Below are 57,289 nucleotides of genomic sequence, written 5' to 3'. Positions count from 1 at the left end.
TTGGTGCAGGAGATGCACATGAAGCGCAGGCGCTCCAGCAGCGGCACCTGCGGATCCATCGCCTGCGCCAGCACGCGGAAGTTGAAATCCAGCTGCGACAGCTCGCGGTTGATGTAGAGCGCCGGGTCGCGCAACGGATCGTTGTCCGGGCTCACGGGGAGGGGGAGGGATCCGAGGCTGCTCATGGCGTCATTCTTCGATGGAAGTCAGGGGGGCGGACTCGCGCGGGCGCACGTGGTCGGCATCGAAATGGCAGGAGAACACCGAGCCCTTGCCGACCTCGCTTTCAATCTCCAGCCGCGCGTGGTGCAGGCCGAGGATGTGCTTGACGATGGACAGGCCCAGGCCGGTACCGCCGCTTTCGCGGGAGCGGCTGCTGGAGACACGGTAGAAACGTTCGGTCAGGCGTGGCAGGTGGGAAGCCGGGATGCCGTAACCGGAATCGCGCACCGCCAGCACCGCGCCCTCGCCTTCGCGACGGAACTCCACGGCGATGCGGCCACCGGCCGGCGTATAGCGCACCGCATTGGTGACCAGGTTGGAGAAGGCGCTATGCAGCTCCTTGGTGGAACCCTGCAGGTCGACGCCGGCCAGATCGTCGATGCTGATCTGGTGGCGGCCCTGGCTGTGCGCTTCGGCCTCGCGGCGTAGTGTGGCCAGCATCGGCTGCATGGCGACGGTCTCTTCCTCGCTGTGCTCCTGCGACTCCAGCCGCGACAGGGTCAGCAGGTCTTCCACCAGCTGGGCCATGCGCTGGCTCTGCTTGCGCATTTCTTCCAGCATCGGACCGGTGCCCGGGAAATCCTCCGGGTCCATCATGTCCAGGTAACCGTGGACCACGGTGAGCGGCGTGCGCAGTTCGTGTGAAACGTTGGCGACGAAGTCGCGGCGCACCTGTTCCAGGCGCAGCAGCTTGCTGACGTCGCGGGCGATCAGCAGCCAGTAGTCCGAAGAATACGGAATCAGTCGCAGGTTCAGGCGGATCGCAGGATCGACCGGTGAGGGCACGTCCAGGATCGGCTCGGCGTTGCGGCCGCCGGCCAGCCAGTGCGCCAGCGGCATCGGCTGCAGGCGTTCGACCAGCGCCTCGCCGAGGTCGCCCGGATGATGCAGGCCAAGCAGGGCGGTGGCCGCTTCGTTGAACCACTGCACGCGCTGGCTGTTGCGGTCCAGCACCACCACGGCATCGGGCAGCGCGGCGGCAGCGGCGCGGTAGCTGCGCAGCATGTCGAGCAGGCGGCGCTTGCGAACGCGCATTTCCACCTGGTTGCGGTACAGCAGGCGGTCCAGCTCGTTCCAGACGCCGGTGCCTTCCTCGGCGGTATCCCAGCGCTGGCGCGCGGTCAGCCGGCGCAGCACGCTGCGCAGCCGCCAGTAATGCCAGGCCAGGGTGGCCATCGCGCCCAGTGCGATGCACAGCCACAGGTGACCCGTGAACCACCCCACCAGTCCGGAGAACAGCAGTACCGCGGCAACGGTGGCCAGGGTCTTCAACCAGGCAGAGCGGATGTGGCGGGGCATTGCGATCTCGTCGTTGAAGTGCGGCGGTTCACTGGGGTGAACCGAGGGTTATAGCAGAGTTGCCGGCGCCGGCACCCGCGGGTGCGCGGCGTCGGCACGACGAGACTCAGGTCGCGGTGGAGAAGCGGTAGCCGGCGCCGCGCACGGTCTGCACCATGTTCTCGGCGTTGAACGGTTCCAGCGTCTTGCGCAGGCGGCGGATGTGCACGTCGATGGTGCGCTCCTCCACGTACACGCTGCCGCCCCACACATGGTCCAGCAGCTGGGCGCGGGTGTAGACGCGCTCGGGGTGGGTCATGAAGAAGTGCAGCAGGCGGTACTCGGTCGGGCCGATCGGCACCGGCTGGTCGTTGGCGAACACGCGATGGGCGGCGCCGTCGATGCGGATCGGGCCGACGGCCACGCTGCCGTCCTCGTCGTCCTCGCGGGCGCGGCGCATGACCGCACGGATGCGGGCCAGCAGTTCGCGCGCCGAGAACGGCTTGACCACATAGTCGTCGACGCCGGCTTCAAGGCCACCTACGCGGTCGTTCTCTTCACCGCGGGCGGTCAGCATGATGATCGGCACTTCGCGGGTCAGCGTTTCCTTGCGCCAGCGGCGGGCCAGGTCCAGGCCGCTGGTGCCGGGCAGCATCCAGTCCAGCAGGATCAGGTCGGGGACGCGGTCGGCGATGGCGGTCTGGGCCTCACGGGCATCGCCGGCGTGGACCGGTTCGTAATCGCCCTTGCGCAGGGCGAAGGCGACCATTTCACGGATCGCGGGCTCGTCATCGACGATCAGGATGCGTTTCTGCACGAGGACACCGTAGGGCTCGGTTACTGGAGTGGTGCCAGTAGACTACGGTTTGATGACATGTTTGTGACTACCTGGCCGGAACCGGTCGGGATTGCCATCGACCGGTCATGCAACACTCAGCGGCGGTCCAGGTCCGGGTCCTGCACGCCCTGGCGGCGCAGCTCCAGCACGGTGGGGGTGATCGCCTCGATGCGCGCATCCACCCGCGCCCGGCCCACGTAGTCCAGCGCCGGGTTGCGCTTGAGGGCCTGCAGCTGCATCAGCGATTGCTCCGGGCGGCCGCTGAGGAAGGCGGCCTCGGCATAGGCCTCGCTGGCGCGCACGCTGTCACCGGCCAGCTCGCTGGCGCGGGCGTATCGCTGCTGGAAGACCGGATCGTTACCACTTTGCGACAGCAGGGGCCGCAGCATGGCCTGCGCGCGCTGGCCCGCCTCGCGGGTGCCCTGTTCGTTCAGGATCTCGGCGTAGGTCAGGGCCACGGGCCGGCTGTTGGGGTGCTCGCGCAGCAGCTGCTCGAAACGGGTGTTGGCCTGCGCGCCCAGCCCGGCACGCGATTCGGCCTCGCCCAGGCCCAGTGCCAGCCACAGGTTGTCCGGGCGGGTCTGCAGCAGGCTGGCCAGGGTCTGCCGGGCCTGCGTGGCACCGCTGCGGCCGCCGCGCATGACCGCCAGCGCCTGGCCATAGCGCTGGGCGTCGTTGAGACCGTCCTTCTGCCGCTTGGCCATGTCCGCGTATTCGCGCTCCAGCTCGGCGGTGGAATCGGCGCTCAGCACGCGCAGGCGCTCGCGTGCCCACTCGAAGTCGCCGCTGGCGCCACGGGCCAGCTGGCCGACCGGAACGCGCAGCACGCTGCTGGGCAGCAAGGGGTTGTTTCCTCGCAGCAGGGGCTCGGCCAGGCCCGGATCGGCTGGATTCACCCGCTCCCTGCGCTCGCCGCTGGGGGTGCTGGTGGTCAGCAGCACCGTGTCCTTCTTCATCTGCTCGGCGCGGGCCTTGGCCTCGCTGATGCGGGTGATGTTGACCGGATGGGTGCGCAGGAACTCGGGCACGCTGTAGCCGCCCTCGTTGCCGCGCATCGCTGCCGACATGCGCTCGAAGAAGCCGGCCATGGCATCCACGTCGTAGCCGCTGCGCGACAGGGTACGGATGCCGAGGCGGTCGGCTTCCGATTCGTTGGAGCGGGTGTAGTTGATCTGCCGCTGCTGCATCAGGCCCATGCCGGAGCTGATCGCGGCCATCGTCGCGTTGCCGGAGGAGGTGCTGTTGCTGGCCTGCGCGGCGACCACCGCCGCCAGCATGCCGAGCAGGATCGGGATCTGGTCGCGCTGGGCGCGTTCGACCCCGCGCAGCACGTGCTGCTGGGTGACGTGCGCGATTTCGTGCGACAGCACTGCAGCCACCTCGTCCTCGCGCTCGGCGGTCAGCACCAGGCCGGCATTGACCCCGATATAGCCGCCCAGCGTGGCGAAGGCGTTGATCTGGCGGTCCTTCATCACGAAGAACGTGTAGGGCTGGCGCGGCTGGTCGCTGTTGGAGCCAAGCCGGGTGCCCATGGTCTGCAGCCAGTCGTTCACCAGTGGGTCGTCCAGCAGGTAGCCGTAGTTGCGCAGCTCGCGCAGCATCATCGCGCCGTACTCGGCCTGGCGCGCCGGGGTCAGCAGCTCGCCGGCCGAGGAGCCGATGTCGGGCAGCTTCTCCTGGGCCTGGGCCAGCGGCATGGCCAGGGCCAGGGTAACGGCGGTAGTCAGCAGCAGGGCTCGCAAGCGGAAGGTCCTCGGGCAGGGCGCGCCAAGCGTGGCAGGGCAGGGGGCAACCATTCGTTAACCCACAGTGTTGCGGCGGTGGCGTGGAATTTCCAGCGCACCGGTACCATATGTAGACCGTCGATCCATCGTGGAGTTTCCCGTGACAGCCCAGACCGCCGGCGGCGCCCCCGCCATCACCATCTATTCCACCGCCGTCTGCCCGTACTGCGTGGCCGCCAAGAACTTCCTGAAGAGCAAGGGCCAGCAGTGGACCGAGGTCCGCATCGACCTGGACCCGGCCGAGCGCGAGAAGATGATGGCACTGACCCGCCGCACCAGCGTGCCGCAGATCTTCGTCGGCGACGTCCACGTGGGCGGCTACGACGACATGATGGCCCTGCACCGTGAAGGCAAGCTCGAGCCGCTGCTGGCCGGGCAGGGCCAGGCATGAGCGCGGCCGACGACGGCAGCAAGGACCGCATCGCCGAATTCACCGACTTCCGCAAGCGCATGAACGAACGCATCCTGGGCGAACCGAACCAGGTGGTGCGGCGCTTCTTCGCACTGGACACGCAGACCTACCAGGCCGGCGCGCTGGATGTGAAGACCAAGGAACTGCTGGGCCTGGTGGCCTCAATGGTGCTGCGCTGCGACGACTGCATCAGCTACCACGTGGCCCAGTGCAAGGACGCCGGCGTGACCCGTGAAGAGTTCTTCGAGACCTTCTCGGTCGGCCTGGTGGTGGGCGGTTCCATCGTGATCCCGCACCTGCGCCGCGCGGTCGACTTCCTCGACCAGCTTGAAGGCGGCGCCAGCGCTCCGGCAGCGCACGAGCACTGAGGGTAGTGCCGGCCGCTGGCCGGCATCGCCTGAACTCGACCTGGCCGAGGTTGCCGGCCAGCGGCCGGCACTACCGGGCCCGCGAGGGGGCCTGTCCCGCGATCCAGCAGCCCAGGAGCCCCTTCTTGTTGAAGGGGCGCGCCGACAGGCGGGGGTAGAGGAAGAATGCGCGGGCAATTCTGCCTGAGCCGGGCACTGGGACCATGGTCTATTTGGGACCTCGGCCCCGTCTCAGGCATAATTGCCGGTGAAACTTCCTTTGCGCCGGCGTTTCCGGGCACGTCCGGACGGCGTTTTTCCCCCTGTTCGGAACATCGATCAATGACGCAGAAAATTACGGTCATCCGCGGCGACGGCATTGGCCCGGAAATCATGGACGCCACCCTGTTCGTGCTCGACCAGCTCAAGACTGGCCTGGAGTACGAAGACGCCGACGCCGGCCTGGTGGCCCTGGAAAAGCACGGCGACCTGATGCCGGCGGTGACCCTGGAATCGATCGCGCGCAACAAGGTCGCGCTGAAGAGCCCGCTGACCACCCCGGTCGGTGGTGGCTTCACCTCGATCAACGTCAGCCTGCGCCGCCATTTCGACCTGTACGCCAACGTGCGTCCGGCCCACACCTTCCCGAACACCAAGTCGCGTTTCGACAACGTCGACCTGATCACCGTTCGTGAGAACACCGAGGGTGCCTACCTGGCCGAAGGCCAGGAAGTGTCGGCCGACGGCGAGACCGCCTTCTCCGGCACCCGCATCACCCGCAAGGGCTCCGAGCGCATCGTGCGCTACGCCTTCGAGCTGGCCAAGAGCACCGGCCGCAAGAAGGTCACCGCCGTGCACAAGGCCAACATCATCAAGTCGACCTCGGGCCTGTTCCTGAACGTCGCCCGTGAAGTGGCCGCGCAGTACCCGGACATCGAGTTCCAGGAAATGATCGTCGACAACTGCTGCATGCAGCTGGTGATGCGTCCGGAGCAGTTCGACGTGATCGTCACCACCAACCTGTTCGGTGACATCATCTCCGACCTGTGCGCGGGTCTGGTCGGCGGCCTGGGCCTGGCCCCGGGTGCCAACATCGGCAAGGACGCGGCGATCTTCGAAGCCGTGCACGGCACCGCGCCGGACATCGCCGGCCAGGGCAAGGCCAATCCGTGCGCACTGCTTCTAGCAGCCGCACAGATGCTGGACCATGTCGGCCAGCCGGAGAACGCCGAGCGCCTGCGCAAGGCCATCGTGGCGACCATGGAAGCCAAGGACTCGCTGACTGGCGACCTGGGCGGCACCGGCACCACCATGAGCTTTGCCCAGGCCATCGCCAGCCGCCTGTAAGCGGCCGGCCGACCTCGGTTGGATCCACAGCGGGGCGCCTTCGGGCGCCCCGTTGCGTTTCTCCGCCGGTGTAGCGTCGAGCCATGCTCGACTGATCTTCGTGTCGGCAACCGCAGAAAGGCCGTCGAGCATGGCTCGACGCTACAGATGTGGCCTGTGCGAGCTTCGCACAGATCATGTGCCTCTGTGGGGCTGGTTCGTGCGCCAGGCGCTCCGCATCCTGTGCTCCACACCCATCGCAGGAATCCGCACATGAACCTCACCACCTTCGGCCTGGCCAGCCTGATCGGCATGGCCGCCACCGCCCCGGTTGCCGCCGTTGATCCGGCCCATCCCACCATCCGCCAGATGGCCGGCGCGCCGGTCGCGACCTCGCTGGATGCAGCGAAGACCGCCGTGCTGGTGATCGACTTCCAGAACGAGTATTTCGATGCCAGCGCCGCACCGGGCTTTGCCGGTGGCCGCATGGTCATCCCCGACGGCATGGCCGCACTGCGCCAGGCGAAGCGGGTGGTCGAATTTGCCGGCGCCAATGGCATCGGTGTGATCCACGTGCAGCATGTGCTGCCGGCCGGCGCGCCGCTGTTTGCGCAGGGCAGCGTCAATGCGGCCTTCCATCGCGACCTGCAGCCGCGCCAGGGCGAGACCGTGGTGCAGAAGGACAACGTCAGCGTGTTCGCCGGCGCGTCCGCCGCCGTGCTCGACCAGGTGCTGAAGAGCGCCGGCATCGACACGCTGATCGTCACCGGCCTGCAGACCCACGCCTGCGTGGCCGGTGCCGCGCGCGATGCGGCCGCCGCGCCGCGCGGCTATCGGGTGATCGTGGCCTCCGATGCCAGTGCCAGCCGTGACCTGGACCTGGCCGGCGGCCAGCGCATCAGCCATCGCGCGCTGCATGAAGCCTCTCTGGCCCAGATCGAGGACACCTTCGGCGATGTCATGACGACTGACGCGATCCTCGCACTGCCGGTGCGCAAGGCTGGCGACGGCGCTTGATAAGCTGGCGGGGCCCGCATGCCGTGGGCCCCGCCAGACGGAGCTGCCCGCCGATGGATCACTTCGCCGCCCTGCGTGCGCTGCGCGCCATCGTTGACGCGGGCAGTTTCACCGCGGCCGCTGAACGCCTGGGGACCACCCACTCGGCGATGTCCCGGCAGCTGCGCCAGTTGGAAGAACACCTGCAGGTGCGCCTGCTCGATCGCAACAGCCGTCGGTTGTCATTGACCGAGGCCGGGCGCGACTACTACCGCGAGGCGGCAACGCTGCTGGACCGCCTGCAGGAGGCCGACGACCGTGCCCGCGCCGGGCAGGCGCAACCCAGTGGCCGCGTACGGATCAGCGTGCCGCAGGTGGTGGCCAGCCAGGAGCTGCCGCACTGGCTGCCCTCGTTCCTGCAGCGCTACCCGCAGGTCACGCTGGACCTGTCGGCGGATGATCAGCTGGTCGATGTGGTGGGCGGTGGTTTCGACCTGGCCCTGCGCATTGCGGCTTCATTGCCGGACAGCCAGCTGGTCGCGCGCGAGCTGGCCAGCTGCCCGCGCATCCTGGTCGCGGCACCGGCCTACCTGGCTCGCCATGGCCTGCCGCGACAGGCAGCAGATCTCGAACAGCACACGCTGCTGGGTTTCAGTCCCACGCCGTCAATGCCGCCCTGGCAATTGCAGGGGCCGCGTGGCGCGAGCGTGAGCGTTGACGCCGGGCAGCGCCTGCGCGTGGATGCCACCCCCGCCCTGTATGCCGCCGCGCTGGCCGGAATGGGCATCAGCCTGTTCACCGCGTTGACCGTGCAGGAGGACCTGCGCGCCGGTCGTCTGATCCGCGTGCTGCCAGCCTGGCATGCCGGCCAGCGGCGCTATTTCGCGCTGTATCCGCATGCACGCGCGCTCGCCCCCAAGGTGCGCGCGCTGGTCGAGCACCTTGCGGCGCACTACGCTGCAGCGATGGGTTCGGCGGGGTAGCCGCGCGGCTGCAGCCGTGGTGGTGATAGCGTCGGTGACTCTGCGGGTTGCCCCGCAAAGGGCTGGGATCAGGCTGGGCGGAACATGCGGAAGCGCTGTTCGGCGCCGATACGGAAGTAATCGGCGGGGCCGCCGCCGCGCAGGATCGGTGCCGCCGCCGCGGTGTCGTAGATGCCATCGACCAGCAACCGTGCATCGATATGCACCGCCACGACTTCGCCCAGCACCAGCCAACCGTGGGTGTCCTGTCCGGCGGCATCGCGCAGGCGCACGATCTGGGTGCAGCGGCATTCCATGCTCACCGGGCTCTGTGCCACACGCGGTGGCGCGACCTGCGTGGATGCCAGCGGGGTCAGGCCGGCGAGGGCGAACTCGTCGACATCCGGTGCAACCGCGCGGCAGCTTTCGTTCATGGCCTCGGCCAGGTCGAAGGTGGCCAGGTTCCAGACGAACTCTCCGGTGGCTTCGATGTTGCGCAGCGAGTCTTTGCGGCCCTGGCTGGAGAAGCCGATGATCGGCGGGGTGTAGTTGAAGGCGTTGAAGAAGCTGTAGGGCGCCAGGTTCAACGTGCCGCCCGCGTCCTGGCTGGAAATCCAGCCGATCGGGCGCGGGCCGATGATGGCGTTGAACGGGTCATGCGGCAGGCGGTGGCCCTCCGCCGGGCGGTAGCTGTGAAAGGTGTCGGGCATGGGGGGGCAGGGGACGTGTGGGCCAGCTCGACTCTACAAAAAAGCCGCGACCCTTGCGGATCGCGGCCTGTCGTTTACGGCGTGGCTGGACTCAGCGCTGCTGGATCTTCGAGAGCAGGCGCAGGAATTCCACGTACAGCCAGACCAGGGTCACCATCAGGCCGAATGCGCCATACCACTCCATGTACTTCGGCGCACGCTGGGCCACGCCGGTTTCGATGAAGTCGAAGTCCAGCACCAGGTTCAGCGCGGCCACGACCACCACGAACAGGCTGAAAGCGATGCCCAGCCAGCTGGCGTCGTGGATCACCGGCACGTTGATGTTGAAGAAGCCCAGCACGAACGAGGCCAGGTAGAGCAGGGCGATACCGCCGGTGGCGGCGACCACGCCCATCTTGAAGTTCTCGGTGGCCTTGATCACGCCGCTGCGGTATGCGAACAGCAGGGCGGCCAGGGTGCCGAAGGTCAGCAACACCGCCTGGAACACGATGCCCGGGTACTTCATGTTGAACAGTGCAGACACGGCGCCCAGGAACAGGCCTTCAACCAGCGCGTACATCGGCGCGGTCACCGGCGACCATTCCTTCTTGAAGATGGTGATCAGTGCCAGCACCAGGCCACCGATCGCGCCACCGATGGCGTACAGGCTTGCGCTGCCGGAAATCTGGCCGTACTCGTCGACCGACTGGCTCCAGGCGAACGCTGCGGTCAGCACGGTCAGCAGCAGCAGGAGGCCGGTCTTGTTGGCGGTGCCGTTGAGGGTCATCACCTGGTCGGGGTGGGTCACCACCGAACCGCTGGCGAGATCAAGGAAGGTCGACTCGGAAAGAGCCGGGTTGCCGCTGCGCATGCGAGTTCTCCGTGCGAATGAAGGTCGGGACGGCCATCCGGCCGATGACTGCGAGCATAGCCGATGACCACGCATGGCGCCGTGGCAGGTTCATGACCGGTCTCGCCTGCGTTGACAGTTCGCGATGTGCTTGGCCACAATGAACGACTCCCCGGGCCCGGCCCGAGGGGATTGCAAGACCGGGGTATAGCGCAGTCTGGTAGCGCGCCTGCTTTGGGAGCAGGATGTCGGGGGTTCGAATCCCTCTACCCCGACCAATCCCACATCACGTCGGATTGGACACCGTTCCGGTTCGGGCGCCCGTAGCTCAACTGGATAGAGCACCGGCCTTCTAAGCCGGCGGTTACAGGTTCGATTCCTGTCGGGCGCGCCATCGGCGAGCACCGGGATCGCATCGGCGGATGTGAAGAAGTGCTTGCAAAAGGGTAAAGACTCCACCAGAATATCGGACTCGCTTCGGCGGACCGGAACTTCGGTGACAGTCTCCAGGCAAAGGTTTGAGGTTCCAGCGTCAGCGGTATCGGCGATGGAGTGAAAGTTTCAGTGGTGGCTGTAGCTCAGTTGGTTAGAGTACCGGATTGTGATTCCGGTGGTCGGGGGTTCGAATCCCCTCAGCCACCCCACTGATTCAACCGCATCGGCGCAGCCGAAACGGTATTGCAATAAACAGAAAGCACGCTACAATGTGCGTCTGAGTTTCACGGGCCGTTAGCTCAGTTGGTAGAGCAGTTGACTCTTAATCAATAGGTCCAAGGTTCGAATCCTTGACGGCCCACCAAGACGGAAGCCACCTGGTACGCCAGGTGGCTTTTTTCTTATTAGTGTGACCCTTTCGTTTCGATGGATCACAGGTTGCAGGGCCCCGCCTGGCGTGGATCTGCAACGCAGCGGGATCGCAGTGCTGGTTTCAACGATGTTGAAGAAAGTGCTTGCACCCTCCGAGCGGATCGGGTCATAATTCGCGCCCCGATTTCGGGCTGTTAGCTCAGTTGGTAGAGCAGTTGACTCTTAATCAATAGGTCCAAGGTTCGAATCCTTGACAGCCCACCAGACGAAAGCCACTTGGTTCGCCAAGTGGCTTTTTTCTTGCCTGTATGCCGGGTTGCGCTTCATCCACGCATGGCGTGGATCTACTGAAGCGATGCTGAAATCAGGGGCATACGCGTCATCAGTGTTTTCAATGCTGTGCGCTGCTTCTCAGCGCATCGCGTCCTGCATCGCACCCAATGGATCTTCCGCGCCGATGGCGCATGTACGAAGGAAGATGTTGATGGCTGGTATCAATCGATTGCACCGCACGCTGTGGGTTCCCTTCGCGCTGATGGCGCTGGCTGCCTGTGCGCCGGCCAATGATCCTGCGCAGACCGTCGAGCGCGATGCTGGCACGGAGAGCACTCCGGCGCGCCCGGTCGGTGACGCCCTGCAGATGCAGCCGGCTCAGCCTGCGGAAGGGGAGGTCCTGCCCGACGCGGTGGACGTGCAGCGCAATGCGGATGGTTCGGTGGATGTGCGCAAGGCCACGCCGGAGTCGGTGGCCCTGCGCCGTACCGACGACGGGGGCGTGGAGATCCGCAAGGTGGATCCTGCGGCCGGGCAGGGAGCCGATGCGGCGCCTGCCGAGGCCAGGTCGCAGCACTGAACCACCGCTGCCCCGGCTGAGCGGCCGCTCGCCGGGGCGGTCCCCGCGCGCCAGTCGCGAGGATGGCCATGTTCAGCTTTGTGCAGGCCTTCCGCTTCCTGCGCCCGCCTGCGACAATGAACGCCTGTGCCGGCCACGCGAAAGTGGCGGAATTGGTAGACGCCCTGGATTTAGGTTCCAGTGCCGCAAGGCGTGGGGGTTCGAGTCCCCCCTTTCGCACCAGTGCCGGCCTGTCCCCCGCCCTGATCGGGCCCCGCTGCCCCCCTTGACCGGCACGCGCTGGCAGTGCAGGCCGAATTGGGCGAAACTAAAGGGCTGCGGCAAGCAGGCGCGTCCCAGACGTCGTGTCCTTACAACCGTTTCATCCCAATCATCGAGCCGGGGGCGTGGGCCACCGGTGGCAGGAGTCAACATGCAAGCTTCGATCGAATCCACCGGCAACCTGGAACGCCGCCTGAGCTTCTCGCTGCCGGAAGACCGTCTGCAGAGCCACATCGTCGGCCGCCTGGGCGAAATCGCCCGTACCACCCGCATCAAGGGTTTCCGTCCGGGCAAGGTGCCGGCCAAGGTGATCGAGCAGCGCTTCGGCGCGCAGGTCCGTGGCGAGGCGCTGGACGGCCTGCTGCGCGAAACCTTCGACGCGGCCGTGCGCGAGCACGATCTGCGCATCGTCGGCAGCCCGCGCATCGACAAGGGCGACGAGGGTGAATTCTCCTTCGTGGCCACCGTGGAAGTGGTGCCGGACTTCGGCGACATCGACGTCAGCAAGCTGACTGTCGTGCGCCACACCGCCGAGATCACCGACGCCGACATCGACCAGATGATCGAGAACCTGCAGAACCAGCGTCGTACCTGGGCCCCGGTCAGCCGTGGCGCGCAGGACGGTGACCTGGTCGCGGTGGAAACCTGGTCGCAGGCCGGTGAAGAGCGCCTGCCGGCCGAAGGCACCGAGAAGGGTTCGATCGTGCTCGGCCAGGGCATGATGTTCGAGACCATTGAAAAGGGCCTGGTCGGCCTGGCCAAGGGCGAAGAGAAGACCCTGGACGTCGAGTTCCCGGCTGACTGGCGCGTGCCGGTGCTGGCCGGCAAGACCGTGCAGGTCACCGTCAAGGTCGCCGAAGTGTCCGAGCCGGTCGTGCCGGCGGTCGACGAAGCCTTCATCAAGAGCTTTGGCGTGAAGGGTGGCGATGTGGAGCAGTTCCGCAGCGACATCCGCGCCAACCTGGAGCGCGAGCTGAAGGGCGCCCTGATGAACCGCCTGCGCCGCGAAGTGGGCGAGCAGCTGATCGCCGCCTATTCGTCGGTGGAAATGCCGCCGCGCCTGGTCGAGAACGAAGCCCGCGCCATGCTGGCCCAGCAGGTCGAGCAGATCCGCCGCAACGGCCAGAGCGTCGGCGAGATCCCGGCCGATGCCCACGAAGGCTTCAAGGAAGCGGCCGCCAAGCGCGTGCTGGTCGGCCTGCTGGTCGGTGAAGTGGCCCGCATCAACGACCTGCGCCTGGAAGCCAAGCGCCTGAACGAAACGATGCGTCTGATCGCTTCGACCTACGAAGAGCCGGAGCAGGTCATTGAGATGTACCGCAACGACCCCCAGCTGATGTCTGGCCTGCAGAACCGTGTGATGGAAGAGCAGGTGATCGACTGGATCGCCGAGCGTGCCCAGCACACCGAAGAGAAGCTGTCGTTCCAGGACGCGATCCGCCAGTAAGCCCGGGCGGATCACCGGATGCCCCGTGCCTTTGCCGGCGCGGGGTTGTTGCCCCCCAAGATAGGTACCTCACGTAATGGACAACCGAACCAAAGCCCTGAACCTGGTTCCGATGGTGGTCGAGCAGACCAGCCGCGGCGAGCGTGCCTACGACATCTATTCGCGCCTGTTGAAGGAGCGCCTGATCTTCCTCGTGGGCCCGATCGACGATCACATGGCCAACGTGGTGGTGGCGCAGTTGCTGTTCCTGGAATCGGAAAACCCGGAAAAGGACATCAACATCTACATCAACTCGCCGGGTGGCGTGGTCACCGCCGGCATGGCGATCTACGACACCATGCAGTACATCAAGCCGAATGTGAGCACTACCTGCATCGGCCAGGCTGCCTCGATGGGTGCCCTGCTGCTGGCCGCGGGCGAAGCCGGCAAGCGCTATGCGCTGCCGAACTCGCGCGTGATGATCCACCAGCCGCTGGGTGGCTACCAGGGCCAGGCCACCGACATCGACATCCACGCGCGTGAGATCCTGACCCTGCGTTCGCGCCTGAACGAGGTGCTGGCCAAGCACACCGGCCAGTCGCTGGAGACGATCGCCCGCGACACCGAGCGCGACAACTTCAAGAGCGCCTTCGAGGCGCAGGCCTACGGTCTGGTCGACCAGGTCCTGGAGCGTCGTCCGGATGAGTCGATCCAGGCCGGTTGACCGGCCTTCACGGGGCCATGGAGGCCTCGTTCCTGCAGGGTCGGGCGGGACTGGTGTCCCCTCGGCCCTGTGCTATTCTCGAATCGAACCCCCGTTCAGCGGGTGGGGTAACTGGGTAAGCGAAGCATGAGCGAAGACCGCCAAGGTCGTTCCACGGACACCGGCAAGATCCTCTACTGCTCTTTCTGCGGCAAGAGCCAGCATGAAGTGCGCAAGCTGATTGCGGGTCCGAGCGTGTTCATCTGTGATGAATGCGTGGAGCTGTGCAACGACATCATCCGCGAGGAGCTTGAGGAAAAGGCGCAGTCGGCGCGCAGTTCGCTGCCGAAGCCGCGCGAGATCCTCGAGGTGCTCGACCAGTACGTGATCGGCCAGAACCGCGCCAAGCGCACCCTGGCCGTGGCCGTGTACAACCACTACAAGCGCATCGAGAGCCGGCAGAAGAACGATGACGTCGAACTGGCGAAGTCGAACATCCTGCTGGTCGGCCCGACCGGTTCGGGCAAGACCCTGCTGGCCGAGACCCTGGCCCGCCTGCTCAACGTGCCGTTCACCATGGCCGACGCCACCACGCTGACCGAAGCCGGTTACGTGGGCGAGGACGTGGAGAACATCATCCAGAAGCTGCTGCAGAAGTGCGACTACGACGTCGAGAAGGCGCAGCAGGGCATCGTCTACATCGATGAAATCGACAAGATCTCGCGCAAGAGCGAGAACCCGTCGATCACCCGCGATGTGTCCGGCGAAGGCGTGCAGCAGGCCCTGCTGAAGCTGATCGAAGGCACCGTGGCCAGCGTTCCGCCGCAGGGCGGCCGCAAGCACCCGCAGCAGGAATTCCTGCAGGTGGACACCAAGAACATCCTGTTCATCTGCGGCGGCGCGTTCGCCGGGCTGGACAAGGTGATCCAGGCCCGTTCCACCGACGTCGGCAGCATCGGCTTCGGCGCCAAGGTGAAGAGCAGCGAGCGCAAGCAGGAAGTGGGCAAGGTGCTGGCCGAAGTCGAGCCGGAAGACCTGATCAAGTTCGGCTTGATTCCCGAGTTCGTCGGCCGCCTGCCGGTGGTGGCGACCCTGGAGGAGCTGGACGAGCCGGCCCTGATCAAGATCCTGACCGAGCCGAAGAACGCCATCACCAAGCAGTTCAAGAAGCTGTTCGAGATGGAGAACGTCGAGCTGGAGTTCCGCCCGGACGCGTTGTCGGCCATTGCCCGCAAGGCGCTCAAGCGCAAGACCGGTGCCCGCGGCCTGCGCACCATCGTCGAATCGGTCCTGCTGGACACCATGTACGACCTGCCGTCGCAGGAAAACGTCAGCAAGGTGGTGGTGGACGAGTCGGTGATCGAGCACAAGTCAGAGCCGTACCTGATCTACCAGACCCCAGCGGCCCCTGAACAGAAGGCCGCAGGCGCCGAGTGATCCTTCCAGGTTGTTGATTGGAAAGGATTTTCAAGGAATGCCTTGCATCTGAAAGCCGATGGCCCCATAACGGGGCCATCGGCTTTTTTTGTCTCCGGAAGATGCCCTCCCGGAGGCGGTTTTCCCCCTTCCCTGGAGCCCCCATGGCCCGTTCCCCAAGTGAAACCCTCGACCTGCCGGTCCTGCCGCTGCGCGACGTAGTGGTGTTCCCGCACATGGTCATCCCGCTGTTCGTCGGCCGTGACAAGTCCATGCACGCGCTCGAACAGGCAATGGAGGCGGACAAGCGCATCCTGCTGCTGGCGCAGAAGTCGGCCGAAACCGACGACCCGCATGCGGCCGACCTCTACCAGGTCGGTACGCTGGCGCAGGTGCTGCAGCTGCTGAAGCTGCCCGACGGCACCATCAAGGTGCTGGTCGAAGGACTGTCGCGCGTACAGGTCACCCACGTCGACGAGCGCAACGGCTCGCTGCACGGCCAGGCGGTGGAGATCGAGGCCACTGACGAGCGCGAAGCGCGCGAGGTCGAGGCCATCGCCCGCTCGCTGATGTCGCTGTTCGAGCAGTACGTCAAGACCAACCGCAAGCTGCCGCCGGAGCTGTTGCAGACGTTGTCGGGCATCGATGAGCCGGCGCGCCTGGCCGACACCATCGCCGCGCACATCAGCGTGCGCCTGGCCGACAAGCAGCGCCTGCTGGAAACGCTGGCCGTGGGCGACCGCCTGGAAATGCTGGTCGGCCTGGTCGACGGCGAGATCGACGTGCAGCAGATGGAGAAGCGCATCCGCGGCCGCGTGAAGTCGCAGATGGAGAAGAGCCAGCGCGAGTACTACCTCAACGAACAGATGAAGGCCATCCAGAAGGAACTGGGTGACCTGGACGACGCACCGGGCGAGCTGGAAGAGCTGGCCCGCAAGATCGCCGAAGCCGGCATGCCGAAGGCCGTTGAAGCCAAGGCGCGCAACGAACTGAACAAGCTCAAGCAGATGTCGCCGATGTCGGCCGAAGCCGCGGTGGTGCGCAACTACCTGGAGTGGCTGCTGGGCGTGCCGTGGAAGAAGCGCAGCAAGGTGCGCAAGGACCTGAAGGCTGCGCAGGACACCCTCGACGCCGATCACTACGGCCTGGAGAAGGTCAAGGAACGCATCCTTGAATACCTGGCGGTACAGTCGCGCGTGAAGCAGATGAAGGGCCCGATCCTGTGCCTGGTCGGGCCGCCGGGCGTGGGCAAGACCTCGCTGGGCCAGTCCATCGCCAAGGCCACCAACCGCAAGTTCGTGCGCATGTCGCTGGGCGGCGTGCGCGACGAGGCCGAGATCCGTGGCCACCGTCGTACCTACGTCGGTTCGATGCCGGGCCGCATCGTGCAGAACCTCAACAAGGTCGGCAGCAAGAACCCGCTGTTCGTGCTCGACGAGATCGACAAGATGTCGATGGACTTCCGTGGCGATCCGTCTTCGGCGCTGCTGGAAGTGCTCGACCCGGAGCAGAACAACGCGTTCAACGACCATTACCTGGAAGTGGACCTGGACCTGTCCGAAGTGATGTTCGTGGCCACCTCGAACTCGCTCAACATTCCCGGCCCGCTGCTGGACCGCATGGAAGTGATCCGCATCCCCGGCTACACCGAGGATGAGAAGCTCAACATCGCCACCCGCTACCTGGTGCCCAAGCAGGTCAAGGCCAACGGCCTGCAGCCGGAAGAGCTGGAGATCGGCAGCGATGCCATCCAGGACATCGTGCGCTACTACACGCGCGAATCGGGCGTGCGCAACCTGGAACGCGAGATCGCCAAGATCTGCCGCAAGGTGGTGAAGGAGATCGCGCTGGCCGGCCCGCAGCCGGCCAAGGCGAAGAAGGGCGCGAAGAAGAAGGCGCTGGTGAGCGTGTCCAGCAAGAACCTGGACAAGTACCTGGGCGTGCGTCGCTTCGACTTCGGCCGTGCCGAGGAAGAGAACGAGATCGGCCTGGTCACCGGCCTGGCCTGGACCGAGGTGGGCGGCGATCTGCTGCAGATCGAATCGACGCTGGTGCCGGGCAAGGGCCAGCTGATCCTGACCGGCCAGCTCGGCAACGTGATGAAGGAATCGGCTTCAGCGGCGCTGTCGGTGGTGCGTTCGCGCGCGGTCGGCTTCGGCATCGACAGCGACTTCCTGCAGAAGCACGACGTGCACCTGCACGTGCCCGATGGCGCCACCCCGAAGGACGGCCCGAGCGCCGGTGCGGCAATGGTCACCTCGCTGGTGTCGATGCTGACCAAGGTGCCGGTGCGTGCCGATGTGGCGATGACCGGCGAGATCACCCTGCGTGGTCGCGTCACCGCCATCGGTGGCCTGAAGGAAAAGCTGCTGGCGGCACTGCGTGGCGGCATCCGCACGGTCATCATCCCGGAAGAGAACCGCAAGGACCTGGCCGACATTCCGGCCAACGTCACCCGCGATCTGAAGATCGTCCCGGTGAAGTACATCGAAGAGGTCCTGGACCTGGCGCTGGAGCGTCCGTTGGCACCGAAGAAGGCGCGCAAGAGTGCGCAGCGTGTCACGGTGCGCAGCAAGGCCAAACCGAGTGGAAGCGCGCGCGTCAAGCATTGACGCGCGCTGTCCAATGGCCCGAAACCCGCGTCATTGCTGGCTTTCCAGCTTGCGTGGGGGTAGGGCCACTGGTATAAAAGCAGCACTCGCGAATGAGTGATCGCTGTCAGCGATGACTGAATCGGCGAACCGTTTCCACATGGTGGCCGCATGCAGAAGGCATGCGGTTGCTTCCCTGTCGAATAAGCGGAACCCACCGCCAAAGGAGTTGTAGAGAATGAACAAGACCGAATTGATCGATGCCGTTGCTGAAGCTGCCGACCTGACCAAGGCCGAGTCCAGCCGCGCTGTCGATGCCGTCGTTGCTGCCATCACCAAGGCGCTGAAGGACGGCGATGCGGTCACCCTGGTTGGCTTCGGTACCTTCCAGGTCCGCGACCGTGCTGCGCGCACCGGCCGCAACCCGAAGACCGGCGACACCATCAAGATCGCTGCTTCGAAGAATCCGTCGTTCAAGGCTGGCAAGGCCCTGAAGGATGCTGTAAACTAAGCGGCTCGCTGGGGTGCTTAGCTCAGCGGTAGAGCGTCTCCTTTACACGGAGAGGGTCGGGGGTTCGAAACCCTCAGCACCCACCACAGCACCGCGGTAAAAGTTTGAGTGTGGAGCGGTAGTTCAGCTGGTTAGAATGCTGGCCTGTCACGCCGGAGGTCGCGGGTTCGAGTCCCGTCCGCTCCGCCATTCAACGAGGCCTCCGGCCAAAAGCTGGAGGCTTTGTTTTCTTCCCGGTCCAGGCCGGCTGGAAAGCAAAAAAAAGCAACAATGCGGAGCGGTAGTTCAGCTGGTTAGAATGCTGGCCTGTCACGCCGGAGGTCGCGGGTTCGAGTCCCGTCCGCTCCGCCACTACATCGAGGCCCCCGGCCTGAAGCCGGGGGCCTTGTCTTCTCCCCGGAAGGTTCGGGAAGAAGGCGAAAGGTTTTGCAAGAACGGAGCGGTAGTTCAGCTGGTTAGAATGCTGGCCTGTCACGCCGGAGGTCGCGGGTTCGAGTCCCGTCCGCTCCGCCATTGCAGAATTCTTAAGTCCCTGTGAAAAAACTTTGAAAAAAGTGTTCACCGGGCTGGGTTTCCAGGGAGTCTTCGGATATACTGGGCGCCTGCAAAGTTTCAGCGCGGAGCGGTAGTTCAGCTGGTTAGAATGCTGGCCTGTCACGCCGGAGGTCGCGGGTTCGAGTCCCGTCCGCTCCGCCAACTCTAAAAGCCCTCGGCGCAAGCCGGGGGCTTTTTCTTTGTGCCGTCGGAAGCGGTGCGCAGGCCACGCCGGTGCTGCTTTTGGTCCCTGCGACGAAGCGGGTTACACTGCCGGGCTCGCCAATCAGGCCTTGTGATTCCTCACCATGCTGCAGAAACTCCGCGACAAGACCTCAGGCTGGATCGTCACCGTGATCCTGGGGCTGCTGATGATTCCGTTCCTGTTCGTGATCGACAACAGCTACCTCGGTGGCGTTGGCGCACAGAACGTGGCCAAGGTTTCCGCGCCGCCGACCTGGTGGCGTTCGGCACCGTCGTGGTGGCCGGTGCGCATGCTGTGGCAGCACCATGAGATCAGCGCGCAGGATTTCCGCACCCGCTTCGAGCAGGAGCGCATGCGTGAGCGCCAGCAGCAGGGCGAGAACTTCGACCCGCGCGCGTTTGAAAGCACTGAAAACAAGCTGGCCGTGCTCGATCAGCTGATCGACGAACAGGTCGTGCGCCTGGTCGGCGAGCAGGCCGGTGTCGTGATCGGCGATGGCGCGGTGCGCGAGTACATCGCCACCATCCCGGCCTTCCTCGATTCGAACGGCAAGTTCAACGAGAACAACTACCGCCTGGCGCTTGCCGGTGGCAATCCGCCGCGCACGCCGACCCAGTTCCAGGAACTGGTGCGTGAGAGCCTGCAGCAGTCGGTGATTCCGTCGGGCCTGCAGAACTCGGGCTTCGTTACCCAGTCCGAGACCGAGCGCCTGCTGAAGCTGCTGGGCGAGACCCGCGATGTCGAACTGGCCGCGCTGCCGGAAGTGCCGGCCGATACCGCGCCGGTGACCGACGCGCAGATCAAGCAGTGGTACGACAGCCATGGCAAGGACTTCCGCCAGGCCGAGAGCGTTTCGCTCGAGTACGTCGAGATCAATGGTGCGAACCTGCCGGCACCGACCGCCGCCGACGAAGCCACCCTGCGCAAGCGCTATGAAGACGAGAAGGCGAAGTTCACCACGCCGGAGCAGCGCCAGGCCTCGCATATCCTGATTACCGGCGACGGTGCCGAAGCCAAGGCGAACAAGATTGCCGCCGAAGCCAAGGCTGCCGGCGCCGACTTCGCTGCACTGGCCAAGGCCAACTCGGAAGACCCGGGTTCGAAGGGCCAGGGTGGTGACCTGGGTTGGGTCGAACGCGGCGCGATGGTCAAGCCGTTCGAAGATGCGCTGTTCGCTGCCAAGGCCGGTGACGTGATTGGTCCGGTCAAGACCGAGTTCGGCTATCACATCATCAAGGTTGCTGCGGTCCGTGGCGGCCAGGGCAAGTCCTTCGAGGAAGTGCGTGACACGCTGGCTGCCGAGCAGCTGAAGGCCGACGGCGAGCGCGGCTTCAACGAACTGGCCGGCCGTCTGGTCGACGCCATCAACAAGAGCCCGAGCGATCTGGCTGCCGCGGCCAAGGAAGTGAACCTGCCGCTGCAGACGCTGGGCCCGATCACCCGTGCCACCGCCAGTGGCATCGCCGCTGATCCGGGCGTGCTGCGTGCCGCTTTCTCTGACGTGCTGGTGCAGGACGGGACCGCCAGCGACCCGATTGCGCTGGGCGGTGCGACCAACCACAGTGTGGTCATCCGCGTGGCCGCGCACACCCCGGAACAGGCCATGCCGCTGGACAAGGCGCGCGAGCAGGTGATCGCCGCGATCCGTGCCGACCGTCAGCGCCAGGCCAGCGACAAGGCGGCCGATGCCGTGCTGGCCAAGCTGAAGGCGGGCGCCACCCTGCAGTCGCTGGCGGCCAGCGAGAAGCTGCAGCTGAGCCCGATGCCCGGCCTGCCGCGCAGCCAGCCGGTGCCGACCCCGGAAATCAACCGCGCGATCTTCAGCGCGCCGGTGCCGGCCGATGGCAAGCCGAGCTACGGCAAGGTCGATGTCAACGGCCATGCGTTGCTGTTCGCGGTGAACAAGGTGAACCCGGGCGACGTGAAGGAAGTGACCCCCGAGCAGCAGAAGCAGCTGAAGGACCAGCTGAGCCAGATCGATGGCATGGCTGCGGCCAAGGCCTATGTCGAGGCGATGCGCAAGAAGTTCGTGATCCAGACCACCGAAGCGAACCTGTAAGCCTCGCGGCGGGCAGGATCGAAGAAGGCCCGGCAATGCCGGGCCTTTTTTTGTCTTCGCGTCGTTTGTGGCGCGCTTGGCCTCTGGTAGTGGTCGAGCTTGCTCGACCGCCTTTTGTAAAGTCGAGCCGTGCTCGACTGCATCCGCTGGGCGCAGGCATGAAAAAGCCGAGCATGGGCTCGGCTCTATACGGGAGGCGCGCTTGGCCTGTGCGTCAATCCTCGACGCGCAGCACCGCGCCAGGCTTCAGCACGCTGCTGCCGCTCAGGCCGTTCAGCGACAGCAGGGCCTTTACCGGCATGCCGTAGCGGCGGGCGATGGTCCAGGCCGACTCGCCATCACGCACGGTGTGGCGGCGGCTGCGCGGGCGGTCGGCGATCGCGGCGACGGTTCTGGTGACCTGCGGCGTCGGTACAGCGGCCGCCACCGGTGCGGTGGTGGCGACCAGCGCGGTCGCTGCCTCCGCTACCGTCGCATATGCGGCCGAGACCGGCGCCAGCACGCGGGTGGTACCCGAGGGGCGGCCACCGGAGGCCAGGGCCGGGTTGAGGCGGGCGATCCTGGCAGGGTCCAGGGCGCGCTGTGCGGCCCACTGCTGCACGCTGGTGCCCGCAGGCAGGGTGTGGTCCTTCAGCACCGGCACGGTGCGGTCCAGCGAGGCCATCACGCCAGGCTGGTCTTCCACGTCTTCCAGCACGCAGGCCAGGGCATGCAGCTTCTCGACGTAGGCATGGGTGACCGGCGACAGGCCGGGCAGCGCTGAAGGCTTGGCGTTCTGCGCGTTCATGCCAGCCTTGCGCATGGACTGCAGCACGCGGTACTCGCCGGCGTTGTAGGCCATCGTGGCCAGGCGCCAGTCGCCGCCGAACATGCCGTGCAGGGTCTTCAGGTAGCGCACTGCGGCCTGGGTCGAATCGACCGCCGACAGGCGGCCGTCATAGCCGTTGGTCATCGGCACGCGATGGTTGCGCGCGGTGGTGGCGATGAACTGCCACAGGCCGGTCGGGCCGCTGCCATTGCGGGCATTGGGCCGGTAGCCGCTTTCCACGAAGGGAATCAGCGCGAACTCGGTGGGCAGGTCGGCCTTGCGCAGCTCTTCGACCACGTAGCCGAACAGCACCAGTGCATCGTCATCCTGGTTGGCCAGGCGCGAGGGGGCGTGGGCGAACTGCTGCTGCCAGCGCGGGCTGGTGGCCTCGGCGTCGCAGCTGGGTTCGGCCAAGCCGTCGCGGAAGCTGGTGAAGATCTCCTGGCCGTTGCGCACCGAAGCGGCGGGCAGCGCAGCCGGATCCAGCGGCAGGGCCGCGGCAGCGGTCAGGTTCTGGCTGATGCCGGCGCCCAGCGACTGTGCGCCCGCAGTTCCGGCCAGCCCCAGGACAAGGCCCAGGGCCAGCGGCAGACTTCGGCGCATCATGCGCGGAAGCCGTCTTTCCAGTGCCGGAGGCCGGCCATCACGTCGACGTCGTCAACGACGTCACGGCCCAGGTGTGCCGAGACCGACGCACGGATCGGTGCAGCGTGCACACGCAGGAAGGGATTGCAGTCGAATTCGTTGGCCAGGGTTACCGGCAGGGTGGAACGGTCATCGCGGCGCATGGCCAAAGCCTCCTCTTGGCGCTGCCACAGGGCAGCGTTGGCGGGGTCGACATGCCGCGCGAAGACGGCATTTGACACGGTGTACTCGTGGGCGCAACAAAGCAGCAGTTGCGCGGGCAAGGTACCCAGCTTGCGCATCGATGCCAGCAGCTGGGACGGCGTACCTTCGAACAGACGTCCACAGCCCAGGCTGAACAACGAATCTCCGCTGAAAAGATGTTCAGCAGTGTGAAACGCGATGTGGCTGCGGGTATGCCCGGGCACGGATAGTACGTGGAACGTCCGGCCCAGTGCCTGAACGCGTTCACCTTCGCCGACCCGTTCGGTGGCCGTGGGGATGCGCTCTTCGACCGGCGCGATGACCCGTACACCGGGAAAACGAGCCTGCAGTGCGGGCACGCCACCGATGTGGTCGTCGTGGTGGTGGGTGAGCAGGATCGTGTCCACGCGCAGGCCCTGATCGGCCAGTGCGAGCACTGGCGCGGCATCGCCGGGGTCGACGACCACGGCAGTGCCATCGTCGGCGATCAGCGTCCAGATGTAGTTATCCGCAAATGCGGGCAGGGCAGTCAGTCGCATAGAATTGGACCATGCCCGCGCTGCAGAGCACCCGTCAAGCGAGCCAGACCCCGTGGTTCGACAGTGAGCCGGCGGCGGCGCTGCGCGTTCTGGAACGGCAGTTGCTGCTTCCGCAGCTGTCGGCGCTGCCCGCGCAGCCCTGGCTGTGGATCGCGCCGAGTGCGGCCTGGCTGGAGGATGCGCAGCTGGGTGGGCGCGGCCTGCGCCTGTACCGGCAGGGAGCGGGGCCGGACTATGACGGCGATACCCGCTGCGGGCTGCCCTTGCCCCTGGCCAACGAGAGCGTCAATGCGATCGTGCTGCAGCATGTCACCACCGGCGATGCCGACCTGCTGCTCGACGAGTGCGAGCGCGTATTGATGCCGGGCGGCCATCTGTGGCTGAGCAGCCTCAATCCGTTCAGCCCCTACCGCACGCACTGGCGGCAGCATGGGCTGGTGGTGCGTACGCCGCAGCGGATCCGCCTGCTGCTCGGCCGCCATGGCCTGGAGTGCGACGATATGCGCTACCTCGGCCCGCTCTGGCGCGGTGCCGGCAGCCGTCGCCCGGGGGGCTGGGCGCCATTGCGCGCGGCCTGCCTGTTCCATGCGGAGAAACGCACGCTGGCCCTGCCCGGGCCGAAACCGCTGCCGGTGCGCTGGCACGGCACCGTTGCTACCTGATTCTGGAGCTGTATTGAAAACCATCGAAATCCACACCGACGGATCCTGCCTCGGCAATCCCGGCCCCGGCGGCTGGGCTGCGTTGCTGCGCTACAAGGGCCACGAGCGCGAGCTCAGTGGCGGTGAAGCGCACACCACCAACAACCGGATGGAGCTGATGGCGGCCATTTCCGGGCTGGAGACGCTGACCGAGCCGTGCAACATCGTGCTCTACACCGACTCGCAGTACGTGCGGCAGGGCCTGACCCAGTGGATGCCCGGCTGGATCCGCAAGAACTGGAAGACCGCTGGCGGTGATCCGGTGAAGAACCGCGAGCTGTGGGAGCGCCTGCACGCGGCCACGCTGCGGCACCAGATCGACTGGCGTTGGGTGAAGGGCCACTCCGGCGACCCGGACAATGAGCGGGTGGATACCCTGGCCCGCAACGCGGCGATCCAGATCCGCGACGCCAGCCCGGTAAACTGAGCCCATGCGTCAGATCATCCTCGATACCGAAACCACCGGCCTGGAGTGGAAGAAGGGCAACCGCATCGTCGAAATCGGCTGCGTGGAGCTGTTCAAGCGCCGCCCGACCGGCAACAACTACCACCAGTACATCAAGCCGGACTGCGAGTTCGAACAGGGCGCGCAGGAAGTCACCGGCCTGACCCTGGAGTTCCTCGATGACAAGCCTGAATTCGCGCAGATCGCCGATGAGTTCCTGGCGTTCATCGATGGCGCCGAGCTGATCATCCACAACGCGGCGTTCGACCTTGGCTTCCTCGACAACGAGTTGTCGCTGCTGGGGCCGCAGTACGGAAAGATCGCCGACCGCTGCACGGTCATCGATACCCTGGCGATGGCGCGTGAGCGCTTCCCGGGCCAGCGCAACTCGCTGGATGCGCTGTGCAAGCGGCTGGGCGTGGACAACTCGCACCGTGCGCTGCACGGCGGCCTGCTCGATGCGCAGATCCTGGGCGATGTCTATATCGCACTGACCTCGGGCCAGGAAGAGATCGGCTTCGGCCTGGGCGATGACGATGGCGGCGGCGCCGGCGCGGCGTTGCAGGCTTTCGATACCAGCAAGCTGCTGCCGCGTCCGCGCGTGGTGGCTACGCCGTCGGAACTGGAAGCGCACGCTGCGCGGCTGGAACGGCTGCGCAAGAAGGCCGGCCACGCACTGTGGGATGGCCCGAAGGTGGAAGAGCCCGCCAGCGCGTAATACATCGAGGTAGTGCCGGCCGCTGGCCGGCATCGTCCTGATACGAGGTTCCCCGGGTGAGCCGGCCAGCGGCCGGCACTACCGCCTCCACGCACGGCGTGGCTCTACCGGTTAATGGCAGCGCACCAGGATCACGCTGATGTTGTCACGGCCACCGCCATCGAGTGCGGCGGCGACCAGCGTATCCACGCATTCCTGCGCGCTGGCATCTTCGAATGCCAGGGTGCGGGCGATGCCGCGGTCATCCACTTCCTCGGTGAGACCGTCACTGCACAGCAGCAGCTGCATGCCCGGACGCAGCTCACCACTGGTGGTGGCCACGTTCAGGTGGGCTGGATCGGTCACGCCCAGTGCCTGGGTGACCACGTTGCGATGCGGATGCGCGCGTGCCTGTTCGGCGGTCAGGTTGCCCTGCGCGACCAGTTCCTGCACCACGCTGTGGTCCTGGCTGAGCTGCGCCAGCTGACCGTCGCGCCACAGGTAGGCGCGGCTGTCGCCGACCCAGGCCACTTCATAGCGGTTGCCCTGCACACGCGCGGCGACCACGGTGGTGCCCATCGGCAACGTGTCGTTGCGCCGGCGCGAGGCGCGGATGATCTCTTCGTCGGCAGTGCGGATGGCCTGTGCCAGCGGTGCTCCGCGGCGGATCTCGCGCACGATGGTTTCGCGTGCCAGTGCACTGGCCACTTCGCCGCAGGCATGCCCGCCCATGCCGTCGGCCACCAGCCACAGGGCCAGCTCGCTGTCACCGTAGTAGGTGTCCTCGTTGAGCTCGCGGCGCATGCCGGGGTGGGTGAGGTGTCCGAATTCGATCATGGTAGGCAGGGCGGGGTATTGCCGGGGGAGACAGGCATCATCGGGTGGCCGCAGGCATCCGGCAAGGCATGTGCCCAGGAAATTTTCAGTTCGTTGGCCGGAATGACTTGTCGTCGGCCTCACTTCCTCGTATGATGCGCGTCCCCGGTCCGCCGGGGACCACCCGGAGAGGTGGCAGAGTGGTTGAATGTACCTGACTCGAAATCAGGCAGGCGTTTATAGCGCCTCGGGGGTTCGAATCCCCCCCTCTCCGCCAGATAAAAGAAAAGGGCTGCCGAAAGGCAGCCCTTTTCTTTTATCTGGCGCGGGACACGACGCGCGTTTCGCGCGTCGCCCCACACGTTGCGTGGCAACGCGTGGGCCCCTCCCTTTGCCTGCCTCTCCCCGCCCCTGTCGGGGCAGCCCCTCAACAGAGGGGCTTGTTTCACCCGGCGATTCCCTGTGTGGCGGATGCAAGTCATTGCTTGGATGAGTTCGGTGATCATCCCCTCGACTGGAGAGGGCTGCCGAAAGGCAGCCTTTCTTCTTCCATCTGGCGCGGGAACGCGACGCGCGTTTCGCGCGTCCCCCCACACGTTGCGCCGCTCGTTGCCCGCTGGGTGCATCCACGCACGGCGTGGAAGGCAAGGCCATTCGCACAGGGCGGGGATCCATGCCCTGTGCGAATGGCGTGTGCTCAGAACGTGTAGCCCAGCCCCAGCTGTATGCCGTTCTGGGTCTGGCCGTCGCGCCGCTCGCCCACGTAATCAACCATCACCGACAGGCGCTTGCTGGCACGGCTGGTCACGCCCAGGTTACAGGTCAGGACCTGCTCACCGACGGGCTGGCTGCTGGCACTGAACAGCAGGTCCGGGGCGGCGGCGAAGCCGTTGCTGTAGCGGGCCTGGGTATCGCCCAGCTCCTTCTGCCAGACCACGCGGGCCCGCGGGGTGATGCGCTCGCCGTTGTTGCCGTCGAAGGTCTTGAACAACTGCAGGCCGGCGCCTACGCGGATGCTTTCCAGGCTGCCACTGCGGCCGATGAGTGCGGCTGCGTCCTGGCCTTCGTTGAAGTGCGTGGCCGAGGTGCGCATGTAGTCGATCACCGGCAGCAGCGGCTGTATCACCAGGCCGTTGCCGGTGGTGAACGAGAACGCATGCTCCACGCGCGCGGAAATCGCGTCGTTGCTGTACTTCGCACGCAGCGGTGCCTGCAGGCCCTCGATCCCCTCGATGCTGCGACGGGTGTCGTGGCGAAGATCGGTGTAGCGGACGGCGGCGGACAGGTAGCCACGCGAATAGAGCGCGTCCACGTAGCCGCCGATATCCAGCGCGCGGACATCGCCGCTGAATCCTGCACCTTCGCCGGACCGGGTCGACATGTCGGCCGCGGCAAGGCTCACGCCCAGTGTCACGCGGTCGTCTGCCAGGCGGGTATCGGCACCAAGCGCGATGCCGCCGATGGTGTGGTTCAGGCCGGCGATGCCCGCACCACCCTCGATACGGCCGTGGCTGCCGAACCCGCGCGCCCAGAAGCTGCGGTTGTGTCCGGCGTCGCTCGCATCACTGCCCGCATCTGCCGGTGCGACCAGGTGCATCGCCAGCTGGTTGAACAGGCGATTGCCGGTCATCGCAGATTGTGCCGAGGCCGTCTGTGCGGCCTGTGCAGCCAGGCCGTCCGCATCGCCACCGCTGCGTGATGCTGCCTGGTGCTGCTGCACGACGTTGCCGATGCTGCCGACCAGTGCGGAATCGGCCAGGCGCAGGCTGGCATGCCCGTCGCCGCGCAATGCTCCCGCCTGGCGCGCGATGTCATCGCGGTCAGCGAACTGCAGGGCACCCAGCAGTCCGCTCATCGAGGAGGTGCGCTGCGCAGCGGCCTGTTGCAATGCGATGCCCAGACCGTCGCCGGATGCGGCGTTGCCGAACAAGCGTGTGTCGTCGAAGGAGGGATTGGCGGTCAGCCACAGGCCACTGCCGGTCTGGTTGACGGTGAAGCTGAGCAGTGAATTGTGGCGAGGGCGGAACACCGCGCCGGGAGCGGTGAGATCCACCGCGCTGCCGGCCTCGCCACTGCGCTCGACGTACTGGAAGCGTCCTTCGATGAAGTCCGACACCGGCGCTGCGCGGGTCAGGGTATCGGGCGTAGCGGTGCGGCACCACAAGCCGGCGTACTCACCGTTCGACGGGCCGCAGGGGGCGACGGGCAGCTGCAGGGCGCTGGAATCCACCTGGGTTCCGACCAGATGGTTCTGCTGGCCTGCCGGGAAGAACGCCTGCTTGATGTCCAGCGTCAGCCTGGCGCTGGGGGCAATGCTCAGCACGGCGCGGTTGATGTTGCCGTACAGGTTGTAGTCACCGGACCGCCGGTCCTCTTCGACCAGGAAGTAGCGAGCTTCTTCCAGCGTCAGTGCCGGTGCGGTGCGCTGGCTGTCGACCTGGAAGGCCAGGTTCGCACCGTCATTGAGGTTGATGTAGCGCCCCTTGCCGATCCGGAAGCGTTCGCTGGTGAACACGTCGTCGCCACCCGGCGCGAGTGCTTCCAGCGAGTAGGGGCGCATGACGATGCCGGAGGGCGCGAGCGTTCCGCCCTCGTTGATGTCGATCGTGGCATTCAATGAACCGTGTCCGGTCAGCACGCCGCCGCGTTCGACCACGGTCAGGCTGCGCAGTGCGCCCTGCTGCAGCTCGATGCGCCCGCCATTGCGGGCGCCGATGGCTTCGGCGTGGTGGATCCAGCCATTCTGCTGCAGGCGCAGGGTGCCGCCATCGGCCACCACATACTGGGCGGCGGAGGCGGTACCCAGTGACCAGACACCGCCCTTGCCGATGCGGATCACACCGAAGGCGTCGTCCAGCCGGATGTCCGGGGCCGACTGCTGGAAGTAGCGCAGGTTGGCCAGCGCATTGGTGTAGCGCCCGCGCACGGCCAGGTTCGGATTGAGGTCTCCGCTCACTTCCTTGTCGACGGAAAGCACGTCGCCAGGCTGGACGTAACCGGCTTCGGTAACGACGCGATCACTGTAGAAGGTGACACCGGGATACGCGGTGCAGTTGCCTGCCGCGCTCTGGTCGCGGGTCGGGCAGAAGCGCGTGGCCACGGCCGCCACGTTCGGGTCGAAGTAGCGCAGGAAGCCCGACTGCTGGGTCAGTTCATAGTGCGCCTGGACGATGCGCGCTTCGATGACCGCGAAGTCGGTCGGGCCGAACATGTCCCGGTAATACTTGATGTACTTGTCCTGCCCCGGGTAGGGGGTAGGACCGTTCGGGCCGGATTCGCCATGGATGCCCAGCACCGTCTGCGTGTAGTTGCCGTGCGCCGGCAGCAGGCCGAACTGCGTGACCTTGCGCTTCACGCCGGCAACGAAGGCGTCGGCGCAGGCCGAGTAGCAGCCGCCGTCCAGTACGGTATCCAGCCCGTGCTGGCGGATGATGGCACCCATGCCCACGCCACCGGAGGCGGCCCCGCCCGGCGAGTTGCGGAACACCACCTGGCGGAGCGGCGTACCCCGGGCCTGCGCGGCCAGGATGTAGGCCTCCAGCGTCTGCGGATCGGTCGCCAGTACGTTGCCGGTGTAGTAGAGCGTGTCTCCATTCACGTGGAAGGCACTGGCATGGACCTGCGGCGAGGCAGCCATGCCGAGAAGTGCTGCAACAAGGGCACTGCCGAGGACGGTGGCGCGACGGGTGGGGAGGGCGGGATATCGATGCATGCGGAGTTCCACGGAAAGGAGTGAAGTGCGGTTGCCGCCCCTTTTTCGCTGCATGAACACGCTGATGCGGCGTGGTTTCAACACGTTGCAGTCTGGGCAGGGCGGGTCGCGCGCGCTCGGCCGTTGGACTGGCCGGGCGAGGAGGGCGACAGGCCGCCTCTCCAGACCGCTAACGCAGCTGCGGGGGGTTCTCCCCCAGTCATCGCGCTAGGCTGACCATGCAGGCGCCGGGCGCAGCGTTTGCGCCGCGCGGGTTACCATGTATGCATCACCTGCTGGAGCCTTCCCCCATGAGCGCTGAAATCCTTGTCCCCGTGTCCTTCGGCGAGCTGCTGGACAAGATCTCGATCCTGCAGATCAAGTCCGAGCGCATCAGCGACGAGGGCAAGCTGGCCAACGTGCGCAGGGAGCTGTCGGCGCTGGAGCAGACCTGGATGGCGCACCCGACGGCGGTGAAGGACATCGCCAAGCTGCGTGCCGAGCTGAAGGCGGTCAACGAGCAGCTGTGGGACATCGAGGACGACATCCGCCTGAAGGAAAAGGCGCAGGCGTTCGACCAGGGCTTCGTCGACCTGGCGCGCAGCGTCTACCTGCGCAACGACGAGCGTGCGCGCATCAAGAAGGCGATTAACCTGGCGCTGGGCTCGGCGTACGTGGAAGAGAAGTCCTACCAGGATTACGCGCAGCGCGCGTAATCCCGGCGGCCAAAAGGGGGAGGTCCACGCCACGCGTGGATGAAACCGCAGGGCGCAGGCCAACGCCCGGCCGGCCCATCACCCCAGATGATCGGCCACGTAACGCTCGAAAGCCGCGATGCCGTCTTCGACAGTGATCAGTTCCATCACATCGTCGAACTCGATCTTGGTGCCCCATTTCAGATCGGCGGCCTGCTTGGCCAGGTACTTGCGTGCGGCGTCGTCGTAGCGGTCCACGCAGTAGCGGCGGTCCGAGTACGGTCCGCTGCGGTTCGGGTTGCTGGCCGCATGCAGGCCCAGCACCTTGGCGCCCATCGCGTTGGCGATGTGCATCGGGCCCGAGTCCGGAGTCATCACCAGGTTGGCGCGGGCAAGCAGGGCAGGCAGCTGCTTCAACGTGTCCTTCCCGACCAGGTCCAGCGCCGGCGTGAGCAGTTGTGCCTGGATGGCATCGGCCATGCTGCGCTCCAGTTCGCTGCGGCCACCGCACAGCACCACCTGCCAACCACGCTGCGCGGCGTGGTTGGCCACGGCTGCATAGCGGTCTGCATACCAGTTGCGGCGCACGTGGCTGGAACAGGGCGAGATCATCAGCACCGGGCGCCCATCGTCCTGCCATTGCGCAGCGGCCCAGTCATATGCGGACTGGGGCACGGCCAGGTCCCAGCTGACCTCGGTCTGGCGCAGGCCCAGCGGCTCGCAGAAGCTGCCGATGGCATCCAGCACATGGACGCCGGGGCGGTCGGGAATGCGCTCGTTGATGAAGAGCCCGTGCAGGTCCTTGGAACGGCTGCGGTCGTAGCCGATGCGGCGCTCGGCGGGAATGAACGCCGACAGCAGGTTGGCGCGGAACGCCACCTGCATCTGCAGCAGCGCTTCAAAACGCCCCGGTGGCAGCTGTTTGCGCAGCTCCTTGACACCTGCCATGCCGCTCTTCTTGTCGTAGGCGTGGAAAGTGACGCCGGGCAGGCCATCGAGCAGTTTGTGGCCGACCTTGTCGATGATCCAGTGGATCGGCGTGTCCGGACGCGCAGCCTGCAGGGTGCGCACCAGGGGCACCACGTGGGTGACATCGCCGAGTGCGGACAGGCGCAGGAGGCACAAGGAGGAGGACGCTGATGCCATGTGTTGTTAGACTCAATGAAATGGTCGCATTCGACGCCAATGAAGCGCTGACGCCATGCCGCGAGGGTCGCGGCATCGGGGCCATTCTGTTCGACCGCGAGCGGCTGCGGCAAGCCGAGGTTGGCCTGTTCTCGCCCCAGCACTGGGGCAGCAAGGCCCGGCCGGTCGGCGAGGGCGGCCGCGGCAGCGCCTGGTTCATCGATGCGCCGTTCGGCGCCAGCGTGCTGCGCCACTACCTGCGCGGCGGCCTGGCAGCGAAGATCAGCCATGACCAGTACCTCTGGCGCGGGTCGGACCGGACCCGGAGCTTTGCCGAATTCCGCCTGATGCGCGCCCTGCGCGAGAAGAAGCTGCCGGTGCCCCGGCCGATCGCCGCGTACTACATGCGCGAAGGCCTGCGCTACCGGGCGGCAATCCTGATGGAGCGGATCGAGGGCGTGCGCTCGCTGGCCGACCGTGCGCTGGTCGCCGGACGGGGCGCGCCCTGGGAAGAGACCGGGCGGCTGATCGCCCGCTTCCACCGTGCCGGCCTGGACCATGCCGACCTCAACGCGCACAACATCCTGTTTGATGGCAACGGCCATGGCTGGCTGATCGACTTCGACCGTGGGGTGATCCGCATTCCGGCCACCGCCTGGCGCGAACGCAACCTCAAGCGCCTGCTGCGCTCGCTGATCAAGCTGCGCGGCGAGCGCAGCGTGGAGGACGTGCAGAAGGACTACGCGCGGCTGAGGCGCGCCTATGACATGGCCTGGAACCGGGGCACCTGATGGGCTGGTCGTTGCGTTTCCTCGGCGTCGGCAACGCGTCGGCGGTCGAGCTGGGGTCGCCGATGTCGGTGATCGAGCGGGACGGGCGGCCGTGGCTGACGATCGACTGCGGCGGCGAAGGCCTGACCGCGTTCAAGGCGCACTACGGGCACATGCCGCAGGCACTGTTCGTCACCCATGTACACCTGGATCACGTGGCCGGTTTCGAGCGGCTGTTCGTCGATACCTTCTTCAGCACGCAGCGCCGCGGCAAGGTGCGCCTGTATGTGCCTGCCACCGTGGTGCCGCTGCTGCACAAGCGCATCGGTGACTACCCGAACGTGCTGGCCGAGGGCGGTGCCAACTTCTGGGATGCGTTCCAGTTGATCGTGGTGGGCGAGGCGTTCTGGCACGAGGGCGTGCGCCTGGAAGTATTCCCGGTACGCCACCACTGGCCGGAGACGGCGTACGGCCTGCGCCTGCAGGGCGCGCTGACCTGGAGTGGTGATACCCGGCCGATTCCGGAGATGCTGGCCCGCTTCGCCAATGACAACGAACTGATCGCCCACGACTGCGGCCTGCACGGCAATCCGTCGCATACCGGTGTGGACGACCTGGAGCGCGAGTACAGCGCGGAACTGCAGGCGCGGATGATGCTCTACCACTACGCCAGCGTGGCTGATGGTGTGGCGCTGGCCGCGCGCGGCCACCGCGTGGCGCAGCCGGGGCAGTGCGTGCCGCTGGCAACCCCGACTGCACCGCACGTGCTGGCGCAGGATCCGCCGTGAGCGGTGCCGGCCAGCCCGCCGACGCGGCGCTGGCCGCCGGACTGGAGGTGCTGGAGCGCGCGCTGCATGCGCCTGCGGTGCGGGCCGATCCTGAGCGCCTTGACGCATTGCTGGACGAGGATTTCAGCGAGATCGGCAGTTCCGGGCAATGCTACGGCCGTGATGCAGCCTTGCAGGAGATCCCGTTGGAGCGCGCGCAGGTGCTGATCGAATCGGAACAGTACGCGGTGTGGTTGTTGGCCGACGGTCTGGCCCAGGTGCGTTATCGCAGCCGCCATTACCTCGACGGCCAGCCGCAAGGCTGGGTGCTGCGCAGCTCGCTGTGGCGCCGGCACGGGGATGGATGGCGCATGCTGTTCCACCAGGGCACGCCCGAGGCACGGTAGGACCGGGCCATGTCCGGCGAAGGGCGCCAACCAGGGGTGGCACCTGCCAGGGGCGGGGCGTCGCCGGAAAAGGCGATGGCCCCGCCGGCTGACCTCGGCGCCCGCGTCGATCGATACCGTTGCTGCCTTCCGGCCCTGGCGGGGTTTTCGACCTAGCGTCGCGAGGGGCCGACGGGGCCACCATAGAGACGTCGGCCGCCCGGAGGGCAGCCAGTTCACGGACCAGGGGAAGCAGCGCGCGATGCGCCAGAGACCACAGCCGGACTGCGCATCGGCTGGCCGATGGCAGACGCGTAGTCTAGCGCAGGCAGGTGCATCGACGCCAGCTTCACGCGCTGAATCCGCTGTAACCCGTTCCCGCCCATGGCGGCCCGGGCCACCCGCCGTTGCTAGAATGCCGGCCAGGAGGAACGGCCTCCCCCACATCGGGAATCAAAGACCAGGACGGCCTGGCCCTACCAAGAGGAGGGCCGTCATGGCCTGGATCTATCTGTTGTTCGCCGGCCTGCTGGAAATCGTCTGGGCCGTGTCCATGAAGCAGTCCGAAGGCTTCACCAAGCTCACCCCCACCGTGGTCACGATCGTCGGCATGATCGCCAGCTTCTGGTTGCTGGCGGTGGCCATGCGCAGCCTGCCGCTGGGCACCGCCTATACGATCTGGACCGGCATCGGCGCGGTCGGTGCGTTCGTGGTTGGCATCGTGTTCCTCGGCGAGCAGGTCAGCCCGATGCGGATCGGTGCAGCGGTGCTGATCGTTTCCGGCCTGGTGCTGATGAAACTCTCGAGCAGCTGAATGATTTACTTATGGCGGGGAAAGGAATCTCCGCTTCCAGCAGGTATATGCATTTTCGGCAAGACCATTTTGTCCGCCCGTTTTATTTGACGTACGTCATGAAAATAACGAGCGTGATTCACATGCCACTGGCACCGACGGTCGCACAGTGCCGCCATTCGTCGGGCGAAACCGGGGAGTTTTCGCCTTGAGGGACACGCTGTCGTACCTGTCACCGGGTGCGACCGCGTGAAGATGTGAAGATTTTCAGGAGTTAATGCCTTCAAACCTTGTTTCCGCATCGGGAGCCGGGGTGGGCCGCATTGTCTCCAAAAAACCTGCCAGCTGTGCCATCCGGTCTTTTCATGGAGATTTACCGATGAACCGCATTTACCGTCTGGTTTTCAATCGTGCCCTTGGGGTAATGCAGGTTGCTTCGGAGGTCGCCCAGAACCCCGGCGGAAGCGCGGTCAGCGCAGGGCGGGTGCCGCGATTGCGGGCGCACCAGCTGGCGGCGGCTTTGGCCGCCACACTGGCCAGCGGATCGGCATTCGCAGCGTGCACCGGCACCACAACCGTAAACTGCGACAGCACCACCAACATCAACAACTACTCCAACGCGACCAACGGCCTCACGCTGAACATCGCCGCGGGTGCATTGCTGCGTACGCCGCCGGTCGTAGGTGGCGGCAACGCAGCAACGCTGACCGGCGACAACGTGACGGTCAACAACAATGGCACGATCGATCCGAGCTCGATCATCCTCGCCTCGCCCGGCCTGGTCATCGGCAATGGTTCTGCCAACAACAGCGCGATCGTCGTCAACAACAACGCCAGCGGACAGATCAAGGGTGTCGTCAACATCGCAACGCTGCTGGGCTTCGGTGGACAGGCGCTGGTGGCACAGAATGTCAACGGCACCACTACCATCAACAACGCCGGCCTGATCAGCACGTCGCTGATCGGTGCAGGCAGCGTTTCCGACGCGACCACGGTGGTGACCTATGGTGGTGCAGCCGCCAATGTGACCAACACAGGCACCATCGACGGACGCGTCGGCCTGGGTGCTTCTGGCGGTAACACGTTCCTCAATGCGGGGGCGGTCAGTGGCAGCGTTCACCTGGGTGATTCAACCGGCGGCAACACCTTCACCGCAGTGTCGGGTTCCAGCGTTGTGAGCGGCGGCGGCAGCGCTCTTGCCGGCGTGATTACCGGTGTCACCGGGGTAAAGGTTGCGGCAGCGGGATCGGTCGACGCCGGTACCGGCAGTGGTGCGGCCAACAACACGCTGGTGTTGCAGAACGTCGTCAGCGGTCCGGGGTCCGGCATCGGCGGAGCGGTGACCACGCTGGGCTGGAACCAGTACCTCAACTTCCAGAAGCTCACCGTCAACAGCGGCACCTGGAACCTGCAGGGTGCGTGGGCGGGTGCGGGTACGACCACGCTCAATGATGGCCTGGTCAATTTCAACAATGCCGGTTCCTTCGGCACAGGGCTGTTCACCGCCAACGGCGGTGCCATCGCCTCCGCCACGGCCGGTCTGAACCTGGCCAACCCTTTCAGCCTTGGTGGCAATCTGTCCCTGGCAGGGACCAATGCGTTCAGCCTGGGGGGCTTGCTGTCCGGTACTGGCGGGCTGACGGTCAACAACACCGGCATCGTCACGCTCGGCGGCGCAAACCTGTTCTCCGGCGGCGTCAACCTCAATGCCGGCGGCCTGCTGCTGGGCAATGCGGGCGCGCTGGGCAGCGGCAACCTGACCGTGGGTGGCAGCGCTTCACTGGATACGACGTCGGGCTTCACCCTAGGCAACAATCTGGTGATCAATGGCGGGGGCTCGCTGAACCTGCTGGGCAGCAATGCGTTGTCATTGAACGGTTCGATCTCCGGTGCCGGCAACCTGACCAAGAGCGGCGCCGGCACCCTCACCTTGAACGGCGCCAATGCGCTGACCGGCAGTTTCAACCTGGCCGGAGGCGCGTTGGCGCTGGGCGCGGGCGGCAGCCTGTCACCCACCGGCGCGATCACGGTCGGCGTCGGTACCACCCTGGACCTGTCGGCGGCCGCCAACCAGACCATCGGTTCGCTGGCGGGCCTCGGCGGTTCGGTCAACCTGGGCAGCCACACGCTCACCCTCGCGGGGCTGGGCGATACCAGCTACAGCGGTACGTTCGCCGCAGGCACGGGTGGCCTGGTCAAGCTGGGCACCGGCGTGCAGACCTTGTCGGGCGTGAACAACCTCAGTGGCGGCGTGGCACTCAACGGCGGTGGCCTGCTGCTGGGCAATGCTGCTGCGCTGGGCAGCGGTGCGCTCAGTGTCGGCGGCAACGTGACGCTCGATGGAACCACGGGGGCGCTTGCACTGGCCAACGCGGTCAACCTCGGTTCGGGTGCCAGCCTCAATCTGCTCGGCAACCAGGCGTTGACGTTCAACGGCGTGATCGGTGGCACCGGCAGCCTGGTCAAGAGTGGTGCGACCACGCTGACCCTCAACGCTGCAAATACCTTTGGTGGTGGGCTGGCGCTCAATGCCGGTGGCCTGGTCCTGGGCAATGCCGGCGCGCTCGGAACCGGCGCGCTGAATGTCGGCGGTGCGACAACGCTCGATGCCAGCGCGGCGCTGAGCGTGGGCAATGGCATCAACCTCGGCGCAGGTGGCCTGCTGAATGTACTGGGCAGCAGTGCATTGACGCTGGGCGGCGCCATCGGTGGCACCGGCAGCCTGGTCAAGAACGGTGCAGCCACGCTTACGCTGGGTGGCGCAAATACCTTCACCGGCGGCCTGGCGATCAATGCCGGCAAGGTTGCGGTGGGCAGCGGCGGAAGCCTGGCCGCCGGCGGTGCGGTCAGCCTGGCCGGCGTTGGCGCGGACCTGGACATCTCGCTCGGCGGCAACCAGACCATCGGTGCGTTGTCCGGCGTGGCTGGCAGCACCCTGTCGCTGGGCAGCAGCACGCTGACCTTCGGTGATGCCACCAACCAGACCTTCGCCGGCGTCATCGGCGGCACCGGTGGCCTGATCAAGCAGGGCACCGGCGTGCAGACGCTGACCAGCGCCAGCACCTTCAGCGGTGGGGTGAATCTTGCCGCCGGTGGCCTGGTGCTGGGCAACGCCGGTGCGCTGGGAAGCGGTGCGCTGACCGTCAGTGGCAACGGTTCGCTGGACGCCACTGCTGCACTGAACCTGGGCAATGCGATCAACCTCGGCGCGGCGTTGACCCTGCCGGGCAGCCAGAACCTGGCCCTGGCCGGCAACATCACCGGCACCGGCAGCCTGGTCAAGAATGGCGCGTCGACACTGACCTTGAACGGTACCAACACCTTCAGCGGTGGACTGAGCGCAAACGCCGGCAGTCTGCTGCTGGGCAACAGTGGCGCACTCGGTACGGGAGTATTGGGCATTGGCGGCAGCGTCTCGCTCGATGGCGGCGCCCCGCTGAACCTGGCCAACAATGTGTCCCTGGGCGGGGGTGCCGCGCTGTCGCTGCCGGGCTCGCAGGCGATCACGCTGGGTGGCGTGGTGTCCGGTGCCGGCAGGCTGGTGAAGAACGGTGCCACCACCTTGACCCTCAATGGCGCCAACACCTTCGGTGGCGGGCTGACCGTCAACGGCGGCGGCGTGTTCCTGGGGAACGCCGGCGCACTGGGCACCGGTGCACTGTCGGTGGGCGCCAATGCCACGCTGGACAGTTCAGTAGCGCTGAACCTCGCCAACGACCTCAACCTTGGGGCAGGCGCGGCGCTGGATCTGCTGGGCAGCCAGAACGTGTCGCTGGGCGGTCTCATCAGTGGTACTGGCAGCCTGGTCAAGAACGGTACGGCGACGCTGGCGTTGAACGGCGTCAATACGTTCAGCGGGGGCGTCGGCCTCAACGCGGGCCTGCTGCAGCTGGGCAATGCGCAGGCGCTGGGTACCGGCCAGCTGGACGTGGGCGGCAACGCTTCGCTGGAGGCCACAACGGCGCTGGCGCTGGGCAACACCATCGGTCTCGCTGCCGGTGCCAACCTTTCCGTGCTGGGCAGCAATGACCTGACGCTGGCCGGTCCGGTATTCGGTGCCGGTGGGCTGATCAAGGACGGCACGGCGCGGTTGACGTTGTCGGGCGCCAATACCTACAACGGAGGCACCACCATCAACGCCGGCACGCTGGCGCTGGGCGCAGGCGGCAGTCTCGCCGCAGCCGGTGCGGTGAATCTTGCCGTTGCGGGCGCGACACTGGACATCTCCGCAGCCGGTGCGGCACAGACCATCGGCGCGTTGAATGGCGTGGCGGGCAGCCAGCTGGCGCTGGGCGCGCAGTCGCTGACCTTTGGCGGCGCCGGCAACGGCAGCTTTGCCGGCGTGATCGGTGGCACTGGCGGCCTGGTCAAGACGGGTACCGGCGTGCAGACGCTGTCCGGTGCCAACACCTTCAGTGGCGGTGTTGCACTCAACGCGGGTGGCCTGATCCTCGGCAATGCCAGCGCGCTCGGCACCGGTGCGCTGGGCATCGGTGGCACCACCACGCTGGACAGCACGGTGGCGTTGAACCTGGCCAACGCAGTGAACTTCGGTGCGGGCACGCAGCTGACGCTGGGCGGCAGCAACGATGTCACGCTCGGTGGCGTGGTGGCCGGCAACGGCAGCCTGGTCAAGAATGGTGCGGGCCTGCTGACCCTCAACAACACCAACACCTTCGGTGGCGGCCTGACCTTGAACGGTGGTGGCCTGGTGGTCGGCGCGAATGGTGCGCTCGGTACCGGTGCGCTGGCGGTCAATCCCAGCACCACGCTGGATGCGGGCACTGCAGTGACGCTCGGCAATGCGGTCACGCTGGGCTCGGGCGTCGCACTCACGCTGCCCGGCAGCAATGCGCTGACGCTGTCGGGCGTGGTAGGCGGCAATGGCAGCCTGATCAAGAATGGCGGCACCACGTTGACGCTGTCCGGTGCCAACACCTACACCGGCGGTACCACCATCAACGCCGGCACGCTGGCGTTGGGCACGGGTGGCAGTCTCGCCGCAGTCGGTGATGTCACGTTGGGCGCAGGCGCAGGCTTCGATATCTCCGGTGCCGGCGGCAACCAGACCATCGGCGCGCTCAACGGCGCGGGCGGCAGCACGCTGACGCTGGGCGGCAATTCGTTGACCTTCGGTACCGCCGGCAACGCCGCGTTCGATGGCGTGATCAGCGGCGGTGGTGGCCTGGTCAAGGTGGGCGCGGGCGTACAGACCTTGTCCGGCGCCAACACCTTCGGCGGCGGCGTCACCCTCAATGCAGGTGGCCTGGTGCTTGGCAATGATGCGGCGTTGGGCGCGGGTGCATTGACCGTCGGTGGTGCTGCCACGCTGGATACCACCGGCCTGGCAACGCTGGCCAACAACATTGCGCTCAATGCCGGGCTGACCGTAATCGGGACCAATGCACTGACGCTCAACGGCGTCCTTTCCGGGGCCGGCAGCCTGACCAAGAATGGCAGCGCGACGCTGACCCTGAACGGCATCAACACCTACACCGGTGGCACCAACATCAACGCCGGCACGCTGGCGCTGGGGGCCGGTGCCAGCCTGGCCGCGAGCGGTACCGTCAATCTTGCCACCGGCGCCACGCTGGACCTGTCGGCCGGCAGTGGCACGCAGCAGTTCGGCACGCTGGTCGGCAACGGTACGGTGAACCTCGGTGCCAACTCGATCGAAGTGGGCGGCGCCACCGATGGCACCTTCAGTGGCTCGATCGCAGGCACCGGTGGCCTGACCAAGGTCGGTGCCGGCATCGAGACGCTGACCGGTGCCAACACCTACACCGGCGGCACGTTCATCAACGCCGGTACCCTGGCGATCGGCCCCGGCGGCAGTCTGGCCGCGACCGGTGCGGTGACGCTCACTGCGACAGGCACGGGCTTCGATATCTCCACTGCCGGCGCCAACCAGACCATCGGGGCGTTGAACGGCGTGGCGGGTTCGACGGTGAGCCTGGGGGCGCAGACGCTGACCCTGGGCGGCGTTGGCAACAGCATCTTCGATGGCGCGATCTCCGGCACCGGCGGCCTGGTCAAGAATGGCGCCGGCAGCCTCACGCTGGGCGGTGCCAACCTGTTCAGCGGTGGCGTCGCGCTCAATGGCGGCGCATTGGTGGTCGGCAACAACGCTGCGCTCGGCAGCGGTGCGCTGACGGTGGGAAGCAACGCGACGCTGGATGCATCCACCGGCGTCAGCCTGGCCAACAACATCAACCTCGCATCGGGTGCCAACCTCGATCTGCTCGGCAGCCAGGCGCTGACCCTGGGCGGCGTAATCTCCGGCACGGGCGGGCTGATCAAGGACGGTGCGGCCACGGTGACCCTGAGCGGCGCCAACACCTACACCGGTGGCACCACCATCAACAGCGGCACGCTGGCGATCGGCGCTGGTGGCAGCCTCGCCGCGGCCGGCGCAGTGAACCTGGCCGGTGCCGGCACGTTCGACATTTCGGCGGGCAACCAGGCCATCGGTTCGCTGGCCGGCGTCGCCGGCAGTACGGTGGCGCTGGGCGGCAGCACGCTGACCCTGGGCGGCACCGTGGACAGCACCTTCAGCGGTGCGATCAGTGGCAACGGCGGCCTGGTCAAGAACGGCGCAGGCGTGCAGACGCTCAACGGCGCCAGCACCTTCAGCGGCGGCGTAGCGCTCAACGCCGGTGGCCTGGTGGTCGGCAACAATGCTGCGTTGGGCACCGGTGCAGTGACGGTCGGAGGCGCTGCGACACTCGATTCGAACACGGCGGTCACCCTCGCCAACAACTTCACCCTCAACAACGCGTTGACCGTCCTCGGCAGCAACAACCTCACCCTCAACGGCATCCTCAGTGGTACCGGCTCACTGACCAAGGAGGGTGCCGCGACGCTGACCTTGAATGGTGCCAACACCTATACCGGCGGTACTTTCATCAACGCCGGCACCCTGGCACTGGGTGCTGGCGCCAGCCTGGCCTCCTCAGGCACCGTCAACCTGGCCACGGGGGCGACCTTCGATCTGTCAGCAGGCAGCGGCACGCAGCAGTTCGGTACCCTGATCGGCAGCGGTACAGTGAATCTGGGCGCCAACACGCTGACGATCGGAGGCCCTGCCAATGGCACCTTCAGTGGTTCGGTGGCCGGCTCCGGTGGCCTGATCAAGGAAGGTGCGGGAACGCAGACGCTGACCGGTACCAACACCTTCACCGGTGGCACCACCATCAACGCCGGCACGCTGGCGATCGGTGCCGGCGGCAGCCTTGCAGCGACCGGTGCGGTCACCCTGGCCAACGCCGGCACCACCTTCGACATCAGCGCGGGTGGTGCGCAGGCGATCGGTTCGCTGGCAGGCGTGGCAGGTTCGACCGTGGCGCTGGGCGGCAGCACGCTGACCCTCAATGGCGTGGGCAATACCACGTTCGCCGGCACCATCGGAGGGGCCGGTGGCCTGGTAAAGAACGGCGCAGGCATCCAGGGCTTGACTGGCGTCAACGTCTTCACGGGCGGCGTGACCCTCAATGCCGGTGGCCTGCTGCTGGGCAACGACGGTTCGCTGGGCATCGGCGCGCTGACCGTAGGCGGCAACGCCAGCCTGGACGGCACCAGTGCGCTGACTCTGGCCAACACCGTGCAGCTGGCCAGCGGCACGCTGACTCTGGCCGGCAGCAACGCGCTGACCTTGAACGGACCGATCAGCGGTGCCGGTGGCCTGCTGAAGGATGGCGCGGCGACGGTCACCCTGGGCGGTGCCAGCAGCTATACCGGCACCACCACCATCAACAGCGGCACGCTGGCGGTAGCAGCCGGCGGCAGCCTGTCCGGTGCCAGCACGGTCAACCTGGCCGGTGCTGGCACACTGGATATCAGCGCCGGTGGCAACCAGAGCATCGGCGGCCTGGCCGGTGTGGCCGGCAGCACGGTGGCGCTGGGAGGCGCAACGCTGACTACCGGCGGCAACAACGCCAGCACCGTGTTCGCTGGCGTCCTCAGTGGCACCGGCGGCCTGGTGCAGGGAGGTACCGGTACGCTGACCCTGAGCGGCGACAACACCTATACCGGCGGTACCACCATCAACGGTGGCAGCACCCTGCAGATCGGCAACGGTGGCAGCACCGGTTCGGTGCTGGGCGACATCACCAACAATGGCAGCCTGGTCTACAACCTCGGCACCACGGCAACCGTGGGTGCGGTGGTCAGTGGCAATGGCGGTCTGGCCCAGGCCGGCAGCGGCACGCTGGTGCTGACCGGCAACAACACCTACACCGGAGGGACCACCATCAATGCCGGCGGCACGCTGCAGATCGGCAACGGTGGTGCGACCGGTGCGATCGTCGGCGACATCACCAACAACGGCGCGCTGGTGTCCAACGTGGCCGGCAACACCACGCTCGGTGGCACCATCAGCGGCAGTGGCGGCCTGACCCAGGCCGGCAGCGGCACGCTGGTGCTAACCGGCAACAACACCTATACCGGCGGCACCACCATCAATGCCGGTGGCACCCTGCAGGTGGGCAATGGCGGTGCAACCGGTGCGATCACCGGCAACGTTGCCAACAACGGCAGCCTGGTATTCAACGTGGGCGGCAACACCACGGTCGGTGGCGCGATCAGCGGCAGCGGTGGCCTGACCCAGGCCGGCAGCGGCGTGCTGACCCTGGTCGGCAACAACACCTATACCGGTGGCACCACGATCAATACCGGCGGTACGCTGCAGGTCGGCAACGGCGGGGCAACCGGCGCCATCGCTGGAGACATCACCAACAATGGCGCGTTGATCTCCAACGTGGCCGGCAACACGCAGCTGGGCGGCACCATCAGCGGTACGGGTGGCCTGACCCAGGCGGGCAGTGGGTCGCTGGTGCTGACCGGCACCAACACCTACACCGGGGGTACCACCATCAACGCCGGCGGCACGCTGCAGCTGGGCAATGGCGGCGCGACCGGCTCGATCATTGGCGATGTCACCAACAACGGCACGCTGCTGTCCAACGTGGCCGGCAACACCACGCTGGGTGGCACCATCAGCGGCAGCGGCGGCCTGACCCAGGCCGGCAGCGGCACTCTGACCGTGACCGGCAACAACACCTACACCGGGCCGACCACGATCAACGCAGGCGGCACGCTGCAGGTCGGCAACGGCGGTGCGACCGGCGCGATCGGTGGCAACGTCACCAACAACGGCAACCTGGTGTTCAACGTGGCCGGCAATACCACGGTCGGTGGCGCCATCAGCGGCAGCGGTGGCCTGACCCAGGCCGGCAGCGGCACGTTGATCCTGGGCGGCAACAACACCTATACCGGTGGCACCACCATCAATACCGGCGGCACGTTGCAGGTCGGCAATGGCGGCGCCAGCGGTGCGATCGCCGGCAACGTCAGCAACAACGGCAGCCTGGTGTTCAACGTGGGCGGCAACACCACCGTCGGAGGCACCATCAGCGGCAATGGTGGCCTGACCCAGGCCGGCACCGGAACGGTCACCCTGACCGGCAACAACACCTACACCGGCGGCACCACCATCAATGCCGGCGGCACCGTGCAGGTCGGCAATGGCGGCGCCAGCGGCTCGATCACCGGCAATATCACCAACAACGGTGGCCTGGTCATCAACACCGGCGGCACCACCACGCTGGGCGGCACCATCAGCGGTGGTGGCAGCATCGTGCAGGCAGGCCCGGGCGGCCTGAACCTGGGCGGCAACAGCGGCGGCTTCAGCGGCACCGGCCAGGTCACCGGGGGTGGCCTGAATGTCACCGGCAACATCGGTGGCCAGTGGACCATCGGCAGCGGTACCACGCTGTCCGGTACCGGGACCATCGGTGGCACGGGTGGCGGCGTGACGGTGTCCAGCGGCGGCGTGCTGTCGCCGGGCAATGGCCCGGGCAACGGCAGTGGTGCAGGCAATGGCACCGGCACGATCACGGTGGGCGGCAACCTGACGTTGTCGCCGGGCAGCACGCTGGGCGTCGATCTGGGTGCCAGCGGCAGCGACACGGTGCAGGTGGGCGGCAGCGCCAACGTGGGTGGCAGTACCGTGCAGGTGAACACGATTTCGCCGAGTACCAGCTACCAGCAGGGCCAGCAGTACACGGTGGTCAATGCGGGCGGTGGCGTGAGTGGGCAGTTCGCTTCGGCGACCTCGCCGTCGGCCTTCCTGACCATCACCCCGGTCTATACCGCCAACACGGCCAACCTGCAGATCGACGTGGCGCAGACCGCGGCATTCACCACGGCGGCGAAGACGCGCAACCAGTACAACACCGCTGCAGCGCTGGACAGCCTGCCGCAGAGTGGTCCGGCACTGGGCCTGTACAACACGCTGCTGATGTATGACGCGGGTACCGCGCGTGCGGCGTTCGACCAGTTGTCCGGCGAGGTGCATGCGGCCAGCCGTGCGGTGCTGCTGTACGACAACTACCTGGAAGAGGGCATCCGCCAGCGTCTCGGCAGCGAACTGCCGACCGTGCGTGGCGAGCGTGCCTCGGCCTGGCTGGCCGGCAGCGGCAAGGTGTTCCGCCAGGACGGTGACGGCAACGGCGATGACATCCGCTCCAACCGCAATGCACTGATGGCGGGCGTGGACTGGCAGCTGGGCGAACACGTGGTGCTGGGTGCGGCCGCAGGCAACGAGCGGCTGGATACGCGCCTGTACGATCGCAGCTCGCGGGCCCGCCTGCGCGGCAACACGTTCGGCCTGTATGCGCAGGGCCAGTGGAACAACGGCTTTGCGGTCGGTGGCAGCGTATCGCGCGGTGACTACCGCACGCGTACCACGCGTGAGGTGCCGCTGCTGGGCCAGACCCTGTACAGCCGCCAGGACTCGGATGTGACCATCGCGCAGGTGGAGGGCAGCTGGACCTGGACCCATGGCAGGACCCAACTGCAGCCGTATGTGCAGTTCACCAGGCACTGGGTCGACAGTGATCGTGCGGTGGAGCAGGGCGGCACGGCTGCGCTGGTGCTGGAAGGCGGCAAGGACACGCTCAATGTCAGCACCGTGGGCGTGCGCGGCCGTTGGGATGTGGGCAGCGGCGAGCGCTTCCCGGCGCAGCTGACGGTTGGCCTGGGCTGGCAGCATGCATCGGGTGATACCGATGTGGCCAGCCGCAACCGCTTCGCGGTGGGCGGCAATGCCTTCGACGTCTACAGCGCGGTGATGGCACGCAATGCGCTGGTCAGTCAGGTGGGCGTGGCGGTGGGCCTCGGCCGCAACAGCCAGCTGTCGATGTTCGTGCAGGGCCAGCACGGCGATGGCCGCCGCGACGTGGGCGGGCAGATCAACCTGCGTGTGGGCTTCTGAGGAGAGTGGGGCGACGTTGGATCCACGCCTGCGTGGATCCAGGGCGGTGCGGAGGGCTAGACCCTCCGCTCCATCTCCACGGCATCGATCCCGGCGCCGTGGCCATTGGAAACGATCCGCGTCACCTGGAAGCCCAGGCCAGCATAGAAGCCCTGGGTGTGCTGGCTGGTGCTGAGCGTGATGCGCTTGATCGAGGGATCCGCTTCGGCCTGGCGCAGGCGTGCCAGCGCCAGTTCCCGGCCCAGTCCATGCCGGTGCAGCGCGCGCTGTACCATGCCCCAGCAGAAACCGGCACTGCCGTCGCCGCGTCGCGACAGGCCGCCGCACGCCACGATGCTGCCATTTCGCTCGATGACCTGGAATGCACAGTCCATGGCCTGTTCTTGCAGGAAGCGCTCAAAGTCGCTGCGCTCTTCGGGCGCGAAGTAGGTGGGCACGTTGCTGTCGAAAATCGACAGGCAGGCGCTGGCATCGGCGGGGCGGTAGAGGCGGAGGTTCATGGAAAATGCCTTGGCGTTGCCCGGGCGCATTTCAACCGTCCAGACGTTGTCCTTCTCAAGGGGGTATCGCGCGACGAGGCCGCAGGAGCCGCCGAAGTGCTCCAAGGTACATGGAGCGGAGTCGATCTTCTCACGGATGATTTCGCCCACCTCGAATGACTGTGCGGAACACAGGCGCCTGCACCAGGCGGGTGCGTCAGTGGCGAGGCGCATGCGGCCGCGATGGCATGCAGCGGGGCGCGGCGGCTCTTGGGCTATGCTTTCGACACGTGGGACTGACCGCGCGGCAGGATCCGCCGGCCCCATTCGTCTTCCTGCCTGCAACGGAGCTGCCCAGCGATGCCCGACCCTTCTCTTTCCCGGACTGCCCAGGTCATGCGCGGTCTGCTGTTTGGCGCGGTGGGGCTGTTGATCCTTGCCGTGGCCGCCTTCGAAGTGACGCATCGCCTTGAGTTCCTGCAGATCGCGCAGGCCGTCGATGGCCAGGTCGAGCGCCTGAACGCGGGCGGATCACATCCGCAGATTGCGTTCACCACCGCGACCGGCCAACACGTCTCTTACCCGCAGGGTGGCATGATCTTCGGCTATGAGCCTGGACAGCCGGTACGCGTGCTGTACGATCCGGCGCAACCGCGCCTGGAGCCGGTCCTGGATACGTTCGGTGCGCTGTGGGGAATGACGGTCGTGTGGATGCTGCTGGGGCTGGCGTTCGTCGGCGTCTGCGTGCGGGGACTGCTCCGGCGCAGGTGACTCGCAGCGGATCGCGCGCTGTCGGCGGGCGAACCGTTGGACCTGCCCCTGGCGGCAGGGCCTGTTCAGTTCGGTAGTACCTGCCGCGCTTCCCGCCAGCCAAATAAAAAAGCCGCCCAGTGGGCGGCTTCTTCATTTATCTGGCGGAGAGAGGGGGATTGTCGGGTGCATCCCTGCACCCGATCCCGATCCCGATGCGCGTTGCGCCCCGGGACCAGCCTGCGGCTGTCCGGTTCTGCTCCTGCAGAACCGTCGAACCCCGGCGGGGCTTCTCACCACCCATCCCATCCGCCAGACAAACGCAAAAGGGCCACCCTGTGGGCGGCCCTTTTGCGTTTGTCTGGCGGAGAGAGGGGGATTCGAACCCCCGAAGCGCGGTTTAGACGCTTACACACTTTCCAGGCGTGCTCCTTCAACCACTCGGACACCTCTCCGGATCCCTGCCATCGGCAAACGCCTCAGCAGGGGCGCAGATTCTAGCGGGCTGCGCGGCACTTCACAAGCACCCCGGCCAGGAACCCGCGAAAGATGTGCCGGAGGCGAGGGGGGCTGGACAGGCATGGCACAATGGAACATCCGATGGAAAACGGTGGCCTGATGTCCTATCTCGTCCTTGCCCGCAAGTGGCGTCCAAAGCGTTTTGCCGAGCTGGTGGGCCAGGAACACGTGGTCCGTGCGCTCAGCAACGCGCTGGACAGCGGCCGGGTCCACCATGCGTTCCTGTTCACCGGCACCCGCGGCGTGGGCAAGACCACCATCGCGCGCATCTTCGCCAAGTCGCTGAACTGCGAACAGGGCACCAGTGCCGATCCCTGCGGCCAGTGTGCAGCCTGTCTGGATATCGACGCCGGCCGCTACATCGACCTGCTGGAAATCGACGCCGCGTCCAACACCGGCGTGGACGACGTGCGCGAGGTGATCGAGAACGCGCAGTACATGCCTTCGCGTGGCAAGTACAAGGTCTACCTGATCGACGAAGTGCACATGCTGTCCAAGGCGGCGTTCAACGCGCTGCTGAAGACGCTGGAAGAGCCGCCGGAGCACGTGAAGTTCCTGCTGGCCACCACCGATCCGCAGAAGCTGCCGGTCACCGTGCTCAGCCGCTGCCTGCAGTTCAACCTCAAGCGCCTGGACGAGGACCAGATCCAGGGCCAGATGACCCGCATCCTGGCGGCCGAGGAGATCGAGGCCGACGGCAGTGCCATCGTGCAGCTGGCCAAGGCCGCTGATGGCAGCCTGCGGGATGGCCTGTCGCTGCTGGACCAGGCGATTGCCTATGCCGGCGGCGCGCTGCGCGAGGACGTGGTGCGTACCATGCTGGGCACGGTCGACCGCACCCAGGTGGCGGCGATGCTCGATGCGCTGGCTGACGGCGATGGCCCGCGCCTGCTGCAGGTGGTGGCCGCGCTGGCCGAATTCTCGCCGGACTGGAGTGGCGTGCTGGAAGCGCTGGCCGAAGGCCTGCACCGCATCCAGGTGCAGCAGCTGGTACCGGGTGCGGCCGTTGCCGAAGGCCTGGATGCCGCCGCATTCGCCGAGCGCCTGCGCCCGGAAGTGGTGCAGCTCTGGTACCAGATGGCCTTGAACGGCCGTCGTGACCTGCCGATGGCGCCGAGCCCGCGCGCGGGCTTCGAGATGGCCGTGCTGCGCATGCTGGCGTTCCGCCCGGCCGCGGCGGTCCCGCCGGTGCCGAAGTCGGTGGAGGGGGCAGGCAATGCGCCGGGTGGCAATGCTGCCGGTGGTGGCACCGGTGCGGGTACCCACGAAGCGACGCCGGCGACTGCCGCCGCTTCGGCAAGCCCGGCCTTGGTGGCGCAGGTGGCTGCTCCGGTGCAGGCCGCGCCGCGCGAACCTGAACCCGAACCGGACCCGGCCCCGCAACCCGAACCGGACCCGACGCCGGAGCCCGAGCCGGTTCCGGTGGAAGAGCCGGTGTCACCGCCGCCGGTGAAGGCCGAAGCAGCGGCGCCGCCGTCCGTTGAAACAGAAGCGGGCGACGACCTGCCGCCGTGGGCCACCGACGAAGCCGAGGCACGTGACGAGGCGCTGGCGGCCGAGATGGCTGGGCCGGAAGCTGCCATGGTGGCGCCCTGGCATGAGCCGCCGGCTCCCGTCGCGGCTCCCAGCGAGCCTGCACCGCCCGCACGCCCGTTCCGCACGGAAGGCATTGCCATCGCGCCGGTCGAGCCGGCGCCAGTGCAGGAGAACGCGCCGCTGGAAGGTGTCAGCGACCTGGCCAGCGCCGAGGACTGGCTGGATCTGGTCGCCAACAGTGGCCTGAGCGGCCCGTCGCGGCAGCTGGCCGCCAACGCCGCCTTCATCAGTTGCCAGCACGGGACCTTGAAACTGGGCCTTTCGCCCGGATTTGAATACCTGCGCTCGGAGCGCGCGCTGGCCGCCCTGGGCGAGATGCTGGAGAAGGCCCTCGGCCAGGCGCCGAAGATCGTGGTCGAGACCGTGGAAACCGAACACGTTCCGGCCGAGACCCTGCACCAGCGTGCCGACCGCCAGCGTAGTGAGCGGCAGCAGGTGGCAGAGGCCGTTTTCATGGACGACCCGGAAGTGCAGGTGCTGATCCAACAGCACGGTGCCCGGGTTGTTTCCGATTCCATCCGTTCTTTTGACGAGTAAGACACCATGCGCGGAAACATCGCACAACTGATGCAGCAGGCCCAGAAAATGCAGGAAAACCTGCAGAAGGCCCAGGAAGAAATCGCCAAGATCGAAGTGACCGGCAGCGCCGGCGGCGGCATGGTCAGCGTGACCCTGACCGGTGCCAAGGAATGCCGCAAGGTGCGCATCGACCCGTCGCTGACCAGCGACCCGGAGATGCTGGAAGACCTGATCGCCGCCGCCTTCAATGATGCCTCGAACAAGATCGATGCCGAGTCGAAGTCGAAGATGGGGTCGGCCACCGCCGGCATGCAGCTGCCGCCGGGCATGAAGCTGCCGTTCTGATTTCCCAGGGGGCGCCTGCCGCTGCAGGTGCCCGCTCCAACCCTCGGTCGAGCATGGCTCGACTCTACAGACAGCTGTCGAGCGTGCTCGACGCCATGAAAGCATGCCGCCGTGTCCGCACCCCTGCTTGAACAATTGATCGACGCATTGCGGGTGCTGCCTGGCGTCGGCCAGAAGACTGCACAGCGCATGGCCTATCACCTGCTCGAGCGCGAGCGCGAAGGTGGCCAGCGTCTGGCCGAGACACTGGCATTGGCGGTGGAGCGAATCGGCCACTGCGTGCAGTGCCGCGATTTCAGCGAAACTGAGCTGTGCCCGACCTGTGCCAACGGCAGCCGCGAGCGCAGCCAGCTGTGCGTGGTCGAATCGCCGGCCGACCGCCTGGCCATCGAGAACGCCACCGGCTTCCGCGGTGTCTACTTCGTGCTGCAGGGGCGGCTGTCGCCGCTCGATGGCATCGGCCCGCGCGAGCTGGGCCTGGAGCAATTGGAGCGACGGTTGGCCGAAGGCGAGGTGCAGGAGCTGATCATCGCCACCAGCGCCACTGTCGAGGGCGAGGCCACCGCGCACTACCTGGCGCAGCTGGCGCGCGCACGCAAGGTGCAGCCGAGCCGTTTGGCGCAGGGCCTGCCACTTGGCGGTGAACTCGAATACGTCGATCGCGGCACGCTCTCGCACGCGTTCGGAACGCGCAGCGAATTCCGCGATTGAATGCCGGCCGGGCATCCCCCGGCGCGGCCGGCCTACAATGCGGATGACATCCCCGCCGAGGCCGACCATGAGCAACGAAACCCTCTTCAGCAAGATCATCCGTCGCGAGATCCCGGCCACCATCGTCTACGAGGATGACGAGGTGCTGGGCTTCAAGGACATCGCACCGCAGGCACCGGTGCACGTGCTGTTCATTCCGAAGAACGAGATCATTCCGACCCTGGATGACCTGCAGCCGTCGCAGGCGCACCTGATCGGCAAGCTGGCGCTGGCTGCCGCCGAGTACGCGCGCCGCGAGGGCTTCGCACAGGACGGCTACCGCATCGTGATGAACTGCCGCGAGCATGCCGGGCAGACCGTGTTCCATATCCACATGCACCTGCTGGCCGGTGCGCCGCTGGGGCATTTCGGTGCGCCTGGGCGTTGAAGCCCCTGTCCACGCCATGCGCGGATGAAAAAGGCCGCCCGAGGGCGGCCTTTTCCGTCATGCCTGTGCGGTGACGATCACCACCAGCCCCAGCGACCATAGCCGCCCCAGTACGGACCATACGGGCCCGGGCCCCACGGGCCATAGGGGTAGGGCACCACGTCGACCTGGCGCTGTTCCGGCCACAGGTAGATCACATCGGCCGACAGCTTGGGCAGGCGGTAGTCGTACTCGCCGATGCGGGTGTTCTGGTAGCCGTCGATCTTGCCGATGAAAGTCACGTCACGACCGGCTTCGAACACGGCCGGGTCGTAGAAGCCGGCACGGCAGGCGATGAAGCGGCCGTCGCTGGCGTCGGACGAGGTGGTGTTCGGACGGCCACTGCCATTGAGCGGGCGCGAGATGATCTGGAAGCAGGTCTCGCCCTGGCCGGGCTTGGTTTCGATGATGCGACCGCCCCAACGGACCGGCGTGCCGACCTGCTGGGTAGCGACCGAGTCGCGCGGGGAGACCAGGCTGAACTGTCCCTGCAGCGGCTTGGGGGCCGTGGCGCAGGCCGACAGGGCCAGCGTGGCCACAGCGGTGAGAAGGAACTTGGTGTTCATGGGGAGGCTCCGGAAGTCGGGCGATGCCTGCGCAGGTCCCGCAATAATGAAGCGAGGTCGGTGCAAGTTCCAGCGTAGCGCGCGTCGGCGAAACGCTGGCTGAGTGCGAGCAGGGCCGGGTCAGGGCGCTGCCGGTGCACCCGCTGGGCCCAGTCCTGTGCGGTTTCGTGCGGTTCACGGGCCAGGCCGAGGCGGGCGTAGCGCCGTCCGAGCCGGTGCCAGGCGCGCAGCAGCGGGTCGCGTTCGCGCTCGCCACGGGCCAGCAGCCAGGCCATCCACGCCAAGGCCAGCATCGTTGCCACCACGAAGCCAGCGACAAGTTGCGTGGGGCCCAGATCATCCAGCCCGAACGGCGTGAGCAGTTGCTGCTGGCGGCGTGCATCGAACGAGAGCACCAGGTCGTTCCAGCCGCGGCGCAGCCAGTCGCCCATCTGCCCCAGCTGCTGCCAGCGTTGCTGCAGTGGCGTGTCCGTACCGGCCTGCAGGCGGTCGTCCAGTGTGTCCAGGATGCGTTCCGGTGCCACGGCTGCGGTCGGGTCAACCCGTACCCAGCCGCGCTGCGGCAGCCATACCTCGGCCCAGGCATGGGCGTCCATCCGCCGCACGATCCAGTAGTCGCCAAGGCGGTTGTAGGTGCCACCGGCAAAGCCGGTCACCACCCGTGCCGGGACGCCGGCATTGCGCATCAACACCACGAAGGCCGAGCTGAAGTGTTCACAGAAGCCGGCCTTGTAGCCGAACAGGAACTCGTCGATCGGGTCGCGCCCTGCCGCAGGGGTGTCCAGCGTGTACGAGAAGTCGGTGGTGATCCACTGCAGCGCGCGGCGCACGATGGCCTCGTCATCGCTGCCAGCCTGCTGCCGCCATTGCTGCGCCAACGTGGCGGTGCGCGGGTTGAAGCCACTGGGCAACTGCAGCGCGGCCCGTCGCAGATAGGGTGACAGCGTGCTGTCGAAGCGTTGTGGTGGCGCCGAATGCAACCGCCAGCGGCTCAGCGACGCCAGTGACCGCTCGCTGCTCAGGCTCATGTCCGCATCCAGCGTGCTGCCTGCAGGCGCGCGGCTGGGCAGGTCCAGTGCCACCAGCTGGCGGCGGTCGGTGGGTTCGTAGTCGATCTGGTAGTCCCAGCCCTGCGTGCCGGCCTCGACCACGGCCGCCGGCCGTCGCTCGCTGGCGCGGTCACGTGTCCAGCGCCGGCCATCGAAGGCGGTCAGTACCGGTCCTCGCCAGTAGCGTTGCATCGGCTCGGGTACCGCGCCGAAGAACTGCACGCGCAGCGCCGGGGCATCGTCGGCCATCAGGTCCAGCCACTGGCCGGGCTCCATGCTGTCGGACAACCCCGGCGTACCCACGGCGCGCTCGGGAACACCCCACAGTGGCGTGGCCAGGCGCGGGAACAGCCAGAAGCAGGCCAATGCCAGCGGCAGGCCGATCGCCAGCAGGCGGCCAACGCCGCGCAGCTGCCCTCGCAAGGGCAGCGGCGCGGCGTGGCCTTCATCCCCGGCCAGCCGTTGCAGGGCGAGCAGCGCGCTGATCCCCGCCAGTGCGGCCAACACCGTGGTCAGTGGTCCTTGGTCGAGCAGGAACGCCGCAAACGGGGAAAACAGCGCGAACCCGAGCAGGCTGCGGGCATCGCGCCGGCTGCGCAGTTCGCTGGACTTGATCGCCAGCATCGCTGCCAGCAGGGCGCAACCGGTATCGCGCCCAGGTCGGACCATCCCCATCTGCCAGGCGATGGCACCGAGCATGGCCAGCACCAGCAGCAGGCGCACCGGCATGGGCAGCACCTTCCGCCACGACAGGACCGCAGTCACGAGCGCTGCGGCCGCGATCACGCCCGCCAGCAGGGGCGGCAACTGCAGCAGCAACGGCAACAGCGCCAACGCCGCGCTGGCCAGGGTCCAGTTGCGGGCATTGCGGTCGAGCGCGGGCGTGGTCTCAGTCATGCGGCATCAATGCCAGTGCACGCAGGCACAGGTGGTGGTGGCTGGCGCCCTGGCCTGGCCCGAACGGCGGGTGTGCAGGCAGCAGCAGGGTGTAGCGGCGGCCTTCGCGCTCGGCCATGTCGACCCATCGCGCCAAACGCGCGATGCGTGCTTCATGGCCCAGCGGGGACAGCGTGCGCCAATCGAGGATGACTTCGATGCCAACCGGCTTTTCGTACTCGCGCACCAGCAGGCTGTCGCGGCGTGCCGAGTGCTTCCACGAAATGCTGCGTGGCGCATCGCCCGCACGATAGGGCCGTAGCTGATGCAGTTCCTCGCCACTGGCATGGGCGCGCGTGTGCAGCGGATCGTTGCCGCTTTCCGGCAGTGCAGGGGCCAGCGCCTCGGGTTGCGGATAGACCAGCAGCGGTTGTTCCGGCCACACCCACGACCATGCCCGCACCAGGCCCAGTGGCTGGGTGGTGGAGAGGCGGATGCGCGGGAGCTCCAGCCAGCCGCGGCGTTCGCTGGGAACGTGCAGCTCCACTTCACCGCGGCCGTGTGCAGGCAGCGAGGTCCAGGCTTCGCTGTCACCCAGCTGCAGGTGCAGGCCGTGGCGTGCGCGCGGATCACGCAGTGACAGGTCCACGCGCAGGCGCAGTGGTTGCCCGGCAGGAACCGGCTCGGCGGAGATCGCGTCGATCTGTACGCCGGACAGCTGCAGGTGCGCGGCGATGGCGCTGGCGATCGCCGCTGCCGCCAGCAGCAGGGCCAGCAGCAACGCCGGGTTGTTGTTGTAGTTCAGTGCGCCCAGCAGCATTGCCGCCAGCAGCGCGGCGACGAACAGGCCGAAACGGGTGGGCAGCACGTAGATGCGATGGCGGTCCAGGCGCTGCGGCAGTGCTTCAGGCCTGCGCGGGCGTGCCAGCAGTTGCAGTCGTGCCCAGCGCGTGGCCACCCTCAATCCACCGCAACGGTCTGCAGGATGGCCCGTGCCAGTGCCGGCCCCGAGCTGGACTCGGCTTCGGCCACGAGGCGATGACCGGCCACCGCCACGAACAGGGTCTGCACGTCCTCGGGCACCACGTGGCCGCGGCCCAGCAGAAGTGCATGCGCCCTGGCCGCGCGCAGCAGCGCAAGGCCGGCACGCGGTGACAGGCCCACGCGCACGCCGGCGTGCTGGCGGCTGCGGGTCAGCAGGGCCTGCACGTAGTCGACCAGTGCATCGCTGGCATGGACCTGGCTGACGGCTTCACGCAGCGCGCGTACCTGGGTGTCATCCAGCTTCGGTACGGCACGTGCGATCAGGTCGCGGCGGTCTGTACCACGCAGCAGTTCGCGTTCGGCCTGCGCACTGGGGTAGCCCATCGCCAGGCGCAGCAGGAAACGATCCAGCTGCGAATCCGGCAGCGGGAAGGTACCGGACAGGTCCACCGGGTTCTGCGTGGCGATCACGAAGAACGGATCGGGCAGGGGATGGGTCTGCCCATCCAGGGTGACCTGCTGTTCGGCCATCGCCTCCAGCAGCGCGCTCTGCGTGCGCGGCGGCGCACGGTTGATCTCATCGGCCAGCAGCACGTGGGTGAACACCGGCCCCGGGTGGAACTGGAACTGGCGGCTGCCGGCCTCGTATACCGAAACGCCCAGTACATCGGCGGGCAGCAGGTCGGAGGTGAACTGCACGCGCTGGAAACTGAGGCCCAGGCTGCTGGCCAACGCATGCGCCAGCGTGGTCTTGCCCAGGCCGGGCAGATCCTCGATCAGCAGATGGCCACCGGAAAGCAGGGCGACGAAAGCCAGCCTGACTTCCGGCACCTTGCCCAGCACCAGTGCGTTTACCTGATCCTGTGCCTCCCGCAGGGCCTGGCGCAGTTGATCGGTTAGCATGCTGGGATTGGGGGACGAGGCTGGCATGATCGTCTCAGGTCTGGAATCCATTCGATTATCCATAGAGCAATGCAGGGCGAACAGCGCGCGCGGACAATATTTCTCTGGTTATGGACGCTGGTCACAGCGGCCAAGCTGGTAGTGGCTGCGCGGCTACCACTGTTTGTTGACGAGGCGTTCTATTGGCAGGAAGGCCAGCATCTGGCCGCTGCGTATTCGGACCTTCCCGGACTGACCGCGTGGTTGGCGCGCCTGGGTGTGGAGATCGGTGGCCACCATGTGCTCGCGTTGCGCCTGCCGTTCCTGGCCATCGGCGCGCTGCTGCCGTTGCTGGTGGTGCGCACGGCCACGCGCTGGTTCGGCAATGTGGCCGGTTGGCAAGCGGGCAGCCTCACGCTGTTGATGCCGTTGTCGGCGACGCTGGGCCTGCTGGCGGTGCCGGATGTGCCCATGGCACTGGCCGCGGTGATCTGCCTGCACGCCGGTGCGCGGCTGCTGCACAACGTTGATGCATCGTCGGCGATGAAGCTTGCGCTGGGCCTGTCGATCGGTGCGCTCAGTCACTACCGTTTCATCGGTGTCATCGGCGTTGGCTTCATCGCGTTGCTGGCGCTGCCGCAGGGGCGGCGCATGCTGGCCGATCCGCGCGTATGGGTCGCGCTGGCGGTGGGCGTGCTGGCGTGGCTGCCGTTGCTGGCATGGAACGCGGACAACCACGACGCCGGCCTGAAGTTCCAGGTGGTCGAGCGCCATCCCTGGACGTTCGAATGGAACGGGCTGTGGTTCCTGGTGATCCAGCCCATGCTGGTCACCCCGATCCTGTGCATGGCGATGTGGAAGGTGGCGCTGGCCGGTACCCGCAGGGGCGGCGGCACGCGCGTGCAGTGGCGCTACTTCGGCCTGGTCGGGGGCGTATCCACGCTGGGCATCTTCCTGCTGGGCTTCTTCACCGACGTCGAGCGGATCAGTTTCCATTGGCCGCTGCCGGGCTACCTGGCCCTGCTGGTGGCGGTGCCGGTGGTGCTCAACGGCTGGCCACGCTGGCTGCGGCGCACCGGCTGGTGGCTGGCGGGCGCAGGCATGGTGCTGGCGTTCGGCTATTACCTGATGGCCTCCACGCCTGCGTTGCGCGAGCAGCTGGCAGGCAGCAAGTACTACCCGCGCAATTTCGCTGGCTGGCAGCCGTTGGCGATGGCGGTGCGCGAAGAGTTGCAGCACATGCCGGCGGGCACGCGGGTGCTGGCGGGGAACTTCAAGGTGGGGGCCGAGCTGGGCTTCCAGCTCGGCAATGGCGATATCGAAGTGCTGCCGCATCCGCTCAACGACAAGCATGGGCGCACCGCGCAGCTGGCGCAGTGGGAACTGCTGCATGAGGGCAAGCGCTCGACGCCGATGCTGCTGGTGCTTTCACCCAGCGACCAGCGTTACCGCGATCTGCTGGCGCGCTATCACGCCATCTGCGGACAGGTGGGGCCGTTGCCGGCGCCGCGGGTGGTCAGCAGTGACCATGGCTTCCAGCGTTTCCTGCTGTTCCGGCTGCCGGCGCAGCGCGCGTCCGGGGCGTGCGTGACTCCGGCAATGGCGTGGCTGGATACGCCTTCCAACGGCGAAAAGGTGTCTGGCACGCTGGCGATCAAGGGATGGGCGTTCAAGGATGGTGTCGGCCTGGCACGGGTTGAGGTGCTGGTCGATGGCCGCTCGATGGGGGATGCGCGCTATGGCCGCGCATTCGACGTGCGCCAGACCTGGCCGGACAGCACCGATCCGCAGCATCCTGCGGTGGGCTTCGATGCTTCATTGGACACGAGCACGCTGGCGCCGGGACGGCATTGGCTGGGCCTGCGCCTGCACGGTCGCGATGGCAGCGTAGAGGAATGGCAGGAGCAGCCGTTCGAGGTTCGCGGGCGCTGAGGCGGAGCGCGGTCCAGGTGGTCGCGCGCCAGGTTGGTTGCGTGCTCCAGGTTGGTCGGGTGCTCCACGTTGGTAGAGTCGACTGTTAGTTGTGATCTCTCTGTACGTTGTTCATCCGGGACATCTTTGGAAAATGGTGGTTACCACACCTCTCCAGACCCCAAAGAGCCCGGATGAACCACCATAAAAATGCCCGTTTGACCGTCCATAGT

43 protein-coding genes, 13 tRNA genes and 1 other RNA gene (1 of these 57 cut by a window edge) are annotated in these 57,289 nt (G+C 66.8%); 39 read left to right on the top strand and 18 right to left on the bottom strand.

Going from position 1 to position 57,289, the window contains the following annotated elements:
- The 4 genes from ppk1 to AC5P5R_RS14050 all read right to left on the bottom strand — a co-directional run.
- On the bottom strand, positions 1-185 hold the start of the coding sequence (ppk1, locus tag AC5P5R_RS14065) for a polyphosphate kinase 1 (RefSeq protein ID WP_005408256.1). Its footprint begins 1,903 nt before the window's first position; the window shows 185 of its 2,088 coding nt (coding positions 1-185); it begins with the start codon at positions 183-185; the stop codon falls past the left edge of the window.
- A 4-nt stretch (positions 186-189) separates the two neighbouring features.
- Positions 190-1,521 carry a phosphate regulon sensor histidine kinase PhoR gene (phoR, locus tag AC5P5R_RS14060; protein WP_164281599.1) on the bottom strand — a complete coding sequence of 444 codons (1,332 nt, stop codon included), beginning with the start codon at positions 1,519-1,521 and terminating at the stop codon, positions 190-192.
- Between the two features lie 106 nt (positions 1,522-1,627).
- Positions 1,628-2,317: a phosphate regulon transcriptional regulator PhoB gene (gene phoB / locus AC5P5R_RS14055; protein WP_005408258.1), complete on the bottom strand. Its 690-nt coding sequence runs from the start codon at positions 2,315-2,317 to the stop codon at positions 1,628-1,630.
- 116 nt (positions 2,318-2,433) lie between these two features.
- Complete coding sequence (locus AC5P5R_RS14050; RefSeq protein ID WP_005412370.1) at positions 2,434-4,080, bottom strand: M48 family metalloprotease; 1,647 nt, start codon at positions 4,078-4,080, stop codon at positions 2,434-2,436.
- A gap of 142 nt (positions 4,081-4,222) precedes the next feature.
- Between AC5P5R_RS14050 and grxC the strand changes: the two genes are divergently transcribed.
- The 5 genes from grxC (at position 4,223) to AC5P5R_RS14025 (ending at position 8,186) form a co-directional block, all read left to right on the top strand.
- Positions 4,223-4,513, top strand: a complete 291-nt coding sequence (gene grxC / locus AC5P5R_RS14045) for a glutaredoxin 3 (protein WP_004154541.1) — start codon at positions 4,223-4,225, stop codon at positions 4,511-4,513.
- Positions 4,510-4,902: a carboxymuconolactone decarboxylase family protein gene (locus AC5P5R_RS14040; RefSeq protein WP_005412372.1), complete on the top strand. Its 393-nt coding sequence runs from the start codon at positions 4,510-4,512 to the stop codon at positions 4,900-4,902. The genes grxC and AC5P5R_RS14040 overlap by 4 nt, the downstream gene beginning before the upstream one ends.
- Positions 4,903-5,223: 321 nt before the next feature.
- On the top strand, positions 5,224-6,228 hold the full coding sequence (locus tag AC5P5R_RS14035) for an isocitrate dehydrogenase (RefSeq protein ID WP_032129081.1): 1,005 nt from the start codon (positions 5,224-5,226) through the stop codon (positions 6,226-6,228).
- Between the two features lie 252 nt (positions 6,229-6,480).
- Positions 6,481-7,224, top strand: a complete 744-nt coding sequence (locus AC5P5R_RS14030; protein WP_044569566.1) for a cysteine hydrolase family protein — start codon at positions 6,481-6,483, stop codon at positions 7,222-7,224.
- Between the two features lie 53 nt (positions 7,225-7,277).
- Positions 7,278-8,186 carry a LysR family transcriptional regulator gene (locus AC5P5R_RS14025; RefSeq protein ID WP_012479263.1) on the top strand — a complete coding sequence of 303 codons (909 nt, stop codon included), beginning with the start codon at positions 7,278-7,280 and terminating at the stop codon, positions 8,184-8,186.
- Between the two features lie 68 nt (positions 8,187-8,254).
- On the opposite strand, the gene AC5P5R_RS14020 is transcribed toward AC5P5R_RS14025, so the two are convergent.
- A complete protein-coding gene (locus AC5P5R_RS14020; protein WP_012479264.1) occupies positions 8,255-8,875 on the bottom strand; it encodes a flavin reductase family protein in 621 nt (206 codons plus the stop codon).
- A 91-nt stretch (positions 8,876-8,966) separates the two neighbouring features.
- On the bottom strand, positions 8,967-9,725 hold the full coding sequence (locus AC5P5R_RS14015; RefSeq protein WP_012479265.1) for a Bax inhibitor-1/YccA family protein: 759 nt from the start codon (positions 9,723-9,725) through the stop codon (positions 8,967-8,969).
- 180 nt (positions 9,726-9,905) lie between these two features.
- Between AC5P5R_RS14015 and AC5P5R_RS14010 the strand changes: the two genes are divergently transcribed.
- The 18 genes from AC5P5R_RS14010 to AC5P5R_RS13925 all read left to right on the top strand — a co-directional run bounded on the left by AC5P5R_RS14010 (position 9,906) and on the right by AC5P5R_RS13925 (position 21,070).
- Positions 9,906-9,982, top strand: a tRNA-Pro gene (locus AC5P5R_RS14010).
- 39 nt (positions 9,983-10,021) lie between these two features.
- Positions 10,022-10,098, top strand: a tRNA-Arg gene (locus AC5P5R_RS14005).
- A gap of 173 nt (positions 10,099-10,271) precedes the next feature.
- Positions 10,272-10,348: transfer RNA gene (locus tag AC5P5R_RS14000), tRNA-His, on the top strand.
- Between the two features lie 79 nt (positions 10,349-10,427).
- Positions 10,428-10,503: transfer RNA gene (locus AC5P5R_RS13995), tRNA-Lys, on the top strand.
- A gap of 196 nt (positions 10,504-10,699) precedes the next feature.
- Positions 10,700-10,775: transfer RNA gene (locus tag AC5P5R_RS13990), tRNA-Lys, on the top strand.
- A gap of 220 nt (positions 10,776-10,995) precedes the next feature.
- Positions 10,996-11,364 carry a hypothetical protein gene (locus tag AC5P5R_RS13985; protein WP_012479266.1) on the top strand — a complete coding sequence of 123 codons (369 nt, stop codon included), beginning with the start codon at positions 10,996-10,998 and terminating at the stop codon, positions 11,362-11,364.
- Between the two features lie 137 nt (positions 11,365-11,501).
- Positions 11,502-11,586, top strand: a tRNA-Leu gene (locus AC5P5R_RS13980).
- 190 nt (positions 11,587-11,776) lie between these two features.
- On the top strand, positions 11,777-13,072 hold the full coding sequence (tig, locus tag AC5P5R_RS13975) for a trigger factor (RefSeq protein WP_012479267.1): 1,296 nt from the start codon (positions 11,777-11,779) through the stop codon (positions 13,070-13,072).
- Positions 13,073-13,148: 76 nt separating this feature from the next.
- The gene (gene clpP / locus AC5P5R_RS13970) at positions 13,149-13,775 is read left to right on the top strand and encodes an ATP-dependent Clp endopeptidase proteolytic subunit ClpP (RefSeq protein WP_004146318.1); all 627 of its coding nucleotides are present in this window, start codon (positions 13,149-13,151) and stop codon (positions 13,773-13,775) included.
- 126 nt (positions 13,776-13,901) lie between these two features.
- Positions 13,902-15,191 carry an ATP-dependent Clp protease ATP-binding subunit ClpX gene (gene clpX / locus AC5P5R_RS13965; RefSeq protein ID WP_004154600.1) on the top strand — a complete coding sequence of 430 codons (1,290 nt, stop codon included), beginning with the start codon at positions 13,902-13,904 and terminating at the stop codon, positions 15,189-15,191.
- 143 nt (positions 15,192-15,334) lie between these two features.
- Entirely contained in the window at positions 15,335-17,782 is a 2,448-nt protein-coding gene (lon, locus tag AC5P5R_RS13960; protein WP_049460497.1) for an endopeptidase La, read from the top strand.
- 217 nt (positions 17,783-17,999) lie between these two features.
- A complete protein-coding gene (locus AC5P5R_RS13955) occupies positions 18,000-18,272 on the top strand; it encodes an HU family DNA-binding protein (RefSeq protein ID WP_005408270.1) in 273 nt (90 codons plus the stop codon).
- A gap of 11 nt (positions 18,273-18,283) precedes the next feature.
- Positions 18,284-18,358: transfer RNA gene (locus AC5P5R_RS13950), tRNA-Val, on the top strand.
- A 26-nt stretch (positions 18,359-18,384) separates the two neighbouring features.
- A tRNA-Asp gene (locus tag AC5P5R_RS13945) sits at positions 18,385-18,461 on the top strand.
- A gap of 85 nt (positions 18,462-18,546) precedes the next feature.
- Positions 18,547-18,623 (top strand) — tRNA-Asp (locus tag AC5P5R_RS13940).
- Positions 18,624-18,708: 85 nt separating this feature from the next.
- A tRNA-Asp gene (locus AC5P5R_RS13935) sits at positions 18,709-18,785 on the top strand.
- Positions 18,786-18,891: 106 nt separating this feature from the next.
- Positions 18,892-18,968, top strand: a tRNA-Asp gene (locus tag AC5P5R_RS13930).
- Positions 18,969-19,114: 146 nt separating this feature from the next.
- A complete protein-coding gene (locus tag AC5P5R_RS13925) occupies positions 19,115-21,070 on the top strand; it encodes a peptidyl-prolyl cis-trans isomerase (RefSeq protein ID WP_049459832.1) in 1,956 nt (651 codons plus the stop codon).
- 214 nt (positions 21,071-21,284) lie between these two features.
- Here AC5P5R_RS13925 and AC5P5R_RS13920 read toward each other — a convergent pair whose 3' ends face one another.
- Positions 21,285-22,484, bottom strand: a complete 1,200-nt coding sequence (locus AC5P5R_RS13920; RefSeq protein ID WP_329751592.1) for a lytic transglycosylase domain-containing protein — start codon at positions 22,482-22,484, stop codon at positions 21,285-21,287.
- Entirely contained in the window at positions 22,481-23,245 is a 765-nt protein-coding gene (gene gloB / locus AC5P5R_RS13915; protein WP_005412427.1) for a hydroxyacylglutathione hydrolase, read from the bottom strand. Before gloB ends, AC5P5R_RS13920 begins: the two co-directional genes overlap by 4 nt.
- Before the next feature lie 11 nt (positions 23,246-23,256).
- Between gloB and AC5P5R_RS13910 the strand changes: the two genes are divergently transcribed.
- The 3 genes from AC5P5R_RS13910 to dnaQ are packed head-to-tail and all read left to right on the top strand — an operon-like array spanning position 23,257 to position 25,109.
- Positions 23,257-23,907, top strand: coding sequence for a class I SAM-dependent methyltransferase (locus tag AC5P5R_RS13910; protein ID WP_049459830.1), 651 nt, complete (start codon positions 23,257-23,259; stop codon positions 23,905-23,907).
- 13 nt (positions 23,908-23,920) lie between these two features.
- Positions 23,921-24,373, top strand: coding sequence for a ribonuclease HI (rnhA, locus tag AC5P5R_RS13905; RefSeq protein ID WP_005408275.1), 453 nt, complete (start codon positions 23,921-23,923; stop codon positions 24,371-24,373).
- A 4-nt stretch (positions 24,374-24,377) separates the two neighbouring features.
- Complete coding sequence (gene dnaQ / locus AC5P5R_RS13900) at positions 24,378-25,109, top strand: DNA polymerase III subunit epsilon (protein ID WP_005408276.1); 732 nt, start codon at positions 24,378-24,380, stop codon at positions 25,107-25,109.
- Positions 25,110-25,220: 111 nt separating this feature from the next.
- Here the strand turns inward: dnaQ and AC5P5R_RS13895 are convergent, their stop codons facing one another.
- Positions 25,221-25,925 carry a PP2C family protein-serine/threonine phosphatase gene (locus AC5P5R_RS13895; RefSeq protein ID WP_005408277.1) on the bottom strand — a complete coding sequence of 235 codons (705 nt, stop codon included), beginning with the start codon at positions 25,923-25,925 and terminating at the stop codon, positions 25,221-25,223.
- A 165-nt stretch (positions 25,926-26,090) separates the two neighbouring features.
- Here AC5P5R_RS13895 and AC5P5R_RS13890 point away from each other — a divergent pair.
- Positions 26,091-26,181: transfer RNA gene (locus tag AC5P5R_RS13890), tRNA-Ser, on the top strand.
- Positions 26,182-26,601: 420 nt separating this feature from the next.
- Here AC5P5R_RS13890 and AC5P5R_RS13885 read toward each other — a convergent pair.
- Positions 26,602-29,616, bottom strand: a complete 3,015-nt coding sequence (locus AC5P5R_RS13885; RefSeq protein WP_100438900.1) for an autotransporter outer membrane beta-barrel domain-containing protein — start codon at positions 29,614-29,616, stop codon at positions 26,602-26,604.
- Positions 29,617-29,906: 290 nt separating this feature from the next.
- Here AC5P5R_RS13885 and AC5P5R_RS13880 point away from each other — a divergent pair, with 290 nt between their 5' ends.
- The gene (locus AC5P5R_RS13880; RefSeq protein ID WP_060380025.1) at positions 29,907-30,311 is read left to right on the top strand and encodes a DUF6165 family protein; all 405 of its coding nucleotides are present in this window, start codon (positions 29,907-29,909) and stop codon (positions 30,309-30,311) included.
- Positions 30,312-30,389: 78 nt separating this feature from the next.
- Here the strand turns inward: AC5P5R_RS13880 and AC5P5R_RS13875 are convergent, their stop codons facing one another.
- Positions 30,390-31,436, bottom strand: coding sequence for a glycosyltransferase family 9 protein (locus tag AC5P5R_RS13875; protein ID WP_012479274.1), 1,047 nt, complete (start codon positions 31,434-31,436; stop codon positions 30,390-30,392).
- A 20-nt stretch (positions 31,437-31,456) separates the two neighbouring features.
- Between AC5P5R_RS13875 and AC5P5R_RS13870 the strand changes: the two genes are divergently transcribed.
- From AC5P5R_RS13870 to AC5P5R_RS13860, 3 genes are read left to right on the top strand one after another with little or no spacing between them, the layout of a single operon-like run.
- Positions 31,457-32,206 (top strand): 3-deoxy-D-manno-octulosonic acid kinase, encoded by a 750-nt coding sequence (locus AC5P5R_RS13870; protein ID WP_012479275.1) that lies wholly within the window; start codon positions 31,457-31,459, stop codon positions 32,204-32,206.
- Positions 32,206-32,973, top strand: a complete 768-nt coding sequence (locus AC5P5R_RS13865; RefSeq protein WP_005408284.1) for an MBL fold metallo-hydrolase — start codon at positions 32,206-32,208, stop codon at positions 32,971-32,973. Before AC5P5R_RS13870 ends, AC5P5R_RS13865 begins: the two co-directional genes overlap by 1 nt.
- Positions 32,970-33,359 (top strand): nuclear transport factor 2 family protein, encoded by a 390-nt coding sequence (locus AC5P5R_RS13860; protein ID WP_049459828.1) that lies wholly within the window; start codon positions 32,970-32,972, stop codon positions 33,357-33,359. The genes AC5P5R_RS13865 and AC5P5R_RS13860 overlap by 4 nt, the downstream gene beginning before the upstream one ends.
- A 78-nt stretch (positions 33,360-33,437) precedes the next feature.
- On the opposite strand, the gene ffs is transcribed toward AC5P5R_RS13860, so the two are convergent.
- An RNA gene (gene ffs, locus AC5P5R_RS13855) (signal recognition particle sRNA small type) lies at positions 33,438-33,534 on the bottom strand.
- 300 nt (positions 33,535-33,834) lie between these two features.
- On the opposite strand from ffs, the gene AC5P5R_RS13850 reads away from it, so the two are divergent.
- Entirely contained in the window at positions 33,835-34,152 is a 318-nt protein-coding gene (locus AC5P5R_RS13850) for a DMT family transporter (protein ID WP_005408286.1), read from the top strand.
- A gap of 358 nt (positions 34,153-34,510) precedes the next feature.
- Entirely contained in the window at positions 34,511-45,403 is a 10,893-nt protein-coding gene (locus AC5P5R_RS13845; RefSeq protein ID WP_329752193.1) for an autotransporter-associated beta strand repeat-containing protein, read from the top strand.
- Between the two features lie 56 nt (positions 45,404-45,459).
- Here the strand turns inward: AC5P5R_RS13845 and AC5P5R_RS13840 are convergent, their stop codons facing one another.
- Positions 45,460-45,903 (bottom strand): GNAT family N-acetyltransferase, encoded by a 444-nt coding sequence (locus AC5P5R_RS13840; protein ID WP_100438903.1) that lies wholly within the window; start codon positions 45,901-45,903, stop codon positions 45,460-45,462.
- A 339-nt stretch (positions 45,904-46,242) separates the two neighbouring features.
- Between AC5P5R_RS13840 and AC5P5R_RS13835 the strand changes: the two genes are divergently transcribed.
- Complete coding sequence (locus AC5P5R_RS13835; protein WP_024956127.1) at positions 46,243-46,653, top strand: DUF3592 domain-containing protein; 411 nt, start codon at positions 46,243-46,245, stop codon at positions 46,651-46,653.
- A gap of 341 nt (positions 46,654-46,994) precedes the next feature.
- Here AC5P5R_RS13835 and AC5P5R_RS13830 read toward each other — a convergent pair.
- Positions 46,995-47,087 (bottom strand) — tRNA-Ser (locus AC5P5R_RS13830).
- 145 nt (positions 47,088-47,232) lie between these two features.
- On the opposite strand from AC5P5R_RS13830, the gene dnaX reads away from it, so the two are divergent.
- The 4 genes from dnaX to AC5P5R_RS13810 all read left to right on the top strand — a co-directional run bounded on the left by dnaX (position 47,233) and on the right by AC5P5R_RS13810 (position 50,749).
- The gene (dnaX, locus tag AC5P5R_RS13825; RefSeq protein WP_049397088.1) at positions 47,233-49,284 is read left to right on the top strand and encodes a DNA polymerase III subunit gamma/tau; all 2,052 of its coding nucleotides are present in this window, start codon (positions 47,233-47,235) and stop codon (positions 49,282-49,284) included.
- A gap of 6 nt (positions 49,285-49,290) precedes the next feature.
- Entirely contained in the window at positions 49,291-49,611 is a 321-nt protein-coding gene (locus AC5P5R_RS13820; RefSeq protein WP_005408298.1) for a YbaB/EbfC family nucleoid-associated protein, read from the top strand.
- A 111-nt stretch (positions 49,612-49,722) separates the two neighbouring features.
- Complete coding sequence (recR, locus tag AC5P5R_RS13815; protein ID WP_005408299.1) at positions 49,723-50,322, top strand: recombination mediator RecR; 600 nt, start codon at positions 49,723-49,725, stop codon at positions 50,320-50,322.
- A gap of 67 nt (positions 50,323-50,389) precedes the next feature.
- On the top strand, positions 50,390-50,749 hold the full coding sequence (locus AC5P5R_RS13810) for a histidine triad nucleotide-binding protein (protein ID WP_005408300.1): 360 nt from the start codon (positions 50,390-50,392) through the stop codon (positions 50,747-50,749).
- 77 nt (positions 50,750-50,826) lie between these two features.
- Here AC5P5R_RS13810 and AC5P5R_RS13805 read toward each other — a convergent pair whose 3' ends face one another.
- The 4 genes from AC5P5R_RS13805 to AC5P5R_RS13790 are packed head-to-tail and all read right to left on the bottom strand — an operon-like array spanning position 50,827 to position 55,193.
- Positions 50,827-51,354 (bottom strand): Slp family lipoprotein, encoded by a 528-nt coding sequence (locus AC5P5R_RS13805; protein WP_005408301.1) that lies wholly within the window; start codon positions 51,352-51,354, stop codon positions 50,827-50,829.
- Positions 51,351-53,300 carry a transglutaminase TgpA family protein gene (locus tag AC5P5R_RS13800; RefSeq protein ID WP_012479283.1) on the bottom strand — a complete coding sequence of 650 codons (1,950 nt, stop codon included), beginning with the start codon at positions 53,298-53,300 and terminating at the stop codon, positions 51,351-51,353. The genes AC5P5R_RS13805 and AC5P5R_RS13800 overlap by 4 nt, the downstream gene beginning before the upstream one ends.
- Positions 53,293-54,237, bottom strand: a complete 945-nt coding sequence (locus AC5P5R_RS13795; RefSeq protein WP_043033683.1) for a DUF58 domain-containing protein — start codon at positions 54,235-54,237, stop codon at positions 53,293-53,295. The genes AC5P5R_RS13800 and AC5P5R_RS13795 overlap by 8 nt, the downstream gene beginning before the upstream one ends.
- A gap of 2 nt (positions 54,238-54,239) precedes the next feature.
- Positions 54,240-55,193, bottom strand: a complete 954-nt coding sequence (locus AC5P5R_RS13790; protein WP_005408304.1) for an AAA family ATPase — start codon at positions 55,191-55,193, stop codon at positions 54,240-54,242.
- Positions 55,194-55,235: 42 nt separating this feature from the next.
- On the opposite strand from AC5P5R_RS13790, the gene AC5P5R_RS13785 reads away from it, so the two are divergent.
- Positions 55,236-57,077 carry a glycosyltransferase family 39 protein gene (locus tag AC5P5R_RS13785; RefSeq protein WP_164281603.1) on the top strand — a complete coding sequence of 614 codons (1,842 nt, stop codon included), beginning with the start codon at positions 55,236-55,238 and terminating at the stop codon, positions 57,075-57,077.
- Positions 57,078-57,289 lie beyond the last annotated feature (212 nt).

It is taken from the genome of Stenotrophomonas sp. YJH_SMC_19, from assembly GCF_059367915.1.
Note: the sequence above shows the minus strand (reverse complement) of the source record. Positions and strands in the feature narration are given on the sequence as shown.

Excerpts from the sequence above, each read along its gene's own strand:
- phoR (WP_164281599.1), bottom strand. The coding sequence starts at position 1,521 with ATGCCCCGCCACATCCGCTCTGCCTGGTTGAAGACCCTGGCCACCGTT.
- AC5P5R_RS14040 (WP_005412372.1), top strand. The coding sequence starts at position 4,510 with ATGAGCGCGGCCGACGACGGCAGCAAGGACCGCATCGCCGAATTCACC.
- AC5P5R_RS14035 (WP_032129081.1), top strand. The coding sequence starts at position 5,224 with ATGACGCAGAAAATTACGGTCATCCGCGGCGACGGCATTGGCCCGGAA.
- AC5P5R_RS14030 (WP_044569566.1), top strand. The coding sequence starts at position 6,481 with ATGAACCTCACCACCTTCGGCCTGGCCAGCCTGATCGGCATGGCCGCC.
- AC5P5R_RS14025 (WP_012479263.1), top strand. The coding sequence starts at position 7,278 with ATGGATCACTTCGCCGCCCTGCGTGCGCTGCGCGCCATCGTTGACGCG.
- AC5P5R_RS14020 (WP_012479264.1), bottom strand. The coding sequence starts at position 8,875 with ATGCCCGACACCTTTCACAGCTACCGCCCGGCGGAGGGCCACCGCCTG.
- AC5P5R_RS14015 (WP_012479265.1), bottom strand. The coding sequence starts at position 9,725 with ATGCGCAGCGGCAACCCGGCTCTTTCCGAGTCGACCTTCCTTGATCTC.
- AC5P5R_RS13985 (WP_012479266.1), top strand. The coding sequence starts at position 10,996 with ATGGCTGGTATCAATCGATTGCACCGCACGCTGTGGGTTCCCTTCGCG.
- tig (WP_012479267.1), top strand. The coding sequence starts at position 11,777 with ATGCAAGCTTCGATCGAATCCACCGGCAACCTGGAACGCCGCCTGAGC.
- clpP (WP_004146318.1), top strand. The coding sequence starts at position 13,149 with ATGGACAACCGAACCAAAGCCCTGAACCTGGTTCCGATGGTGGTCGAG.
- clpX (WP_004154600.1), top strand. The coding sequence starts at position 13,902 with ATGAGCGAAGACCGCCAAGGTCGTTCCACGGACACCGGCAAGATCCTC.
- lon (WP_049460497.1), top strand. The coding sequence starts at position 15,335 with ATGGCCCGTTCCCCAAGTGAAACCCTCGACCTGCCGGTCCTGCCGCTG.
- AC5P5R_RS13955 (WP_005408270.1), top strand. The coding sequence starts at position 18,000 with ATGAACAAGACCGAATTGATCGATGCCGTTGCTGAAGCTGCCGACCTG.
- AC5P5R_RS13925 (WP_049459832.1), top strand. The coding sequence starts at position 19,115 with ATGCTGCAGAAACTCCGCGACAAGACCTCAGGCTGGATCGTCACCGTG.
- AC5P5R_RS13920 (WP_329751592.1), bottom strand. The coding sequence starts at position 22,484 with ATGATGCGCCGAAGTCTGCCGCTGGCCCTGGGCCTTGTCCTGGGGCTG.
- gloB (WP_005412427.1), bottom strand. The coding sequence starts at position 23,245 with ATGCGACTGACTGCCCTGCCCGCATTTGCGGATAACTACATCTGGACG.
- AC5P5R_RS13910 (WP_049459830.1), top strand. The coding sequence starts at position 23,257 with ATGCCCGCGCTGCAGAGCACCCGTCAAGCGAGCCAGACCCCGTGGTTC.
- dnaQ (WP_005408276.1), top strand. The coding sequence starts at position 24,378 with ATGCGTCAGATCATCCTCGATACCGAAACCACCGGCCTGGAGTGGAAG.
- AC5P5R_RS13895 (WP_005408277.1), bottom strand. The coding sequence starts at position 25,925 with ATGATCGAATTCGGACACCTCACCCACCCCGGCATGCGCCGCGAGCTC.
- AC5P5R_RS13885 (WP_100438900.1), bottom strand. The coding sequence starts at position 29,616 with ATGCATCGATATCCCGCCCTCCCCACCCGTCGCGCCACCGTCCTCGGC.
- AC5P5R_RS13880 (WP_060380025.1), top strand. The coding sequence starts at position 29,907 with ATGAGCGCTGAAATCCTTGTCCCCGTGTCCTTCGGCGAGCTGCTGGAC.
- AC5P5R_RS13875 (WP_012479274.1), bottom strand. The coding sequence starts at position 31,436 with ATGGCATCAGCGTCCTCCTCCTTGTGCCTCCTGCGCCTGTCCGCACTC.
- AC5P5R_RS13870 (WP_012479275.1), top strand. The coding sequence starts at position 31,457 with ATGGTCGCATTCGACGCCAATGAAGCGCTGACGCCATGCCGCGAGGGT.
- AC5P5R_RS13865 (WP_005408284.1), top strand. The coding sequence starts at position 32,206 with ATGGGCTGGTCGTTGCGTTTCCTCGGCGTCGGCAACGCGTCGGCGGTC.
- AC5P5R_RS13850 (WP_005408286.1), top strand. The coding sequence starts at position 33,835 with ATGGCCTGGATCTATCTGTTGTTCGCCGGCCTGCTGGAAATCGTCTGG.
- AC5P5R_RS13845 (WP_329752193.1), top strand. The coding sequence starts at position 34,511 with ATGAACCGCATTTACCGTCTGGTTTTCAATCGTGCCCTTGGGGTAATG.
- AC5P5R_RS13840 (WP_100438903.1), bottom strand. The coding sequence starts at position 45,903 with ATGAACCTCCGCCTCTACCGCCCCGCCGATGCCAGCGCCTGCCTGTCG.
- AC5P5R_RS13835 (WP_024956127.1), top strand. The coding sequence starts at position 46,243 with ATGCCCGACCCTTCTCTTTCCCGGACTGCCCAGGTCATGCGCGGTCTG.
- dnaX (WP_049397088.1), top strand. The coding sequence starts at position 47,233 with ATGGAAAACGGTGGCCTGATGTCCTATCTCGTCCTTGCCCGCAAGTGG.
- AC5P5R_RS13820 (WP_005408298.1), top strand. The coding sequence starts at position 49,291 with ATGCGCGGAAACATCGCACAACTGATGCAGCAGGCCCAGAAAATGCAG.
- AC5P5R_RS13810 (WP_005408300.1), top strand. The coding sequence starts at position 50,390 with ATGAGCAACGAAACCCTCTTCAGCAAGATCATCCGTCGCGAGATCCCG.
- AC5P5R_RS13805 (WP_005408301.1), bottom strand. The coding sequence starts at position 51,354 with ATGAACACCAAGTTCCTTCTCACCGCTGTGGCCACGCTGGCCCTGTCG.
- AC5P5R_RS13800 (WP_012479283.1), bottom strand. The coding sequence starts at position 53,300 with ATGACTGAGACCACGCCCGCGCTCGACCGCAATGCCCGCAACTGGACC.
- AC5P5R_RS13790 (WP_005408304.1), bottom strand. The coding sequence starts at position 55,193 with ATGCCAGCCTCGTCCCCCAATCCCAGCATGCTAACCGATCAACTGCGC.
- AC5P5R_RS13785 (WP_164281603.1), top strand. The coding sequence starts at position 55,236 with ATGCAGGGCGAACAGCGCGCGCGGACAATATTTCTCTGGTTATGGACG.